The 57,671-nt window shown below is 38.7% G+C and carries 51 protein-coding genes and 1 pseudogene (1 of these 52 running past the window's edge); 44 read left to right on the forward strand and 8 right to left on the reverse strand.

The genetic code is table 11. From position 1 onward, the window contains the following. Nucleotides 1-111: 111 nt before the first annotated feature. Nucleotides 112-2,865 (reverse strand): phosphoenolpyruvate carboxylase, encoded by a 2,754-nt coding sequence (ppc, locus tag BM390_RS10070; protein WP_089854625.1) that lies wholly within the window; start codon nucleotides 2,863-2,865, stop codon nucleotides 112-114. Between the two features lie 692 nt (nucleotides 2,866-3,557). Here ppc and glpK point away from each other — a divergent pair. After that, complete coding sequence (glpK, locus tag BM390_RS10075; protein WP_089854629.1) at nucleotides 3,558-5,060, forward strand: glycerol kinase GlpK; 1,503 nt, start codon at nucleotides 3,558-3,560, stop codon at nucleotides 5,058-5,060. A gap of 57 nt (nucleotides 5,061-5,117) precedes the next feature. Here the strand turns inward: glpK and BM390_RS10080 are convergent, their stop codons facing one another. Beyond that, complete coding sequence (locus BM390_RS10080; RefSeq protein ID WP_089854632.1) at nucleotides 5,118-6,011, reverse strand: aldo/keto reductase; 894 nt, start codon at nucleotides 6,009-6,011, stop codon at nucleotides 5,118-5,120. Nucleotides 6,012-6,348: 337 nt separating this feature from the next. Here BM390_RS10080 and BM390_RS10085 point away from each other — a divergent pair, with 337 nt between their 5' ends. The 3 genes from BM390_RS10085 (at nucleotide 6,349) to BM390_RS10095 (ending at nucleotide 8,756) form a co-directional block, all read left to right on the forward strand. Further along, nucleotides 6,349-6,531 carry a cold-shock protein gene (locus BM390_RS10085; RefSeq protein ID WP_062321466.1) on the forward strand — a complete coding sequence of 61 codons (183 nt, stop codon included), beginning with the start codon at nucleotides 6,349-6,351 and terminating at the stop codon, nucleotides 6,529-6,531. Between the two features lie 461 nt (nucleotides 6,532-6,992). Beyond that, nucleotides 6,993-7,745: a SurA N-terminal domain-containing protein gene (locus BM390_RS10090; RefSeq protein ID WP_089854635.1), complete on the forward strand. Its 753-nt coding sequence runs from the start codon at nucleotides 6,993-6,995 to the stop codon at nucleotides 7,743-7,745. Nucleotides 7,746-7,997: 252 nt separating this feature from the next. Beyond that, nucleotides 7,998-8,756, forward strand: a complete 759-nt coding sequence (locus BM390_RS10095) for a SurA N-terminal domain-containing protein (protein WP_089854638.1) — start codon at nucleotides 7,998-8,000, stop codon at nucleotides 8,754-8,756. 139 nt (nucleotides 8,757-8,895) lie between these two features. Here the strand turns inward: BM390_RS10095 and BM390_RS10100 are convergent, their stop codons facing one another. The 3 genes from BM390_RS10100 to srtD form a co-directional block, all read right to left on the reverse strand. Then, complete coding sequence (locus BM390_RS10100) at nucleotides 8,896-9,930, reverse strand: aromatic acid exporter family protein (protein ID WP_089854642.1); 1,035 nt, start codon at nucleotides 9,928-9,930, stop codon at nucleotides 8,896-8,898. Nucleotides 9,931-10,042: 112 nt separating this feature from the next. Continuing rightward, entirely contained in the window at nucleotides 10,043-12,079 is a 2,037-nt protein-coding gene (locus BM390_RS10105; protein ID WP_062321960.1) for a penicillin-binding transpeptidase domain-containing protein, read from the reverse strand. Nucleotides 12,080-12,084: 5 nt separating this feature from the next. After that, nucleotides 12,085-12,678 carry a class D sortase, LPxTATN-specific gene (gene srtD / locus BM390_RS10110; RefSeq protein ID WP_062321962.1) on the reverse strand — a complete coding sequence of 198 codons (594 nt, stop codon included), beginning with the start codon at nucleotides 12,676-12,678 and terminating at the stop codon, nucleotides 12,085-12,087. Nucleotides 12,679-12,858: 180 nt separating this feature from the next. Here srtD and BM390_RS10115 point away from each other — a divergent pair, with 180 nt between their 5' ends. Next, a complete protein-coding gene (locus BM390_RS10115; protein WP_231631479.1) occupies nucleotides 12,859-13,371 on the forward strand; it encodes a VanZ family protein in 513 nt (170 codons plus the stop codon). Nucleotides 13,372-13,393: 22 nt separating this feature from the next. On the opposite strand, the gene BM390_RS10120 is transcribed toward BM390_RS10115, so the two are convergent. Next, nucleotides 13,394-14,026 carry a YigZ family protein gene (locus tag BM390_RS10120; RefSeq protein WP_062321965.1) on the reverse strand — a complete coding sequence of 211 codons (633 nt, stop codon included), beginning with the start codon at nucleotides 14,024-14,026 and terminating at the stop codon, nucleotides 13,394-13,396. 154 nt (nucleotides 14,027-14,180) lie between these two features. Here BM390_RS10120 and BM390_RS10125 point away from each other — a divergent pair, with 154 nt between their 5' ends. From BM390_RS10125 to BM390_RS10145, 5 genes are all read left to right on the forward strand, one after another. Further along, nucleotides 14,181-15,908: a sensor histidine kinase gene (locus tag BM390_RS10125; RefSeq protein ID WP_062321967.1), complete on the forward strand. Its 1,728-nt coding sequence runs from the start codon at nucleotides 14,181-14,183 to the stop codon at nucleotides 15,906-15,908. A 4-nt stretch (nucleotides 15,909-15,912) separates the two neighbouring features. Beyond that, on the forward strand, nucleotides 15,913-16,683 hold the full coding sequence (locus BM390_RS10130; protein ID WP_089854645.1) for a response regulator transcription factor: 771 nt from the start codon (nucleotides 15,913-15,915) through the stop codon (nucleotides 16,681-16,683). Nucleotides 16,684-16,796: 113 nt separating this feature from the next. Beyond that, complete coding sequence (locus BM390_RS10135) at nucleotides 16,797-18,113, forward strand: extracellular solute-binding protein (protein WP_062321969.1); 1,317 nt, start codon at nucleotides 16,797-16,799, stop codon at nucleotides 18,111-18,113. A 301-nt stretch (nucleotides 18,114-18,414) separates the two neighbouring features. Further along, nucleotides 18,415-19,296, forward strand: a complete 882-nt coding sequence (locus tag BM390_RS10140) for a carbohydrate ABC transporter permease (protein ID WP_062321971.1) — start codon at nucleotides 18,415-18,417, stop codon at nucleotides 19,294-19,296. A 56-nt stretch (nucleotides 19,297-19,352) separates the two neighbouring features. After that, complete coding sequence (locus tag BM390_RS10145; protein WP_371859889.1) at nucleotides 19,353-20,162, forward strand: carbohydrate ABC transporter permease; 810 nt, start codon at nucleotides 19,353-19,355, stop codon at nucleotides 20,160-20,162. A gap of 246 nt (nucleotides 20,163-20,408) precedes the next feature. On the opposite strand, the gene BM390_RS10150 is transcribed toward BM390_RS10145, so the two are convergent. Next, nucleotides 20,409-21,038 (reverse strand): YesL family protein, encoded by a 630-nt coding sequence (locus tag BM390_RS10150; RefSeq protein WP_062321973.1) that lies wholly within the window; start codon nucleotides 21,036-21,038, stop codon nucleotides 20,409-20,411. 242 nt (nucleotides 21,039-21,280) lie between these two features. Between BM390_RS10150 and BM390_RS10155 the strand changes: the two genes are divergently transcribed. The 28 genes from BM390_RS10155 (at nucleotide 21,281) to BM390_RS10290 (ending at nucleotide 48,257) form a co-directional block, all read left to right on the forward strand. Continuing rightward, a complete protein-coding gene (locus BM390_RS10155; RefSeq protein ID WP_062321974.1) occupies nucleotides 21,281-22,453 on the forward strand; it encodes a sensor histidine kinase in 1,173 nt (390 codons plus the stop codon). 261 nt (nucleotides 22,454-22,714) lie between these two features. Further along, nucleotides 22,715-23,389, forward strand: coding sequence for a response regulator (locus BM390_RS10160; protein WP_089854652.1), 675 nt, complete (start codon nucleotides 22,715-22,717; stop codon nucleotides 23,387-23,389). A 374-nt stretch (nucleotides 23,390-23,763) separates the two neighbouring features. After that, nucleotides 23,764-24,606 carry a DegV family protein gene (locus BM390_RS10165; RefSeq protein ID WP_062321976.1) on the forward strand — a complete coding sequence of 281 codons (843 nt, stop codon included), beginning with the start codon at nucleotides 23,764-23,766 and terminating at the stop codon, nucleotides 24,604-24,606. A 213-nt stretch (nucleotides 24,607-24,819) separates the two neighbouring features. Beyond that, nucleotides 24,820-26,391 carry an ATP-dependent helicase ComFA gene (locus BM390_RS10170; RefSeq protein WP_062321978.1) on the forward strand — a complete coding sequence of 524 codons (1,572 nt, stop codon included), beginning with the start codon at nucleotides 24,820-24,822 and terminating at the stop codon, nucleotides 26,389-26,391. After that, nucleotides 26,388-27,059 (forward strand): ComF family protein, encoded by a 672-nt coding sequence (locus BM390_RS10175; RefSeq protein WP_062321980.1) that lies wholly within the window; start codon nucleotides 26,388-26,390, stop codon nucleotides 27,057-27,059. The genes BM390_RS10170 and BM390_RS10175 overlap by 4 nt, the downstream gene beginning before the upstream one ends. A gap of 171 nt (nucleotides 27,060-27,230) precedes the next feature. Next, entirely contained in the window at nucleotides 27,231-27,671 is a 441-nt protein-coding gene (locus BM390_RS10180) for a TIGR03826 family flagellar region protein (protein ID WP_062321982.1), read from the forward strand. Between the two features lie 156 nt (nucleotides 27,672-27,827). Beyond that, entirely contained in the window at nucleotides 27,828-28,088 is a 261-nt protein-coding gene (flgM, locus tag BM390_RS10185) for a flagellar biosynthesis anti-sigma factor FlgM (protein ID WP_062321984.1), read from the forward strand. A 123-nt stretch (nucleotides 28,089-28,211) separates the two neighbouring features. Next, nucleotides 28,212-28,700, forward strand: a complete 489-nt coding sequence (locus BM390_RS10190; RefSeq protein ID WP_062321986.1) for a flagellar protein FlgN — start codon at nucleotides 28,212-28,214, stop codon at nucleotides 28,698-28,700. Between the two features lie 12 nt (nucleotides 28,701-28,712). Continuing rightward, nucleotides 28,713-30,239, forward strand: coding sequence for a flagellar hook-associated protein FlgK (flgK, locus tag BM390_RS10195; protein ID WP_089854655.1), 1,527 nt, complete (start codon nucleotides 28,713-28,715; stop codon nucleotides 30,237-30,239). An 8-nt stretch (nucleotides 30,240-30,247) separates the two neighbouring features. Continuing rightward, nucleotides 30,248-31,132, forward strand: a complete 885-nt coding sequence (gene flgL / locus BM390_RS10200; RefSeq protein ID WP_062321988.1) for a flagellar hook-associated protein FlgL — start codon at nucleotides 30,248-30,250, stop codon at nucleotides 31,130-31,132. A 60-nt stretch (nucleotides 31,133-31,192) separates the two neighbouring features. Continuing rightward, nucleotides 31,193-31,786, forward strand: a complete 594-nt coding sequence (locus tag BM390_RS10205) for a DUF6470 family protein (RefSeq protein ID WP_256212419.1) — start codon at nucleotides 31,193-31,195, stop codon at nucleotides 31,784-31,786. A gap of 49 nt (nucleotides 31,787-31,835) precedes the next feature. Continuing rightward, entirely contained in the window at nucleotides 31,836-32,282 is a 447-nt protein-coding gene (fliW, locus tag BM390_RS10210; protein ID WP_062321992.1) for a flagellar assembly protein FliW, read from the forward strand. After that, nucleotides 32,283-32,492 carry a carbon storage regulator CsrA gene (gene csrA / locus BM390_RS10215; protein ID WP_062321994.1) on the forward strand — a complete coding sequence of 70 codons (210 nt, stop codon included), beginning with the start codon at nucleotides 32,283-32,285 and terminating at the stop codon, nucleotides 32,490-32,492. Between the two features lie 154 nt (nucleotides 32,493-32,646). Then, nucleotides 32,647-33,471 carry a flagellin N-terminal helical domain-containing protein gene (locus BM390_RS10220; RefSeq protein WP_089854660.1) on the forward strand — a complete coding sequence of 275 codons (825 nt, stop codon included), beginning with the start codon at nucleotides 32,647-32,649 and terminating at the stop codon, nucleotides 33,469-33,471. Between the two features lie 53 nt (nucleotides 33,472-33,524). Continuing rightward, nucleotides 33,525-34,421: a flagellin Hag gene (gene hag, locus BM390_RS10225; RefSeq protein ID WP_089854662.1), complete on the forward strand. Its 897-nt coding sequence runs from the start codon at nucleotides 33,525-33,527 to the stop codon at nucleotides 34,419-34,421. A 136-nt stretch (nucleotides 34,422-34,557) separates the two neighbouring features. Next, the gene (locus BM390_RS10230) at nucleotides 34,558-35,160 is read left to right on the forward strand and encodes a DUF8042 domain-containing protein (RefSeq protein ID WP_089854664.1); all 603 of its coding nucleotides are present in this window, start codon (nucleotides 34,558-34,560) and stop codon (nucleotides 35,158-35,160) included. A gap of 70 nt (nucleotides 35,161-35,230) precedes the next feature. After that, nucleotides 35,231-37,009, forward strand: coding sequence for a motility associated factor glycosyltransferase family protein (locus BM390_RS10235; protein WP_089854667.1), 1,779 nt, complete (start codon nucleotides 35,231-35,233; stop codon nucleotides 37,007-37,009). Nucleotides 37,010-37,250: 241 nt separating this feature from the next. Continuing rightward, nucleotides 37,251-38,231, forward strand: coding sequence for an NAD-dependent 4,6-dehydratase LegB (locus BM390_RS10240; RefSeq protein ID WP_062322002.1), 981 nt, complete (start codon nucleotides 37,251-37,253; stop codon nucleotides 38,229-38,231). Nucleotides 38,232-38,245: 14 nt separating this feature from the next. Then, entirely contained in the window at nucleotides 38,246-39,412 is a 1,167-nt protein-coding gene (locus BM390_RS10245) for a LegC family aminotransferase (protein ID WP_062322004.1), read from the forward strand. A 28-nt stretch (nucleotides 39,413-39,440) separates the two neighbouring features. Further along, nucleotides 39,441-40,481: a sugar phosphate nucleotidyltransferase gene (locus tag BM390_RS10250; RefSeq protein WP_089854671.1), complete on the forward strand. Its 1,041-nt coding sequence runs from the start codon at nucleotides 39,441-39,443 to the stop codon at nucleotides 40,479-40,481. 93 nt (nucleotides 40,482-40,574) lie between these two features. Then, on the forward strand, nucleotides 40,575-41,432 hold the full coding sequence (locus BM390_RS10255; protein ID WP_062322006.1) for a 3-hydroxyacyl-CoA dehydrogenase family protein: 858 nt from the start codon (nucleotides 40,575-40,577) through the stop codon (nucleotides 41,430-41,432). A 109-nt stretch (nucleotides 41,433-41,541) separates the two neighbouring features. Beyond that, entirely contained in the window at nucleotides 41,542-42,213 is a 672-nt protein-coding gene (locus BM390_RS10260) for a NeuD/PglB/VioB family sugar acetyltransferase (protein ID WP_062322009.1), read from the forward strand. Nucleotides 42,214-42,227: 14 nt separating this feature from the next. Continuing rightward, entirely contained in the window at nucleotides 42,228-43,226 is a 999-nt protein-coding gene (neuB, locus tag BM390_RS10265) for an N-acetylneuraminate synthase (RefSeq protein WP_177220706.1), read from the forward strand. Continuing rightward, complete coding sequence (neuC, locus tag BM390_RS10270; RefSeq protein WP_062322011.1) at nucleotides 43,223-44,395, forward strand: UDP-N-acetylglucosamine 2-epimerase; 1,173 nt, start codon at nucleotides 43,223-43,225, stop codon at nucleotides 44,393-44,395. The genes neuB and neuC overlap by 4 nt, the downstream gene beginning before the upstream one ends. Continuing rightward, complete coding sequence (locus tag BM390_RS10275; protein WP_062322012.1) at nucleotides 44,392-45,108, forward strand: acylneuraminate cytidylyltransferase family protein; 717 nt, start codon at nucleotides 44,392-44,394, stop codon at nucleotides 45,106-45,108. Before neuC ends, BM390_RS10275 begins: the two co-directional genes overlap by 4 nt. A gap of 120 nt (nucleotides 45,109-45,228) precedes the next feature. Next, nucleotides 45,229-46,044 carry a flagellin N-terminal helical domain-containing protein gene (locus BM390_RS10280; protein ID WP_062322014.1) on the forward strand — a complete coding sequence of 272 codons (816 nt, stop codon included), beginning with the start codon at nucleotides 45,229-45,231 and terminating at the stop codon, nucleotides 46,042-46,044. 72 nt (nucleotides 46,045-46,116) lie between these two features. Then, nucleotides 46,117-46,284 carry a YjfB family protein gene (locus BM390_RS10285; RefSeq protein WP_082394510.1) on the forward strand — a complete coding sequence of 56 codons (168 nt, stop codon included), beginning with the start codon at nucleotides 46,117-46,119 and terminating at the stop codon, nucleotides 46,282-46,284. Between the two features lie 281 nt (nucleotides 46,285-46,565). Then, the gene (locus BM390_RS10290; RefSeq protein WP_062322016.1) at nucleotides 46,566-48,257 is read left to right on the forward strand and encodes a methyl-accepting chemotaxis protein; all 1,692 of its coding nucleotides are present in this window, start codon (nucleotides 46,566-46,568) and stop codon (nucleotides 48,255-48,257) included. A 202-nt stretch (nucleotides 48,258-48,459) separates the two neighbouring features. On the opposite strand, the gene BM390_RS10295 is transcribed toward BM390_RS10290, so the two are convergent. After that, the gene (locus BM390_RS10295) at nucleotides 48,460-49,359 is read right to left on the reverse strand and encodes a diacylglycerol/lipid kinase family protein (protein ID WP_062322018.1); all 900 of its coding nucleotides are present in this window, start codon (nucleotides 49,357-49,359) and stop codon (nucleotides 48,460-48,462) included. A 312-nt stretch (nucleotides 49,360-49,671) separates the two neighbouring features. Here BM390_RS10295 and BM390_RS10300 point away from each other — a divergent pair, with 312 nt between their 5' ends. The 6 genes and pseudogenes from BM390_RS10300 to BM390_RS10325 form a co-directional block, all read left to right on the forward strand. Continuing rightward, a complete protein-coding gene (locus BM390_RS10300; protein WP_089854680.1) occupies nucleotides 49,672-49,866 on the forward strand; it encodes a hypothetical protein in 195 nt (64 codons plus the stop codon). 420 nt (nucleotides 49,867-50,286) lie between these two features. After that, nucleotides 50,287-52,929, forward strand: coding sequence for a cation-translocating P-type ATPase (locus tag BM390_RS10305; RefSeq protein ID WP_089854683.1), 2,643 nt, complete (start codon nucleotides 50,287-50,289; stop codon nucleotides 52,927-52,929). A 333-nt stretch (nucleotides 52,930-53,262) separates the two neighbouring features. Further along, entirely contained in the window at nucleotides 53,263-54,957 is a 1,695-nt protein-coding gene (locus tag BM390_RS10310; RefSeq protein ID WP_062322022.1) for a sensor domain-containing protein, read from the forward strand. A gap of 101 nt (nucleotides 54,958-55,058) precedes the next feature. Further along, a pseudogene (locus BM390_RS10315) lies at nucleotides 55,059-55,227 on the forward strand (uS14 family ribosomal protein); the annotation flags it as partial. 492 nt (nucleotides 55,228-55,719) lie between these two features. Next, on the forward strand, nucleotides 55,720-57,105 hold the full coding sequence (locus tag BM390_RS10320) for an L-cystine transporter (protein WP_062322024.1): 1,386 nt from the start codon (nucleotides 55,720-55,722) through the stop codon (nucleotides 57,103-57,105). A gap of 506 nt (nucleotides 57,106-57,611) precedes the next feature. Continuing rightward, on the forward strand, nucleotides 57,612-57,671 hold the start of the coding sequence (locus BM390_RS10325; RefSeq protein WP_062322026.1) for an SGNH/GDSL hydrolase family protein. Its footprint extends 561 nt past the window's final position; 60 of the gene's 621 nt are visible here — the first part of the coding sequence; the start codon lies at nucleotides 57,612-57,614; the stop codon falls past the right edge of the window.

Raw genomic sequence — 57,671 nt, forward strand, 5'->3', positions numbered from 1 at the left:
TATATTTAGAAAGAAAAAGGTGCTAGTGAGTAATTTTAGTGAGCAATCTCTATCTCACTTAAAATCCCTTCACCAACACCAAATATTATACAACCGGTTTATAGAGTGAAATCAACCTGTATTACGTAAACCAGCGGCAATACCGTTAATGGTTAATAGGACTTCGCCAAGGAGTTCATTGAACTCTTCTGAGTCTTCTTGGACTTGACGTAAGCGACTCACAAGTTGCACTTGTATTAAGTTCAGCGGATCAACGAGTGGGTTACGTAAACGGACAGATTCTTTAATATTTGGTTGGTGATCCATTAAATCATCTTGTTGGGCGATTTGTAAGACCATGTCTTTCGTTATTTTATGTTCATCACGGATGTCATTAAAGATTCTGACCGCCATCTCTTGGTCATCAATCATATCAGTATAAGCATCGGCAATTTCTAAATCAGCTTTTGTGAGCGCCATTTGTAAGTTGTTGATGGTCGCACGGAAAAATGGCCATTGTTGGTACATTTCACGTAACAGTTGAATGTTGCCTGTTTCATCTAAGTACGCTTTTAAACCAGTACCAGCTGCATACCAAGCCGGAATGAGTTGACGTGATTGTGTCCACGCAAATACCCACGGGATGGCACGTAAATCTTCAAATCGGTTACTACCTTTACGTTTCATTGGACGAGAACCAATATTTAAGGCACCTAGTTCGTTCAGTGGTGTCCCTTGGTTAAAGTACGATAAGAACTGATCATCATTAAAGACAAGGTCTTGGTACTTCTTCAGTGATACTTCAGAAATAAACGCCATCGCATCTTTCGCTTCATCAGATGGCATCTCACGATGCTTCTCTGTTTGTCTTATCCCAGCAATCGATGACAGTAAGACACTTGTTGCTTGTTCAAGTGAACGATAAGCAATGTCAGGAATTAAATAACGAGAAGAAAGCACTTCGCCTTGTTCGGTAATCTTCACACCATCACCAAGTGTAATCGGTGGTTGGGACAAGAGACTAGAGTAAAGTGGACCGCCCCCACGACCGAGAGAACCTCCACGTCCATGGAAGAACTTCAGTTTCACGCCGTAGCTTGAAGCAACGGAATGAATGTCTTCTTGGGCTTTATATAGCTCCCAGTTAGCGGTTAAGTTTCCGCCATCTTTAGAACCATCAGAATAACCTAACATAATCTCTTGAGAGTCTCCGCGAGCTTCAATGTGCTTACGGTACAACGGAATATCAAATAAGCTTTTAATGATCGTTGGACCATTCTTTAAGTCATCGATCGTTTCTAGAAGCGGCGCAACATGGAGACGACTTTTCACATGTCCGTCAGGGTAGACGCGGTAAAGACCTACCTCTTTAGCAAGCACGAGTACTTCCAGAACATCACTCACAGCTTCTGCCATACTAATTAAGTAGACCTCAATCGCACGCTCACCGAAGGTGTCTTTTGCGAGCTTAATCGTTCTAAACGTTTCAATCATCTCTTGAGATGATTCACTAAACTCATCATAGATTGAAATGAGTGGACGAGGGTCTTGCAGGACTTTAGTTAAGACATGTTGCTTCTCACCTTCAGAAAGGGCTTTATAATCTTCACTAATACCTACTTGACGTAAGATTTCAGTGATCGTTGCTTCATGTTCCCCGCTATGGTTACGGACATCAAGTGTCGCTAAGTGGAAACCGAACAGTTGTACTTGGCGGATGATGTGACGTAATAATTTAATCGGGTTACTTTTTGAATGATGATTCTCTAAGGAATCTTGGATTAACATTAAATCTTCTCTTAAAGCATGGGCATCAATATAAGCACCTGGTTGGTCTTCTGATGTAAGTCTTAGTCTGCGCATCACCATACCAAGTTTTACGCGGTAAACTTCATCTTGTTTATGCCAACCACGGTAGTTTAGTTCAGCTTTATCTTTTTCAATCGATTCAAGTAAATCTTCACTCACGTCAACCTTTTTCGTCGATTGACTCAGTTTTTCTTTTAGCTTATCGATTGACTCCATATACTTTGTTAAAACAAGTGCGCGTTGTTCTTTTAATGTTTTATAAGTAATTTTTGCGGTGACGTTCGGGTTACCGTCACGGTCCCCGCCAATCCAAGAACCAAAGCGCAAGAAAGCAGGTACGTGGAAGCGATGAGAATATTTTTCATAAAGTAAATCTTCTAAGTCTTGGTGTAAGACTGGTAAGACATTAAAGAGGACTTTATCAAAGAAATATAACCCGTTTGACACTTCTTTCATTACAGATGGTTTCTTCTCACGAATCTCTGCTGTTTGCCAAAGAATCGTCATCTCTGTTTCAATTTCCTCTTGGATCACTTTCTTATCATAGCGTGTATAAGAAAATTCCCATTGTTTTAAGAGATCAGCAATTCGTTGGTGAATCCGTAACATCGTACGGCGTGTCGCTTCGGTAGGGTGGGCAGTAATGACAAGCTCAAGCGATAAGTCTTCTAAAGCTTTCTCGACTTGCTCAATGGTAATGTCATGGTTATAGAGTTCATTCACCCCAGCCTCAAGAGAACGTGGTTGGATGATTGTATCATCTTCCATTTGATATTCTCTACGACGTCTGATGCGGTAGTTTTGTTCAGCAATGTTATAAAGTTGAAGGTTAACACTAAAAGCACGAATGACTTTATTTCTAAGTTCAGGTGCTAGTTTCATAATTTCTTGATTGAGTTGATCAAAGTTACTTGGAGAGGCTTCATCCCTTAGAGCTTTTGAAAGCTTACGGAAATATTTCACCGTCTCTAGTAATTCTTCTCCACCTTCATTAAACAGCACCGTATCAAGGATGTCATTTAAATACACGACGTCTTGATTCAGTGTCGTGTTTCCATTAGTTTTTTGTTGATGCATTGAATCACTTCCTTTCAAGAGTTTATATTGTTATCACTTTAGTGATCAACGAAGACCATATTTCCTCTGCTTGTGAATTGTTAACCTCACGTCTTTATATGGTAACTATATTCTATCATACCATAAGATTTTTGCAAAAATAACTGAAAAGTATGTAAATTTAATAGAAATAAACCGCTATCATACATGTATGAGATTAAAAAAACCAACAGTCCTGCTTATCAATCCCTTACAGAGAACATACGCGGGTCTGTTTAAAGGTTAAAAGATAAATGTGTGATCAAAATAAGCGTTTTTTTTGGAGGAAATAAACAGAAATGACTGAGGAATCAACGATTTAATTGGCAGAAAGCACAAAAAAAGTAAAAGTTAAATTTTTTTTTAAAAAACTATTGATAACGCTTACAATATTGGTTATGATAGTCATGTAGCAAGCGAGCTGCATCCCTTCGCAAGTATTGGCCTGTACATAGAAATCATTAGTGATTTCATTAGATGTACAGGTATTTTTTTGTCTTTTTTGCCTTTAGAAGCGAGCGGCGTGTCTAACGAAACATAATAGGGTGTTAGTGAAAAGGGTATGCTTGGGCGTGCGAAAGATAGATCAAACAAGGTATAATGAAAGAGATAAGCGTGTTAGATAAGAAAAAATGTGTAACTTAAAACTATATATATGTAGAAAGGTGAGAATTATGAAACGATATATTCTATCAATTGACCAAGGAACGACGAGTACGCGTGCTTTTTTAGTGAATCAAGCAGGCGAAATTGTCGCAAAGAGCCAGCGTGAGTTTGAACAGTTTTTTAAAGAACCAGGTTGGGTAGAACATGATGCGAATGAAATTTGGACATCGGTCTTATCATGTATGGCAGAAGTGTTACGACTAGGAGATATACATGCGAGTGAGATTGAAACGATTGGTATTACTAATCAACGTGAAACAACGGTTATTTGGGAAAAAGACACCGGACGTCCTGTCCATAAAGCGGTCGTTTGGCAATCGCGCCAAACAGAAGCTATTTGTCAGGACTTAAGACAACAAGGGTTTGGGTCAATGATCCAACAAAAAACAGGACTCTTGATTGATCCGTATTTCTCAGGAACTAAAGTAAAATGGATTCTCGACCAAGTTGACCCAGATAGACTTCGAGCGAAGCAGGGAGCGTTCATGTTTGGGACGATTGATACGTGGTTAATTTATAAATTAACCGGTGGCAAAGTCCATAAGACCGATGTCACAAACGCCTCGCGAACGATGCTGTTTAATATCCATACACTCGACTGGGATGCTGAGCTATTAGACCTCTTTGGCGTTCCGCGCAATATGATGCCGGAGGTAGGGGATACGTCTGGTGATTTTGGCCAAACAGTGAGTCATCATTTCTTCGGTTACACTGTGCCCATTACCGCATGCGCTGGTGACCAACAAGCCGCGCTCTTCGGTCAAGCGTGCTTTAGTAAAGGGATGGTAAAAAATACGTATGGTACTGGTTGTTTTATGTTGATGCCGACGGGGCATGAAGCGGTTCATTCGGATTCTGGACTTTTGACAACCATTGCTTGGGGACTAGATGGTGAGGTGACGTATGCACTAGAAGGCAGTATCTTTGTCGGTGGCAGTGCTGTTGGTTGGTTACGGGATGGTCTTAGAATGATTGATGAGACGGGTGATAGTGAAACGTACGCGACACGAGTAACCTCAACCGACGGGGTCTATGTCGTACCGGCCTTTGTTGGTCTTGGTACACCCTACTGGGATAGTGACGCGAGAGGAGCCATGTTTGGTCTTACACGAGGGACAACGAAAGAACATGTCATCCGGGCGACACTTGAAGCGATTTGTTACCAGACAAAAGATGTACTCGATACGATGATGAAAGATGCTGGTGTGACGTTACATACGTTACGTGTCGACGGGGGAGCCGTGAAGAATAACTTCTTAATGCAGTTTCAAAGTGACTTAATGGATGCACCGGTGGAACGGCCCGTGAATAATGAAACAACGGCCCTTGGGGCCGCTTACTTAGCCGGTCTTTATACCGGATTCTTTAAAGATAAAGACACCATAAAAGCCCGCTGGAAACAAGATAAAGCTTTTTATCCGCATATGGAAACAATGGAGCGACAAAAGCTCTATCACGGCTGGCAAAAAGCAGTGGAAGCAACACGTGTCTTTAAAGTAGAAGAAAATTAATGCTAACAGGCAGCACACCACTTTGAGATGGTATGCTGCCTGTTGTGGTTGTATGGATTAATCGATTAATGTTGCGGCTTTGGCATTTTTTCTTACCTGTTCAGGCGTTTTACAGCCTGGAATAACGGTCGTGACTAAATCATTTTTTAAGCACCAGCTAAGAGCCCAGGTAGCCATGTCTGTTCCTTCAGGCACTTCTTCTTTTAATAGGCGTTCAACTTCAAGTAATTTTTGACGTTGTTCTTCTTTATCATGACGCGACCGGACATCATTCACGCCGAAATGATCACCCGGTTTATATTTACCAGTTAAATAACCGCTTGCGAGTGGTACGCGTGCTAAAATCCCAAGATTATCTTGTTTTGCGACCGGGAAGATCGTTTCTTCCACGTCGCGAGTTAAACGGTTATAAATAAGCTGAAGGGCTTCCGCTCCGACAGATGTTGCTTTTGTCGCCTGATTCACACTTGGATCATTTTGCAGTGAAAGGCCAATATGTTTGATTTTACCGCGTTCTTTTTGTTTATCTAATAGAGTCCATAAGTCGTCATTATCAAACTCATGGGCTTTAAGTGAATGTGATTGATATAAATCAATATAATCTGTCTGAAGTGACAGTAAAGAATCATCCAGTTGTTTTAATACCTCATCTGCCTTTACGTGACGTGTGCGTTCAAAGTTATCATGGAAATGATGGCCGAATTTTGTGGCAACCACCCAATCTTCTCGGTTATGACGCTTTAAATAATTACCAATCAAGCGTTCAGATAAATGATCGCCGTAACATTCGGCTGTATCGATTAAATTGATGCCTTCTTCCTGCGCAGTATGAAGAATCGCATCGACTTCTTGTTGGGTAAAATCTTTTCCCCATTCACCACCAAACTGCCACGTGCCAACGCCAATGACAGATAAATCGAGTGAGGTGCTACCTAATTTACGATATTTCACAGTCATTCTCCTCTCCAAAGTCTATTCAACCTAAGTGTAATGAAAAATGAATTCGGATGCAAAAAAAATACACCCAATGACGTGATTGGGTGCCAATAAGGGGGACAATCTAATTTGAAAAATACGCTACTTCACTTGACGTGTAACTTCAGTTAGGTCGTAAAGGAAGTATCTATTCCAAAATTGTAACCGTTTTCATTATAAGATATCGCAATGGTTTTTTCATCGACCTAAAGATCTATTTATTTAGAAATTAATGGTATGGAAAAATATCCTTTTGAATAATTCTGAAAAGAGGAGTATAATGAAAGTTAAACCCAAGAAAGGGGAACTGTAAATGGCATACTATAATAACCGTCGTGAACCAGTCGAACAAGTAGAAACAAAGGTCTGGTCATGTACAAATGATGATTGTCAAGGTTTCATGCGTCTCGATTATAGCTTTGATGAAAAACCGACCTGTCCGTTATGTGGATCAGAAATGAAAGAGGATACGCGTACGTTACCAAAACTTTCATAATGATGAATCAAGTTGGTATCAACTTACATGTACTTATTTATATTTTTTCTTTTGGGCAGGTCACATGGTGACCTGTTTTCTTTTTTAAAACCTGAATAGTAAAGTCAAATGCATAAACTTTTTAACAACGGTAGAACGGAAATTAGACACGGTTATTGAACAAACGATAGGATTATTAGAATTTGAAACAAAAACAACGGAACAGCATACAGCATTCACAAATAAATTTACCACACTTGAATTAATCTCTGCGCAAAATTGGCAAGACATTACGGTTTTAAAAGCGATGCATGCCTAATCTACTCAAATCTATTAGAAAACGGACTGACACAACGGTGCGTTTTCTTTTTTGTTCTTTTTCTTATGTAAATCGCTTGCTAAAGCAGATGAAAACGTGTTCTAATAGACAAAGTGATGTGTGGAAAAGTCATCATAAATTTATTTAAAGGAATGGTTAATAGATGTTAAAGAAACAGTTACGTGTACTTTTAGGATTACTGGTATTTAGTTTACTCCTCGTCGCGTGTAGTGAAGACGGAGAAGAAAATACAGCACCTGATGAATCAGATGCGCCTATTGAAGAAACAGACGATACAACAGAAGATACAGAGCGCGAACCACTTGATGTTAATGTGTCTGATGAGGAGACAGTAGACGCTTCAACTGTCGTTCTTGTTATTAATGGTGAAGAAGTCAATGGTGAGACATATAACGACACATATTTCAATACGAAGCGCTACATGATGCAAAACAATCAAGATGTCAGTGATATAGAACTGATTAAAGAACAAACCTTAACAACGCTTAAAAGCTACACGTTGCTGAGACAAGATGCCGGAGAAAGAGGCATTGAAGTCACAGACCAAGATGTAACCGATGCACTAGATGAAACAAAAGCACAATTTGAATCAAATGAAGAATATGAAACGGCCTTAACACAACTAGCGTATACAGAAGAAAGCTTTAAACAGTCACTTGAAGAACAACTGCTTCAACAAATGTATATGGATCAGGTTATTGAAACAGAAGCTGTCACAGAAGAAGAGATTACAGAATTCTATGGTCTACTAGAAGAACAATTAGATGACACCCCTCCGCTTGAAGAAGTGCGAGATCAAATTGTCACCCAAATTGAACAAAGTAAAATGCAACAAGCGTTTCTCGCTCAAATTGAAGAACTCAATGAACAAGCAGAGATTGAACAAAATATATAAAATATACGCTATGGACACCTTTTGGAGCGATGACTTCAAAGGGTGTTTTTATATAATCTGGAGAGTAGGATAAAAGCGATCGTATTAGCGAGTGAAACGAACTAGCGAAATGACAGTGAAGTAACAAGGCGATGTAAAAAGTGTGTATTTATCAAGAACACGGTTGAATGAGTGTTCAGACTATGTTGTAATGGGTCACATAGAAAACGTGAGTCGTGCTCACAATTCATTAACAAAGGATGGGTTTAACAGATGAAAAAGACATTACAACTATTTTTAGGCTTATTACTTACTACAACCGTGCTCGTGGCATGCGGCAATGAAAGCGCAGAAGAGGAGACACCAGAACAAGAACCAAATCAAGAAGCGACTGACAATGAGGACACGTCAAATGATTCATCAGAAGAAACACCGGCGCTAGACCTTGATGTATCGGATGATGAAACAGTTGCCGATGATCAAGTCGTGTTAGAAGTGAATGGTGAAGAAGTTTTAGGTGACGCGTATAATACAGCGTACGTTGATACAAAACGTTACTTGCTACAAAATAACCAAGACGCCTCTGACAAAGATATGTTAAAAGAACAAACCCTTCAAACCTTGCAAAGTAACACGCTTGTCAAACAAGATGCCAAAGAACAAGGGATTACCATTACGGATGATGATGTAGCTAGAGCACTTGAAGAGACAAAAAGTCAATTTGAGACAGAAGAAGCCTATCAACAAGCGTTAAATCAATTAGCTTATACAGAAGAAAGTTTTAAAGCATCACTACAAACACAACTCTTGCAACAACAATATCTTGAAGACGCCATTGAAGTTGAATCAGTGACAGATGAAGAAGTTGAAGAGTATTACAACTTAGTAAAAGAACAATCAGATGATGTCCCACCGCTAGAAGACGTAAAAGAACAAATCATCGCCCAGCTTGAACAAACAAAAGTCCAACAAGCCTTCCAAGCAAAAGTCACGTCATTAATGGAAGAAGCAGAGATTAACGAAAATATTTAAACGAACGACCTCAGTTCGATCAAGCATGTATCTAACAAATCAATATCAACAAAAAAGGCAACCAAGATCTCTCACTGTTCTTGGTTGCCTTTTTAGCTTGTTTTAATATAAAGCCAATAAGTAACAGCATAAGCATAATCTATGTGCTAAGGGCATCTTCTGACTCTTCTAAAGTGAAATAATAAACCATGAGTTCCGTTAACTGAATCAACTCATATAAAACGACCGTTTCAGCATGTAAGTAATCGACAAGCGTGACTTCACGTTTAGCGCTTTGACTGAAGGTGTGATTCAATGTTTTTAAATGTTGTTCTAATTGATTAAGGTCAAAGTGATCAGGGTCATGTAATACGGCACTAAGTTCATCAACAATCTGTGTCACCGTTTGATGTGTCGGTTCATCCCATTCGACTTCAGTGTGTAAGGGCATGGTTAAATTCCCGATATGATAATGCATGAGTTTGACCATATGTAGTTGTTTTAATTCAATATCAATGTTGGCTTTCTTTTTGTACAACTGTGTATGATAGCGTGATTCTTTTTGTTGGTCAAGTATAAGTGATTCAACTTTCAGTAAGCGTTCTTGAAAGGTATCGAACACCTTTTTTGACTGGGCTTGGATATCGTCTAGCTCATGGTGACGCAGGCTGTTGGCAAAGACAGCAAGGTCAACGCTCGCAAGTTTTAATACTTCATCCATCGTTGTATTGATTTGTTTTAAATAATTTGGCGGTAACACGATAAAGTTAACGAGTGTCGAGACAGATAGTCCGATCGTTGTAGTGAGTAACCGAACAAAAAAAGCATCGACAGGGCTTCCTTCAATGACATATACCATCGCCACAGACGTTAAGGTTGCGACAAGTAAGCCATCAAATAACTTTAACTTATAACAAGTCACAATCGTAAATAGTGATGCTAAGGCGTACGATAGCGGTGAAATTTGAAACAAATAAAAAAAGCTAGCCGCATAGAAGGACCCAATCGCTGAAGCGGGAAACCGCACCAAGCCTTTTTTTATCGAGTCTTGAACCGTCGGTTCAATCGTGACAATCGCGGTCATAACCGCAAAGACTGCCGGAATATTGAGCCACTGACAGATAAAGGCCGTAATAAAAACAGCTACACTTGTTTTTAAAATTCGTCGACCAAAGAATGTTTTTAATAGTTGCATCTCTGTCACCTCCTTATTTTTCTCTTGTTGACTCATAAATGTATCTAGGCGTTATTTCATGACCTATGTATGAAGAGGGAAAGCCTACCAGTAACCGGTAGGCTTTCTGTTATTAATTGACGAGTGCTTCAAATGCTTGTCTAACTTTTTCGGCTGGATAGCGGCTACCACCTTTTGATTCAACGCTTTCGATCATCATCGTGATCAAATAACGCGACTCGTCGTCATAACCGACAAACCATCCGTTTTCTTGTTTGTTTTCATCGGACGCCGATTGTTTTAATTCAGCTGTCCCTGTCTTTCCACTTAAAGTGACAGTATCAGACTTAGCAATCGTTGCCGTTCCGTTTTGCACCACATCATATAATGCCTGTCTTAAAGCAGTCACATCAGCTTCAGAGATGACGTGTTCAGTTAAAATCTCTGAAGTTTCGCCTTTTAGTAAGATAGGTGTCATCATATTCCCATTGTGAAACAGGGGCGTATACATCATCGCTAAATGATGACTACTCACTAACACTTGTCCTTGCCCGTAACCAGTATCGGCCAGTAAGACATCATTTGAAAGAGTCTCATCATTCGCAACTTGACTCTGTCTAATCGGATAGCTAAAGGTATACGCATCATTGTTAAAACCGAAGAGCTGACTTGTTGTTAAAAAGTTCTCAGCACCAATATTTAGCGCTTGTCTGGCAAAATAAATATTATCACTTCTGACGAGCGCATCATGTAAATCGACCGGTCCATCACTTAGTGAAACGCGTCTCACTTCATAGTTACCGAAAGACGGTTGGTTATACGTATAGCCATCAATGTCTAACGTATCGGTCGGTGTAAAGCTACCGGTGTGTAAACCAATCATTGCTGTGACCGGTTTAAAAACAGAGCCGGGACTGTACGTACTTTGAAATCTGTTTAAGAGTGGTGTCAGTGGGTCATTATTTAGCCCATCATACACTTCCTGTGACATCCCTTCAGTAAATAAGGTAGGGTCAAATGACGGATATGAGACGAGTGCTAATGTTTCGCTCGTTTTTGGGTCGATTATCGTCGCATGACCTGCATCACCCTCAACAAATTGATTAAATAGAGTGGATTGGACTTTACGGTCAATCGTTAAATGAATATCTTCACCGTCCACAGGATCTTGTTCAACAATACCAGTGCGATTGCCGTTATTATCAACGACGAGACGAATCCCGTCCTCGCCACGGAGTTGTTCTTCAAAGATATATTCAATGCCGCGTTTACCTATCATATCACCGTCGGAATAAATCCCGTCTTCATCATTTTCTAAGTCTTCCGCGGTGACCGTCCCAACATAACCAACGAGATGACTCATGGTCTCACCCTCAGGATAGACTCGGCCATAACTAGCCGTTGATAATACACTCGGGATTTCATTGAGTTGGGCTAGTTTTTCTTCTTCTGTCACGGATACGCGCTTCAGTGGAATAAATAGGCCATCTTGAACCCATGACTGTGATAAAGTATGTTCAATTTGGTCAACGGTCATATCAAGCGCCTTACTAATAAACTCAATTTCTGTCGCCCGGTCGACAAATCGTCCGGTATCAACCCCAATTTCGCGCATTTCACCGTTTACGGCTAATGCTTCACCGTTTCGGTCAAAGATGTTCCCGCGGATCGGTTCGGTGACGATTTGTTTAATCTCACCACCGTCTTTAAGTGGAGGAATAATTAAACCTTTATCCCAAATGATCTGATAATGCGTGACTTGTTCAGTGTCATCAATCGTCTCAATAACAGGGGTTAATGTGATAGCGGTATCAAATGAATAGTCACCAACAAGGGTGTTTTGGGTTATGGTTAACGTATAGGTGTAGTCATTCGTATCAACGACATACTCATCACGATCAGGATCGCGGTCAAGCTGTGGTTCATCGGTGATGCTGACGGCAACGTCTGTTGTTCCGAGTGCGTCGTAAGCTGTTTCGTATTGTTCAGTCAAGGTGCTGGCATCGTCACTGGCTAAGACAAGTGACTGCATCGCGTTAAAATCTAACCTTTCCCACGCCTCAACATATGCGTTTAAGTCATCTTTTGGATCTTTTGGTTCAATCGTCTCTTCTGAACACGCGATTAAACTAAATAAACTGATACATAGTATAACAACTAATTTTCTCATCGCTTTCACTCCTCTTGTTGTTCAACGGGTTTGGCGTAAATGATGTAGCGGTCAGGTGCATTTCCAACATAGCCAAAAGGATAACACGTTGAAATCACGAGTTCTTCCTCGGTCAGTTGAGGATTTATAATCGTTCGGTCATCAGCATCAACAATTTTACTTGAGACCATTTCATATTCAAAAGTGCCGTAAGGCAACTCAACGGAAATAATGTCACCGACTTCCACTTCACCAAGACGGGTAAAGACCGTATCCCGGTGCCCTGAAAAAAGAATCTGACTATTGTCGCCTGGATATTTCGTTGACGCGTAGTGACCAACGCCTTTTTCTAATTCTTCTGGGTCAGTGCCTTCCACAATCGGAATCGATGCCCCTATTTTATCAATGCCAAGTAAACCAACCGTTTCACCCGTTTCTGGGTTAAATGTTTGGCGTAAGACTTCTCGGTCTTCAACCGGTGTTTCGCGTGATTTAGCCAATAATTCATGCGCTTCACTGGTTGCTTGTCGTTCCTTTTGAATCGTTGACACGTATTGAAACGCCCCAACACCGAATAAGATGAGCCCGGTGACTAACACGAGCCATGCTAATTTTCTCATTCTCTGTCATCTCCTTTATTTCGCTCACCTTAGGTGAGTCAGTTATGTTAAACTAACGACATATGTAGTAGCGCATAAAATTATGATGCGCCAATAAAAGTCATATTACCAGTATAGCAAATATCTCACCCTCACTGCACTATAAGTACTTAAAATTATCCAAAGAAAGTAGGTGGCTGCTTGCCAACTCAATATAGTAAGATTCGTATGAAGCAATTATTCATCTGGTCCATGCCCGTGATATGGATGGGCATCATTTTTTCATTTTCTGCCACACCGTATGAACGCCAAGATCTAAAACCCGCGCTAAGTGAACGGTTTGACTTAGCAGTGATTGAACCGTTTGTTGACAACATCACCTTTACCTATCACAACTCCGTGATAAGTGTCGCGAGCCTTGGGATTGAAAGTTTTGTTGAATTTTTCATCCGTAAGGGGGCGCATGTGTTTGTTTTCTTTACGCTCACACTGCTTTTCATTTATGCGTTTAAGAAGACAACAAACCTGGACCGTCACTTAATCTATCTTTTTAGTTATTTGTTGTCGGTTATCTATGCCGGGTTTGATGAATGGCACCAAAGCTTAACCCCGAACAGAACGCCGTATATTGGCGATGTGTTTTTAGATAGTCTGGGCAGCTTATTGGCAGTAATCACTATCGCCACGTTCGCGTTTTTAAGAAAAAGACGCTAACAACAAAAGCCTATAGAGGTCCCTAGACAGGGACGTCAATATAGGCTTTTGTTGTTTCAATGATTTCGGCTTGGTCACTCGTTAAGTTAACAAGCCACTGTTTACACGTCTCAACGTCATCTGTTTCAACCGCTAAGTGGACGGTTACATGTTCTAAATAATCAATCGACTCTAAGATATAAGATGTTTGTCTTACGTCGTTTTCTAACTTACCAAGTAACGGATAATCAATGGTCACATCTAATTTTTGTACTTGTTTACGACAGACGACACCGGCTGCGTCAATCGCTTCTTTGGCACTCGTTGAGTAAGCCCGGATCAGGCCACCTGCGCCGAGTTTGATCCCGCCAAAATAACGCGTCACCACAATACACGTGTCTTTAAGTTCACGTTTTTTAATCACTTCTAATATCGGCACCCCGGCGGTTCCTGACGGTTCTCCGTCATCCATCGCTTTTTGAATCTGATCATGTTCTCCGATCATGTAAGCGGAACAGTTATGGTTCGCTTGTGGGTGGTCTTTTTTTATCTCGGCGATAAAGTCTTTCGCTGCTGCTTCTGTTTCGCAGCGCTTGGCGTGTGCGATAAAGCGTGATTTTTGAATCTCAATCTCGGTTTGTCCAAAGGGTTGAATGGTATAATATTTTTTTAACATGCTGTCACCTCGTTCTTTTATTATACAAAGACAGGGCGAGTAGGTAAACCTTGGGAGTTAGTTTAATGGATAGACAAACAACGCATGCGCTGATAAGATAGAGAAGTCTTTATATGTAAGCGGTTTATCGAAAAGATTAGACAGGGGGGATACAATGTCACGGTTTAGACAGTGGAACACGTTACGCAATCAATTATTAGCGGTCTTTTTGCTGGCAATGATGATTGTCTTATTGATCGTCGGTGGCATCATTTTTAAACAAGTAAGCGATACCTTAACCGATAATGCTGAAAGGCAAATCGACCAAACGGCTAAAGAAACAATGGCCCGATATGACGGTCTGATAGAACAAATCAATTTAGTCAGTAAACAAATCTTAACCAATGACTTTGTTCAAGATGTGTTATTTGACCAAAAGGCTGGACGATTTCCAGCGTTCACAGAGCGTCAACGACTGTCTAGTGTGGTGAGCCGGATTCAAGCAAACGCCGACGGTTTTTACCGGGTGGACATTTACACACCAGACTATGTCAATCTTATTCCACTTGATGGGCCACATTTGGATGAACAAGTGTCGATTGACGTGATACGAGAGGTCGATGACCTTAAGGGGGAGCTTGTGTTTATCGGTGAGGACCCAACGGACAGTAATTATTATTTATTTATGCGCCGAATCAGTTTACTTGATGGGCAATTTGAAAATGGAGGCTATATGCTCATCCGGATGATGCGCACATATTTTAGACCACTCATCACCGCGGACAATCATTACACAGTCGTTAGAGCCCCGAATAACTTAGTTATAGGCACGTCTAACCGAGAGGGATTAGATGAGTTGCTTAAAACAGAAGGCGAGGCGGCGTTTCAAGATGATTATGTCGTTCAAACGGAAACCTCAGGTGAGACAGGCTTTAGTGTCACGATGTTAACACCGATTGAACGCTTGACCGAAGATACGTCTTTTCTACTGTCAATCATTCTAATGAGCGGTACGGTCGGGGTTATGGTGTTCTTTATCTTTTCATTTGGCCTTTCAACCTATATCACAAAACCAATCATGACCTTGACTCAAGCGATGAAGAAAACCCATGTCGGTTTGTTGTCGCAATCACCAAGCAGTGTGTCATCGATTGAAATCAATCAATTAAATAGCACCTATAACCAACTTGTAGAAGAAACGAATTATTTAATTAAGATGGTCTATGAAAAAGAACTCGTTAAAAGTCAGACCGAATTAAAAGCGCTACAAGCTCAAATTCAACCACACTTCTTATTCAATACCTTAAACGCCTTATATTGGTCACTTGATGAAAAAGGAGAGGAAGAACTGGCGGATATGGTGATGAGTATGTCGAATCTGTTCCGCTATACGATTGCTAAAAAAGACGGTGATGAATGGGTCAGTATTAAACAGGAGGTCAATCACCTCACTGACTATATGACGGTGATGAAGATGCGCTTTGGTGACCGGTTCCGTTTTAAGACGGAGATTGATGAGGCGTTATTATCACTAGATATACCAAAGTTATTGATTCAACCGTTTATTGAAAATGCGGTCATGCATGGTTTAAATGAAAAAGCAACCGATGGAATCGTGACACTCTCGATGACTAAAATCAACGATGATTTAGTCATTGCGGTGAAAGATAATGGACTCGGGATGACCGATGTACGACTACGTGAAGTACAAGCATCCCTTAAACATGGCTTTACTTTAAACACAGAAGGTGCCGGGATGGCGTTAGCTAATATTAAACACCGGTTAGAACTTTATTACAACAAAGAAGCCGCTCGGAGTTTAACGATTCACTCAACTAAAGGTAAAGGGACGACGATCACGTTTACCTTACCAATCAAACATAATCGTGATAAAGGGGAGTAAACAGATGGAAGAAAAAACTTTGGTTATTGTTGACGATGAGCCGCGGGCACGGGAAGGGATTAAACGGACGTTGACACGTCACTTTGAAGGGGCACATACGCTTGTCTGTTTTGAAACAGCAAAAGAAGCAGAGGCCTATATACTGAGTCACCCGGTCCACTTACTTATTACTGATATTGAAATGCGCGAGATGAACGGTTTAGAACTCATCCAAGCCCTAAAACAGCAACAACAAGAACCGGCGGTCATTATCGTCAGTGCCTACTCTGACTTTAATTACGCCAAAGAAGCTTTAAGACTAAATGTCGTGAACTACATTGTAAAACCGGTTAGTAAAGAAGAACTGATTCAAACAGTGGACCAAGCCTTAATTGATCAAGAAAAACAAGCGAAACAAACGCTGATTGAAAGTTATGTCGATGAATCGATTGTCAGATTAAATGAGGAGAAACACCGGTTTAGTCGTTCAATCAAAGAAGCGATGGACTATATTGATACGCACTTCAGTGAAGCACTCACATTAAAAGTCGTCGCCAGTGTTGTGCATCTTAATCCAAGCTATTTAAGTACACTATTTAAAGATGAACTAAAAATATCTTTCGTTGAGTATTTAACCCGCGTGAGGGTCCAACAAGCCAAACGCTTGCTTCTGACGACCGATATGAACGTGACTGAAATCGCTGAAGCGGTCGGCTATCAAACACCGAAATACTTTAATAAAGTGTTCCGAGAATTTGAAGAGACGACACCTGGTGCTTACCGGAAGAGTATGTAAACGCTTTCTAAAAATAGTGGACTTTTCGCTATAACTTACTCCCTTACGGATTGATACACCCCATGATAAATTAGTAACTGTAAGACAAACCAAATTCCTTAGGGGGTAAAAAAATGATGTTGAAGAAAAAATTCTTAATGCTCGTGGCACTCTTATTCACTGTATTGGCACTAGTTGCGTGTGGTGGTGACGATGAAGCATCAGATGGCGGTGCGACAGATAGTAATGATGCGTCTAGTGGAGATGAGGTTGTGATTGACTTTATGCACCTCTGGCCAGAAGGTAGCTCGAAACAACACAACATGATCGTTCAAACAATTGTCGATGAGTTTGAAGCAGAAAACGCCGGCGTGACCGTTGAGATGGAAATCTTAGGTAACGAACAGTACAAAGAAAAGTTAAGCGTATTAGGTTCAAGTAATGACTTACCTGATGTCGGTATGACTTGGGGTGGCGGTTTCTTAGACCCTTATGTAAGCGGCAACATGTTTGCTGATTTGACAGACATCATCTCAGATTCCTTTGTTCCTGGTACGACAGAAGCTTATGCGGTAGACGGCGCAACATATGGTTTACCACTTGAGTTAAACATTACACCTGTTTATTACAACAAAGCGATCTTTGAAGAACACGGTGTCGACGTACCAACAACGTTAGAAGAAATGAAAACAGCTATTTCTACATTGTCTGACGCTGGTGTGACCCCAATTACACTCGGTAACCGTGATGCTTGGACTGGTTCTATGTGGTACATGTATCTAGCTGACCGTATTGGTGGACCAACGGTCATTACTGATGCGATCAATGGTGACATTAGCTTTACAGATGAGGCATTAGTACAAGCCGCTGAAGAAATTCAAAACCTTGTCGATATGGATGCCTTCATCAATGGTACGAACGGTTTAGGTAACGATGAAGCGAAGGGTTACTTCATTAACGAACAAGCCGCGATGTACTTAATGGCGACGTGGGACTTACCAGAATGGACAACAAATGAAGATAACCCACAAGCATTCAGAGATTCAATTGGCTACTTCAAGTTCCCAACAGTTGAAGGTGGAGCAGGTGATATTAATAGCTACGTCGGTGGTCCTGGTGTTGGTCTATTCGTAGCTGAAAACTCAGATGTGAAAGACGAAGCGAAAGCATTTGTTGAATACTTCGTTGAACGTTGGGGCGAAATGTCCGTTCAAAACGCAGGCGTGATTCCAGCAACAGCGGTTGACACGGCAGAACTTGACTTACCACAAATGTACATTGATATTTTAAACGACTTAAACGAAGCGTCTAACTTAACCTTGTATGCTGATGTGCAAATGTCAGCTGCAGCGGCAGATGTGCACTTAAACATGATCCAAGCGCTCTTCATGGGTGAAGTCACACCTGAAGAGTTTGCCGAAAATCATGAAGAAGCCCTTCGGGCGGAATAACAAGTCATTAAATGAGCGCTCACTTCAAAGGTTAAACATCATGAAGCGCGATATAAGAGAGTCAATAATTAACGTAAGTTTTAAGTGAACGACACGAGGGGCAAATACGGCCCCTTGTGTGATTCACCAATGACGGATAATCGTTATATCCGACTAAAAAGATGTTATTAATAGAGAATAAAAATGAAACATAAAACATTATCAGGATAAACAAAAACACTCTAGACGTATGAGCGATCCATTCATTTGCTAACGTCAACTTACATCAATAGAACCGATACAAACGAAGGGAGTTGTTACTATGGATAAAGTGATGTCCAATAAGAAAGTCATTGCCTTATATGTGTTACCATCACTCATTCTACTCGCAGGGCTTGTCTACATTCCTATCTTTCTAACCGGCTATTACGGTTTAATGGATTGGAACGGGGTTGGACCGATGACCTTTATTGGTCTTGATAACTATATCGAACTGTTATCAGATGATACGTTTTGGTATAGTGCCCGTAATTCATTTTTCCTTGCCTTCTTCTCAACCGCGGCACTCATTGTCTACCTTGCGGTATCCTTAGTCTTATCAGCGAAGATTAAAGGGCGAGAAACTTTAAGAAAGATTTACCTCATTCCGATGTTATTATCATCGGTTGCGATTGCGCAGTTGTGGATTAAAATTTATGACCCGAATAACGGGATGTTAAACAGTTTACTAACGACTCTTGGTGTCGAGTCGCCTCCAGCTTGGCTCGCAGAACGCGGGACGGTATTAATCGCGATCTTTATTGCGATTGTGTGGCAATATGCCGGCTTTTATATCATCATTTATAGTGCGGCCTTAAAAGGGATTCCAGCCTCACTTATTGAAGCGGCTGAAATTGACGGGGCCACGCCACTTCAGATTGCTTATAAAATTAAAGTCCCACTTATTTCAGGTGTGATTAAAACAACGATCGTGTTAGCGATTGTTGGATCACTGAAATACTTCGATTTAATTTACGTGATGACCGGCGGTGGACCAAACGGTGCCAGTGAAGTAATTGCTTCCTATATGTACAAACAAGCCTTTGGTATTAAAAACTTTGGTTATGGCAGTGCGATTGGTTTTGCTTTACTGATTCTCGCACTAGCGACAACCTTTGTGATTCAAAAATTAACGGCATCAAAAAATGACAATATTCAATATTAAGAAGGGAGTTAAGACATATGGCAGACACTAACAAATCGTCATCAAGAAAATTAGGCATGAGCCTACTGTATGCGGTCCTCGGCTTGATCGCTGTGTTTCAAATTTATCCGCTCGTCTGGCTCTTCTTCTTCTCATTGAAAGGAAACTCAGAGATTTTCGGGCGTTCACCCTTTGCTTTACCGGAAGATTGGTTATTTGAAAACTATGCGCGGGTATGGTTTGACGGTAATATCAGTCAATACTTCTTTAACAGTGTCTTCATCACCGCAACATCCGTGATTCTTACGGTTATTCTCGCAAGTTTTGTGACCTTTGCGATTACCCGGATGAAGTGGAAGTTAAGTGGACCGGTTCTATTACTCTTTATGGTAGGATATATGATTCCGATTCACTCAACACTCGTGCCACTGTTTCAGTTTTATCGTGAACTCAATTTAATTGATAACCCGTTATCGATTATCTTAGCGTACACCGCTTATAATATGCCGTTAACGATTATGATTCTGATGGGCTTTTATCGTACGTTACCACGTGAGATTGAAGAAGCAGCGGTTATGGATGGTTGTTCGATTCACCGGATGTTTTTCCAAATTATCTTACCGATGACTAAACCGGTGATGTCAACGACGATCATTATCAACATGATTTATAACTGGAATGAATTCGTCTTTGTGAATACGTTCATCTCATCAGATAAATACAAAACATTAACGGTTGGAATTCAAAACTTTATCGGACAGTACTTAACCGATTGGGGTGCGATTGGCGCCACACTGATGATCAGTATTATTCCAATCTTAATCGCCTTCTTCTTCTTAAGTAACAGAATTGTGGAAGGGATTGCGGCTGGTTCAGTGAAAGGCTAATCGCGACAGTTCAATCAATAAAAGAAGTGACTGAATCCTCAATTAAAACGAATGAACCATGATTCATACACACCTTAATCAGCTCTCGGTCTTATGATCGAGAGTTTTCTTTATCTAAAAACCATAAAATAAGCACGTGAATAAAACGATTAAGGAAGAAACCTAACCTAAACTTTATCTATTCTTTGTAGAGAATTAGCAGAATGAAGAAAGAAAAGAATAGAGGAAGACAAAAACCACCTTGCTTCAAGATTCAGAAGCAGGGTGGTTTGTTGCTTGTTGATGGATGGTATCAAAAATATGTTGGGTAATGGACGAGACCAGTAAAGCAATAAATGAACCACCAAAGAAGAATAGAAGACCAGGCACAAACGTCATTAAATAAAGGCTCATCGCAATAGAAATCACCATCAGTAACGTTTGGATCGGGTGAATCAACATAATAAGAAACGCTTGTTTGATCGTCTGAAAGAATGGCCAGTCAAAATGAACATAGACTGGGAAAAGATAGAGTAAGGTTAAACTAGAAAAGATTAAAAATAAATAGATGGGAATATGGATAAGAGTCGAATCAAGTGCCTCAATTTCCTGAATATATACGATATCCACTACACCAATGACGATGATTACTGTTGTAAGTAAACCGTAACCGAGACTTCTAACGACGTTGGCTTTAAAGTGTAACCAAAATGTTTGAAATAACGGTAGCGAAATATCTTCTCTTATAAATGACCTAATTGTCGCAAACATCGCGACCGTGGCAGGAAAAAAGCCAAAGACGAATAGTCCGAGTGCGGTGAACAATAGCCACAAGATATTTAAAAAGGCGAGTTTACTGACCCAGTCAACGACACGCATCAGTTTGTCATGTGTCACCTCTTGATCCCTCCTTTAAAGAACTACTTCTATTATACAAGTTTAGAACGCGTCAAAAAAGGCAATCATTATTGGTAGAAAGTCTCTTAAGTTTAGATGCTGTTTACCATTCTAATAGGCGAATAGCGTTCTGCATGATACAATGATAGTAAAGGTGTCATGTCAAGAGAAGAGACAGGATTAAAAGATGTGTGATTATCACACAAACCTAATCATGGATAATACATTAGGGAGTTTATATAATGAAAAAAAATCACAATAAACATGCCTCACATAAAAAACATGCGCGCGCAGATTTAAAAGGATTAGACGATATTATTGATGAAATGGTTGAAGCTGTCCATAATAGTAAAGATGAAATATATAATATTACTGAACAAGCACGTCTAGAGTATGAAACTTTAACAGAAAAAATCGCGCAATTACGTGAAGAGATTGAGAATATCATTAAGGAAAGTGACTTATTAGAACGTAAAGAACGTGTCGCAAGACAACGCTTGGCTAAAGTAAGCGAAAACTTTAGTATGTATTCTGAACAAGAAATTCAAGAAGTGTATGAAACAGCCCATAACTTACAAGTTGAATACCGGATGAAACAAGAACGTGAACAGACGCTTAGAAAAGAACGTGATGATATCGAGCGTAGGTTACGAACGATCGACGAGACGATTGAACGAGCGGAATCGCTTGTAGGAAAAGTATCGATTGTCTTGAATTATTTAACCGATGACTTTAAAGAGATCACCTCGCTCATTAAAGATGCGAAAGAAAAACAAATGTTTGGACTAAAAATCATTGAAGCCCAAGAAGAAGAACGTCGACGCATCTCTCGCGAGATTCATGATGGCCCGGCACAAATGCTCGCAAATGTCTTAATTCGGGCGGACATAGTCGACCGGACGTACCGAGAACGTAGTCCAGAAGAAGCGCTCGTTGAAATTAAATCGATGCGAAAAATGGTGCGCCAATCGTTATATGAGGTCCGCCGGATTATTTACGATCTCCGCCCAATGGCTCTTGACGACTTAGGACTGGTGCCAACGATTAGAAAGTATCTTCAAACAATCGGTGAGTATCACGATATAGAGATCCACTTCCAGGAACAATCCAATCAAGAGCGCTTAGAAGAAAAATATGAAGTGGCGATCTTCCGGTTGACACAAGAAGCCGTTCAAAATGCGATTAAACATGCGGAAGCTTCAGAGATTGATGTAAAACTCATTGTGACAAATAACCGGGTGAATGTATCGGTCAAAGATGATGGTAAAGGCTTTACCTTAGGTGAAACAAAGAGTCAGTCCTTCGGACTGATTGGGATGCGTGAGCGGGTCGATATGCTGGAAGGCACACTCGAACTTACGTCGAAACCAGGAAAAGGGACACATGTTTTTATTAATATTCCTTTAACAAACTGAGTCATTTTCATTAAAATTTGATTAAAACCAACTAAAGGTATAGGTATTTTCCAAGTTTTTTAGTATAATAAGTGTTGTTTAGTAGAAATGAATGAAACTTTTTTAACTATTTATTCGACATATACAGTGATATGTGGTTTTCATCACCGTTCTGTCAATAAAACAAGTACGTTAGTCGCAACTTGTGTTAGAATAGTACGACCACGTCAAACAAACCTAAACCTATGAATTATGCACAGAGAATATTAGGAGGACAAAACTATGAGTACAAAAATCGTATTAATTGATGATCACGTCTTATTTAGAGAAGGTATACGCCGTATTTTAGATTTTGAAAATGATTTTGAAGTTGTCGCAGAAGGTAGTGACGGAGAAAATGCTATGAGTTTGGTCGATACATATCAACCAGATGTTGTCTTAATGGATATCAATATGGAACATGTGAATGGTGTTGAAGCAACGAAACAACTCGTAGAAAAATACCCACAATTAAAAGTCATCATTCTGTCTATTCATGATGATGAAAATTATGTCACTCACGCCTTAAAATCAGGTGCCCAAGGGTACTTACTAAAAGATATGGATTCTGAATCACTCGTTCAAGCGATTAAGATTGTCTCAGACGGTGGGGCTTACTTGCACCCGAAAGTGACCCACAACTTAGTCAAAGAATTTAAACGAATGAGTGAAGAAGAACATAAAGGCTTCCAACAAGTTGAATACCGTAAACCACTTCACCTACTTACACGTCGTGAGTGTGAAGTGTTACAACTTTTAGCGGACGGTAAGAGTAACCGTGGGATCTCTGAAGCGCTCTTCATCAGTGAAAAAACAGTGAAGAATCACGTCAGCAATATCTTACAAAAAATGAATGTGAATGACCGGACCCAAGCGGTAGTCACCGCCATTAAAAATGGCTGGGTAGAAGTTTTATAATTAACGTCAAATCACCAACAACCACTAAGGATAGAGAGCTAACGACTCGATACTTAGTGGTTGTTTTCTTGTAGAATAGGCTCATACCTCATTTAACTAAGTATTAGGGCTTTCTATTTTTTATGAAAAACGTTAGAATAGAATGGAGTTTCTTTTTATCTTGTGTTGATGTTCGTCGTCACATTGTGTCGTGCTTGTCTTTGTTCGTCTTATAGATAAATGAAAGCAACGAGAGCACAGAAGGTAATGACAGATAAAAAGATAAATCAATCATAATAGGATTAAGACAGTATCAAAAACGACTATAATAAAAAAGTAATAGCTAAAAAGAAATAATAAAAACAACTAAGCTAGTGATAGAGAGGTTCGATAATATGACAGTCGCAATAATGACAGATAGTACCGCCTATATACCGAAGGAAATACGAGAAGAATACGATATTTATATGATTCCTTTAACCGTCACAGTTGACGGGTCGTCTTACCAAGAAGAAGTCGATCTAACCGCATCAGAATTCTACGAATTAGTAAGAGAAGAAAAAGTTTTACCAAAGACATCTCAGCCAGCGATTGGACTGATGGTTGATTTACTTGAACAACTAAAAAATGATTATGACGCGGTTGTCTCGATCCACTTATCAAGTGGCATTAGCGGGACGTATCAATCGATGCAAACAGCGGGTAGTATGGTAGAGGGACTAGATACATATGTATTTGATTCAGAAGTAAGTTGTATGGCCCAAGGCTTTTATGTGTTAGAAGCTGCCAAACTCGCTCAAAAAGACGCCTCACCAGAAGAAATTTTAGACCGACTACAAACCGTGAAACAATCCTTACGTGCTTACTTTGTTGTGGATGATTTAAATCACCTACACCGTGGTGGTCGCTTAAATGGTGCCCAGGCACTTGTCGGTAGTGTCTTGCAAGTAAAACCGATCCTGCATTTCTCTGAGACGAAAATTGTTCCCTTTGAAAAGATTCGCACCCAAAAGAAAGCCTTTAAACGCTTGATTGAATTAATTGATGAAGATGCACGTACTGGCGTCCCCATTCGCGCGACCGTCATTCATGCGAATTGCCCTGAAACGGCCGAACAATTGATGCGTGAACTAAAAGAACGCTACCACAATGTTGAGTTAACATTAAGCTACTTCGGACCGGTGATTGGTACGCACTTAGGTGAGGGGTCGATTGGTCTTGGTTGGTATAAACTCTAAGACTTTTTAATCGGCTCGTCCAGTAACGATAAAGACAAAAAATATTTCACTCTCAGAAGGCAAGGCGTTTTAGTTTTTTCTGACGGTAAACATAAAAAACAGACCGTAAAGACCTAGGCAGATGTAAAAATCACAAACACCCATGAGCTCCCGAGCCCATGGGTGTTTGCGTTACAATAGAGCTATCTTTAAGTATAGAGGGAGAGACGTCATATGTTAAAGAAGCTCGACCAATCAATCCGTACACTCAATCAACAAATAGATCGTAACATCATGAGAGGACATGCATCGATGAAGTCACGATCTCAACAGATGATTCAGTTATTCAAACATCACCAACCCGTCCTCACATCAATAAGAGAAAACGATAGAAGAAATAATCGACCGTCTCATCAAAGTTCAGACATTTTGCTTAATAAAGAGCCAGTTGTTCATGAAGAAGTGACGCAAGATGACACTTATTTACTGCTTGACGGGCTATTAGTCACGAAAGACCGATTATCGTCACTAAAAGTAAAAGGTGATCAGTGGAACGTGGCAGTCAACGTTGACACATTTCCAGCTATTACACAAAAGTATGTTTTTAAGCGATGCGAGCGTTGTTTAAATGAGGACAGCACGTTGTTCCTATTTTTTCCTTGCGGAAAATGCCATAAGACCGACTGGTATTGCTTAAATTGTCTGACATACGGTCGGATTACCACCTGTCAAACGCTTTATCACCTCCGTGTACCCGCTAGAAAAATCAAGTCTCTTGAGACCGGGTTTCAATTCACCTCTACTTTAACCCCCCATCAACAACAAGCAAGTGACCGGTTAGCGAAAGCGATTAAGACAGGCGAGCGTCACTTACTGATTCATGCGGTTTGTGGGGCGGGAAAAACAGAAATGTTGTTTCATGGGATCAATGATGCGTTAAAGAGTGGAAAGCGAGTGGCGGTGGCGACCCCGAGGCAAGATGTCATTAAAGAGCTGTTGCCAAGGTTTCAAGCTGTCTTTACAAGCGTCCAAATAGTTTGTCAATACGGTGGTAGTGACGACAATAGTAAACAGGCATGGCTTACACTTTGTACGACCCATCAACTGATTCGGTATAAAGCAGCGTTTGATGTTTTAATCATTGATGAAGTGGATGCCTTTCCTTATCATCATGATCAAAGTTTGATTAAACAATCGAAGCGTGCCTTAAAAGGTACTGGGACCTTTATTTATCTTTCTGCTACCCCGCGGCAAGCACTCGTTAAAAAACGGTATCCGACGTGTTTTGTCCCCGTTCGTTATCATGGTCATCCACTACCTGTACCTGAAGCTTATTTTACGCGCTTTAAAAATACTCCGCTCCCGAGAAACATCAAAGAAGCCATCATCCATCAACGCGAAAATAACCGTCAATTACTCCTCTTTGTCGCCACCATTAAACAAGCAAACACGCTCTTACCTTATCTACAAACCACGTTCAAAAATCTAACCATCGAAGCGGTTCATGCCTCAAGTGACGAAAGAAAACAACATATTGATCAGTTTAGATTAACAACCATTGATGTACTTGTGACCACGACCATTCTAGAACGTGGGGTGACTTTTCCTTCTGTTGATGTGTTTGTCCTTCAGGCTGATCACGATGTGTTTGATGAAGCAGCTCTTGTTCAGATTGCTGGTCGTGCGGGAAGGAGTAAGAATGATCCCACCGGATCGGTGCACTTTTACTTTGAGACCTACACCAAAGCGATACGGAAGGCGATTAAAGCGATTAAACAGATGAATGCCTTAGGTGAGAAGTTATGAAATGTTTGAACTGTTTAACGGAGCTAGACACACTAGTCAGCTGGCAATCGATTGGACAAAAGAACAGCTTAGCTTATTGCGCCGACTGTCAACCGAAGCTCGAGATAATCACTGGGACGATTTGTCCTGATTGTGGACGGGGTATGCCAACGCGTGAGCGATGCGGTGATTGTCAAGAGCGTGTTACGAAAATCTTGTCCTATAACCGGTCATTGTATCACTATAACGACGCCTGTAAACAACTCCTGGCCTTATGTAAATACCGCTATCACTATCATGCGCTAACCCCACTGAAACAAGAGATACATCAAGGTTTCTTACAACAGTATTGTCAACTTAAGAAAGTGACGTTAGTGCCAATTCCGTTATCAACCGAGCGTATGGAGGAGCGGTTGTTTAATCAAGCGACGCTCATTGCGTCAATGATCAACCGTCCTATGTTGCCATTGTTACATAAACACCATACCGATAAACAAGCGCATAAATCAAGAAAAGAGCGATTAGATACGGTGAATCCATTTTTTTTAAAGGAAGGACAGGTGTTACCTAAAGGCCCAATTGTCTTAATTGATGATGTGTATACGACTGGTACGACCATTCATCATGCCGCTAATGTCCTACATCACGCTGGAATAACAGAGATATATAGTTTCACTTTGGCTCGATAGTCTTATTTAATAATGCAAGTATGTTGCCGATATAATAAGTAGGTTAAAATAAACATAAAGGATGGACGTACTAGAATCCATCAAGAGACACACTTCATTTGAAGTGCTTAACGCTTGGAGTGTAAAATAGTAATCATATTTAGATGAAAATAGGATCGATGAGGTGACACTATGGCAGATTTAGCGAACTGTAGTCGTTGTGGCAATTTATTTGTACAAACAACGCGTGATATATGTCAAGACTGTTATAAAGAAGAAGAAAAGCAATTTGAGATTGTTTATAACTTTATGAAAAAGCGAGCGAACCGGCAAGCAACCATCCCAGAGATTGTTGAAGCAACCGGTGTGAAAGAAGAACTGATCATTAAATTTGTGAAAGAAAAGCGTCTCCGCACGACGCAATTTCCGAATCTAAGTTATGGCTGTGAACGATGCGGAAAAGAAATCTCTGAAGGCAAGTTATGTCAAGCATGTTCGAATGAGTTATCGGGCGATTTAAAACATCAACACGATGTGGAACAAGTGAAAAAAATGCATGAAATGCGTGAAAAAGAAAAAGCAAATCAAACGTATGTTGCGGTCGATAAAGGAAAAAAAGACCGTAAGTTCTAAACATTTACCAAATGGTGTCGATAAAAAAACAAATGATGTCGAGATAGTAACACGTTTGGGTAATAGCTCATAAGGCATACCATTGACTCGTATGAATGATGAAAAATGAAACAACGATGAGAGACAGATAAATCATGAACGAAGGAGGACCATCAGATGAAAATCAATTTACAGCGGTTGGTGAATAATAATCCGTATAAGGCCCAGCAACAAAAACAGACTGAAATAAAACAAGACCAACAGAAACAACGCGATAAAGTAGAAATCTCACCAAAAGCGAAAGAGATGCAAGCATCAAGCGGTGTTCAACCTGAGCGTCTAGAAAAGGTGAACCAGATTAAACATCAAGTAGAAACGGGTACGTATCACGTGCGTCCACATGATGTGGCACAAAAGATGACGCAATTCTTTAAGTGAACAAAGGGCTAAAGGTACTTAAGGTGCCTTAGCTTTTTTGTGTGTATCAGTCAGGTATAAGCAAGATAAGGTAACGGAATTAGTTGGTATAATGAAAGAATAGCCGACTGAGGAGGCGAAAGAATGTTACAACCATTACTGAAAACGATGACGACGTTAATTGACTTGCATGAAAGTTTGTTGTCAGTAGCAGAAGAGAAAACAACCCGTTTAAAAGAAAATAATATCAATGATTTTAATCAGTTATTAAAAATTGAACAAAAGCATGTACAAGCTTTAGAACAAATAGAAAAAGAACGCCTAAAAGAAGCAAGCGACCTTGCGGCCGCTTTAAACTTACCGGAAAACGCTCCGGTGACAGCGATTATTGATTCATTACCGGAGGCATCAGATAGAGAAGCGCTAGAAGAAAAAGCAACGGCCTTACTTGCATACGTCGTTGACATTAAACAACAAGAAGATTTGAATCGACAGTTACTGAAGCAGTCACTTCAATTTGTACAACTACAAATGGATATGATTGAGCCGTCAGTGGAGTCTCTTACATATGGCACGAAGAAAGCCAAAGATGATCCCGCAACGAAGCGATCAGTGTTTGACTCAAAAGCTTAGGAGGATAGACAAATGGTATCAACCTTTAATGGATTAGAAATGGCCAAACGTGCACTGAGTGCCCAACAAGCCGCGATGTATACAACATCTCATAACATCTCAAATGCGAATACCGAAGGCTATACGCGCCAGCGCGTGAACTTTCAAGCAATCAATGGACTGACCTCAAGCCGTGAGCCAGGTGGTCTGATTGACCGTGTCGGTAACGGTGTAGAACCGGGATCAATCGAACGGATTAGAGAACAGTTTTTAGATGTGCAATACCGGAAAGAAAATGCGAAAACACAATATTATAGCCAACGAGCAGAAGCGGCTAACCAGATGGAAGCAATTCTTAACGAGCCATCAGAAGAAGGGTTATCTCATATCTTTGATCAATTCTGGAACTCACTACAAGATTTATCAGTTAATCCGGAGGATTCAGGCGCGCGTTCTGTTGTTGCGCAGAGAGCCCAAGCTGTTGCGGATACATTCAATTATATTTCAAACTCATTAGAATCGGTACGTGATGATTTAAAAAATGAAATGGATGTAAAAGAAACGGAATTCAATTCACTGTTAAACCAAATCAATCAACTAAATCGTCAAATTGGCGAAGTTGAACCACACGGACACGTGCCTAATGATTTATATGATGAACGTGATCGCCTACTCGATCAGTTATCATCGATCGCTGATATTTCTGTCAGCTATGAAAAAAGCTCAGGTATGCCAAGTCCTTTTGCGATGGGTAAGGCAACGGTGAAGCTAAAATCAGAGGGTAGTGATGTGACTTTAGTTGATGGTAGCGATGATAACTATACAGTTAATCAATTAGAAGTGCTAACTGATGCTAATAATAATGTGACAGGTTTTACCTTTACTCATTCAGAAACTGGTGATGTGACATCAATTTCAGCTGAAAACTTTAAAGCAACAGGTCAACTTAAAGGGTTGATGGAGATGAACGGGTATGAGACAGCTACAGGTACCGTAGGTGTTTATACAGATATGTTAGAAAATTTAGATACGATGGCTGAAGCTTTTGTTGAAAAATTTAATGCTACACATGCGGGTGGTTATGATCTCAATGGAGATCCTGGTATCGGTAATTTCTTTGTGATTGATACAGCTGCCACGCGTTCTTCATCAACGATATCAGTCAACGAGATCATTTTAGATGATAAAGATAAGATCGCTGCAAGTTCTGTTCCTAATGCCAGTGGTGATGGGTTGAATGCGGTTGATTTAGCCGCGAGTTATACGGATTATTTACCGGGATCTTTAGGTGATAAAACATCCGTTAAAAGCTATTTTGAAGGTGTGATTGGTGAATTAGGGGTTGTTGCACAAGAAGCTTACCGCATGGAAGCAAACGCAGGAACGCTTCGCCAACAAGTTTCAAATAATCGAGACTCAGTTAGTCGAGTATCGCTCGATGAAGAAATGACAAACTTAATTAAGTTCCAACATGCTTATAATGCAGCCGCAAGAAGTATGACGACAGTGGACGAGATGTTAGACCGTATTATAAATAATTTAGGGCTCGTAGGAAGGTAGTGAGATAAATGCGTGTCACACAAAGTATGTTATCAAACAATATGTTGCGTAACTTATCTAAAAGTTATACTTCTATGAATAAATATATGGATCAATTAACGACGGGTAAAAAGATTAATCGTCCGTCGGACGATCCTGTTATTGCGATGAAGGGGATGCGTTATCGTACCGAGGTTGGTAACGTAGAACAGTTTCAGCGTAATATCACCGAAATGCATACGTGGATGGATACATCTGATGAAACCCTTGATGAAACAACCCAAATATTGAATAAATTACGTGAATTAACTGTACAATCGGCGAATGAAACGTATGATGCAGACCAGCGAAAAGCTATAAAAAAAGAAGTTGATCAACTCAAACTTCAACTCGTTGAAGTGGCTAATACAAAAGTGAATAATAAATATATTTTTAATGGTACACAAACAACAGAGAAACCAATAACGGTTGAGGATGATGGAAGTCTCACATTTAATACAAGTGACTTTAATCCGGTTATGTTAGAAGTAACATCAGGTACTCAACTTCAAGCGAATGTTAATCCAGCGAATGTTTTTAGTGAAGAGTTATTCCAATCAGTTTCAGATCTTTCAAATGCGCTTGAAAATGATGATACAGCAGCTTTAGATAGTCTAATAGGAGAACTTGATAACCACATTAATAATACAGTCGGTGAACGTGCCGACTTAGGTGCAAGGATGAACCGTGTTGAACTCATTGAATCACGTTTGGAAGGGCAACAAATTACTGCAAGAGATATGATGTCGAAAAATGAGGATGCGGATATCGCAGAGGTCATTATGAACTTAACTTCTCAAGAAGCAATCCATCGTGCAGCATTAAGTGCTGGTTCACGCGTTATTCAACCAACGTTACTTGACTTTCTAAGATAAGAAATAAAGCCTTACCTATGGTAAGGCTTTTTATCACATTTGTGAACGGAAGGAAGAAATATGATGAATATTCCGCAATTACGAATAGATCAACAATTTGCCCGCATTGGTATCGAAACAAATAACGCAACAGTAGACATAGATCAAGGTCCAGCAAAGCTTGATATTCAACAACCAGCGGCAGATATAAATATCCGTACAAAACCTAGTAAACTCACCATTGATCAATCGCAAGCTTTTGCGGATTTAGGACAATATCCAATAGGCGAAGCTATAAGAAGAGAGGCGAATGAAGGTTTACAAAAAGTGCGAGAGGGTTCCCAAAGGCGACGGCGTCAAGGCGATATGATGATGAAAATAGAAAATGGTGGGGATCCTCTGAAACTCATTGCCAAACAAAATACACCAAGGGAAGTTAGACCATTTAATATTGGCTTTATTCCGTCGTATGACTCTGTTAAAATTGATTATCAACCAGCAGAAGTAGAAGTAAATAATCAAGCGAATAAACCCATCATTAATGCTAAACAAACACCAGTCTTGCAATCATATCAACGTGGTAACGTTGATGTCTACCTTCAGCAAAAAAACTATATCGATATAGTTTTTGACAATATCCCATTTATAAATGGCGGGACAGAAATATTTGTTTAATTATATGGTGAAAATAAAAGTAAAGCTTTGCTAAATAAGAGGTGAGAAAATGAAGATAAATACGAGCTATTTTGAAGAAGTTGAGATTGATAGTAAAGAAGTGATTTATTTTGAACAAGGTTTACCCGGTTTTTTAAACGAAAAAGAATTTGTTTTATTAAGTTTTGATGAACCGTTAGCCTTTCAAGTACTGCAGTCTATCAACACAGGTGAGTTAGCGTTTATTGTGGTCTTTCCATTTGACTTCAATAAAGAATATAAAGTGGATTTAAACGATCAGATCTTAGAGCAATTGAAAATTGAAACAGAAGATGATGTTTTAATACTATCTATCGTAACATTAAAAGACCATTTAAATAATAGTACGGCAAATTTACAAGCGCCTATCATAATCAATCGCCATTCACATTTAGGTAAACAATATATCATGCATCAATCAAATTACAGTACAAAGGAATATATTTTTAACTCCTCAATTGTGAAGGAGGAAAAATAAATGTTAGTCCTCACACGTAAAACAAACCAAAAAATTATGATTGGTGATAATATTGAAATTGAACTCTTATCGATTGAAGGAGACCAAGTTAAGTTAGGGATTAGTGCTCCAAAAGATATTGATGTCAATCGTTACGAAATATATAAAGCAATTCAAAAAGAAAATAGCATCGCATCGAAAAGAATTGATATTAAAAAAATCTTAAAATAAAACAAAAAACATTTATTTATGACTAAACAATCTTTTAGCCACTCCGATAATAATATTGTAGGTGATAAAGTCTGATTAAGCGGCCGCTAAATGTCTTTATCACCATAATAAACCACATGGATGTGGAACAAACAAATTCAAGGAGGAAACAAACATGATTATTAACAATAATATTCCAGCTTTAAACACTCACCGTCAAATGGGTATCAACCAAGGTAACATGCAGAAATCAATGGAGAAATTATCTTCTGGTCTTCGTATCAACCGTGCAGGTGACGATGCGGCAGGTCTTGCGATTTCAGAAAAAATGCGTGGTCAAATTCGTGGTTTAGATCAAGCAAGTCGTAATGCAGCAGATGGCGTTTCATTAATTCAAACTGCTGAAGGTGCGTTAAATGAATCACACTCAATTTTACAACGTATGCGTGAACTTGCAGTTCAATCTTCTAACGACACAAACACAGCTGAAGATAGAGCAGAGTTAAAAAAAGAAAGTGATCAACTAGTAGCTGAACTTGATAGAATTGCCAATAATACAGAGTTTAACACGAAAAAATTAATTAATGGTGATTTATCGGGCACTGGACTGGAGTTTCATATTGGAGCAAATGATGGACAAGCAATTACACTAGAAATTAGTTCAATGAAAGCAGCTGATTTAGGCTCTGGAGTAGATGCATTAGTTATGGGGACACAATCTGGCGCTGATGCAGCCATTGCGACAATTGATGGTGCAATCGAAGCTGTTTCTTCACAGCGATCTGCTTTAGGAGCTGTTCAAAACCGTTTAGAGCACACGATTGCTAACCTAGACAACTCATCTGAAAATCTATCAGCTGCGGAATCACGTATTCGTGATGTTGATATGGCGAAAGAGATGATGGAAATGACGAAATCAAATATTTTATCACAAGCATCACAAAGTATGTTAGCTCAAGCTAACCAACAGCCACAATCTGTTTTACAGCTATTAGGTTAATTTTAAAAATATAGTTACATGGATGTAATTTTTATTTCAAGGAGGAAATAAACATGATTATAAATAATAATATTCCAGCGTTAAATACACACAGACAATTAGGTATCAACCAAGGTAATATGCAGAAATCAATGGAGAAATTATCTTCAGGTCTTCGTATCAACCGTGCAGGTGACGATGCGGCAGGTCTTGCAATTTCAGAAAAAATGCGAGGTCAAATTCGTGGTTTAGATCAAGCAAGCCGTAACGCAGCAGATGGTGTATCATTAATTCAAACTGCTGAAGGAGCATTAAATGAAACTCACTCAATCTTACAACGTATGCGTGAGTTAGCTGTACAATCTTCTAACGATACGAATACTATTGAAGATCGTGCAGAATTACAAAAAGAAATGAACCAATTATACGATGAAGTAGATCGAATTGCAGGCAATACAGAATTTAATACTAAGAAGTTATTAGGCGGTTCCGACGGTACAGAAGTATTTGATGGTAAATTCCATATTGGTGCAAATGATGATCAAAGCATTACTTTAACAATTGGAAATATGAGAGCATCTGGTATTGGATTAAGTGGTCTAAATATTGATGAAGCTGATTTTGATACAGCTACCGAATTATCAGGTATTGAAGCTGGTGGCGGTACGGCACATGGTTTATTGACTCAATCTGGCGCAGATGCAGCTATTGCAACTATTGATAGCGCAATTGGCACAGTTTCTTCTCAGCGTTCTGCTTTAGGAGCTGTTCAAAACCGTTTAGAGCACACAATTGCCAATTTAGATAACTCTTCTGAAAACCTATCCGCTGCAGAATCACGTGTTCGTGACGTTGATATGGCGAAAGAAATGATGGAAATGACGAAGTCAAATATTCTATCACAGGCATCACAAAGTATGTTAGCTCAAGCTAACCAACAACCACAATCAGTTCTTCAGTTATTAGGTTAATTTAAAACATAATTGAAAACAAATAATAAAGGTCTTAGCCAGTAGGCTAGGGCCTTTATTTAATAAAATGAACAATACATAAGTATAAACTATGATAAAATAATAGTTAATAATATATTTAGTAAGAGGTGTTGGAATGATTACTGTTAAAGTAAATAAAGTAATGATTAATGTAGAAGAGACTGAAGTCTTTCAGTTTATAGTTAAAAAGATGAATCAGTTAAGTGAAAATGAAGATTTAGTTTTCAGTCATTTAATTATAGATGGACAAGAAGTATATAATGATCATGAAATTTATATTAATCACTATCTTCATGATATTAAACTCATTGAATTAGAGATGGTTTCAGTCGAGGAGTTAACAAATGATATTCTTAACTCTTTAAAGTTATATTTAGACAGAGCGGTCCCAACCCTTGAGTTGATGGTGAGTGAGGATTACGGGGAAATGTCAGAATCATTCTGGACTAGTATTGTGGACTTAGCTGATGGAATACAAGCCATCATGCAGTTCTCAGAATCGCTTAATGCTTTAGATAGTGTGGCTTTTCATACGGTTGAAGAAGAACAAAAACAACTAATAAATATCTTACCACAACTATTAGATGCTCTAGAATTAAAAGATGCGACGTTAAGTTTTGATCTATTAAGTTTTGAAATCGTTCCGATTCTTGAATCTCTTCAAAAAAAAGTAAATAATGTGGTAAATTGCAAGAACGGTGATTCAATTGAATACTAACAATAGTCGATATCTACTAAGCTATTTTCCGGAAGTTCGGACACTTCTCTCCAACAATAATAAAGAGACTATGATTGTTGAAGTTATAGAAACTAAAAATAAACAAGAAACATTAAAGGTTAAGTTAGAGGATAGAGAATTATTTATTCATAGTAGTTATAACCCTGAAAGAGAAGCACAACATATTCTGAAAAAGGAATTAACACAAGATTTTAATTCCGATACACATGTTGTGTTTTTAGGCTTAGGTTTGGGCTATCATGTGTCACAGTTTACCAAGCAGTATCAACAAAATAGTTATTCTATTATTGAACCATCTCTAGAGATATTTAATGTCGCATCAGATTTGATACAATTGGAAGAAGTGTTTAATAAAAATGTCGCACATCTTTTTGTAGGAGAAATGTATTCAGTTAGACAAATAGTAGATCAGATTTATAAAGAGTCGGCGACAAGAGTAGAAATTGTCATTTCACCTACATATAAACAGTTATTTAGCAAATTAATAAATGAATTTGTTTCGGAATCGAAAAAAATGATAAGACAAAAGCGATCTGAACTTGCGACGAATTATAACTTTCAATTTAACTGGATTGAAAATAGTATTAAAAATCATAAACATGTATTAAATACACCAAATATCTTAGATGATAGTTTTAAAGAAAGGTTTAGTGATAAACCAGTTATTATAGTATCTGCAGGTCCTTCGCTTTCAGATGATATTGAGTCTATTCGTTCTATTAAACAAAATAACTTAGCATATATTTTCTCGGTAGGTTCCGCGATTAATACTTTGATAACCTATGATGTGATACCTGATGCGGTGTTCAGTTATGACCCAGGCGATAAAAATCATTTAGTATTTGAGAAAATGATTGATCAGGATAAGGATGCGATTCCTCTGGTGTATGGTTCAAGTGTAGGCCATCAGTTGTTAGAAAATTTTCGTGGTCCCAAGTATCATTTTATTACCTCGCAAGATTATACGTCACGATTGTTGTTAGGGGATCAAATAGGTAAAAATGAACTGGTCTTAGATTCACCTTCAATTGCGGTGATGACTTTTCAGATTGTGAATAAGTTAGGTATGTCACCTATAATATTTGCGGGACAAAACTTAGGTTATCTATATAACCGGCGTTATGCACAAGGAGTAGATTATGATTTTATTGATTCTGAACTTACAGAACAAGAAGTTGATCACGCTGAAGAAGTTAAAGATGTTTATGGGAATAATATTAAGACGAATATAGGGTTTAATAGTATGAGAAATGCCTTAGTACAATTCGCCTCAACCTTTAAAGGGGAATATTATAACACAACTAAGGGTGGGGCAGCGATTGAAGGAATCCCATTTAAAACAATTGAAGATTTACTGAATGATAACTTACAACAATCAATAGATAAAAAAATATGGCCAATAAATAAAAAATCATATGATTTGTCAGACTATGATAAGAAGAAAGAAGATATCCAGTTATCATATGAAAGTTTCGTAGAAGAAAAAGCAAGATTAGAATACACTCTGAATAAAATTAAAGAGGAAACAGGTAAAAAGAAACTAGAGAAATTATTTACTAAAATCGATAATGAATTAACTAAATTTGAAAACAACCAATTCTTTACTCATTTTATTGTCCAGTCAATTCGTGTAGAACATGATTTATTAATACAGAAAATAAATAGAGTAGCTAAAAAAGAGACTACAGATAAAAAGAAAGAAATTATTCAAATGTTTAGAGGGTATAATGCCAGTTTGACAACCGTGTTGGTTAAGCTAGTTTTAGTTTTACAAGAAGAAGGCATATTAAATAATGGGAATGCAAAGACAGAGAGAAATCTTGTATAATTAAGATTTTAATATATCTGAGCTGTGTGTAAATTCAAAAAATGAATAGTCTACCACCACCACCACCACCACACACTACCGATATTTTCTTTTCCTGATATAGATAGAGTCTTTAAAGTCTTTAAAGTTGATAATTAATTAAGATACTAAGTTTCAAAATAAATAGATATCAAAAATAAAGTGCGATTTAGTTCAAACTTTTTATTTGAGAATACTGCCATAAAGAATAGGATGTGATTGCATGACTTCAGTATTAGTAACTGGAGCTGATGGTTTCATTGGAAGCCATCTAACGGAAGTATTAGTAAGAGAAGGATATAAAGTTAGAGCCTTTGCTTATTATAATTCATTTAATTCGTGGGGATGGTTAGATCACTTATCAAGAGATATTATGAAGAATGTAGAAGTATTTACAGGGGATATAAGAGACCCGAATGGTGTAAGAGAATCCATGAAAGGAATCAATCAAGTATTTCATTTAGCCGCATTAATTGCGATTCCTTTTAGTTATCATTCACCAGACGCTTATGTTGATACTAACATTAAAGGTACTCTTAATGTACTCCAAGCTGCTAAAGAATTAAATACTGATCGCGTATTAGTCACTTCAACGTCAGAAGTTTATGGAACAGCGCAACATGTCCCTATCGATGAAAAACATCCATTTCAGGGGCAGTCGCCATATTCTGCTACTAAGATTGGGGCAGATCGGTTAGCAGAATCTTTTTATCGAAGCTTTGATATGCCAATTTCTATTGTTAGACCATTTAATACGTATGGACCGAGACAATCAGCAAGAGCGGTTATTCCGACGATTATTACACAGCTTCTTGCTGGTAAAGAAGAGATTAAGTTGGGATCTTTGACACCTACAAGAGACTTTAATTATGTTAAGGATACAGCGAATGGTTTTATTAAAATTGCAAAATCCAAAAATACCATTGGTGAAGAGATTAATATCGCAACGCAAAAAGAAATCTCAATCGGTCAATTAGCGGAAGAATTAATAAGACAGATTAACCCAAATGCAAAAATTGTATGTGATGAACAAAGGCTTAGGCCAGAAAATAGTGAAGTAAATCGATTATTAGGTTCAAATGAAAAAATTAGAAGTTTAACTGATTGGGAACCAAAGTATTCATTTGAACAAGGATTGTCTGAAACTATTGCGTTCTTTAAAAATCATTTAAATCAATATAAAACAGATATTTATAATATTTGATAGGAGGTATTAACATGACACAAAAGTTTATACCTCTATCTGTTCCTAATCTTAAAGGTAAAGAACTAGAATATGTCACGCATGCAATTGAAACGGAGTGGGTATCAACAGCCGGTCCCTATATTAATGAGTTTGAAGATAACGTCGCAAAATATACAGGAGCTCGTGGAGCTGTTTCTTGTCAAAATGGAACATCAGGCTTGCACATTGCTTTAAGAGTTTTGGAAGTGACTAGCGAAGATGAAGTCATTGTTCCTACCCTTACCTTTATTGCGGCAGTTAATCCTGTTAAATATGTAGGAGCAGAACCAATTTTCATGGACTGTGACGTTACACTTAATATAAATGCAGATAAAGTAAGAGCTTTTTGTGAAACAGAATGTGACTATATTAATGGCAAGCTCATCAATAAAACATCTAAAAAACACATCAAGGCAATTATTGTCGTGCATGTTTTCGGAAACATGGGAGACATGGAAAAAATCATGTCGATTGCTGATGAATATAACCTAAAAGTAGTTGAAGATGCGACAGAAGCTTTGGGAACTTATTATACCGCAGGGAAATACAAAGACAAGCATGCAGGGACTATTGGTGATATTGGTGTCTATTCCTTTAATGGAAACAAAATCATGACCACTGGCGGTGGTGGAATGATTGTATCGAACAATAAAGAACTACTAAAGAAAGCCAAGCATCTAACAACACAATCTAAAAGTGATGACTTATATTATATACATGACGACATTGGCTATAATTATCGTATGACAAATCTTCAAGCGGCACTAGGATTGGCACAACTTGAACAATTAGAAGGATTTATTGAAACGAAGAAAGCTAATTATGAACGATACAAAACAGAAATTGAAAGTATTCATTGTCTAAGTATCTTAGATTTTAATGAACATACCAGACCAAATTATTGGTTTTATGCTTTGAGTATAGATAAAGGGTATAAGTTAAACAGAGATCAGCTCATTTCTTATCTATCTTCTAACGGTATTCAATCTCGACCGATATGGGGACTAATTAGTCAGCAAATACCATATAGAGCTAATCAAACATTTAAAATTGAAAAAGCACAAATATATTTAGAAAACGTGATCAATATACCTTGTAGCTCAAATCTATCTAAAGAAGACGTACAATATGTTGTTGAATGTCTACAACACCCAAAATAGAAGGAAGTATTAGTGGAGGTGTAGAGGTATGGATGTTAATGATTTTTTAATTGATGAAGAGAAAACGATGATAGAAGCGATGCAACAATTAGATGAAGTAGCGAAAAAAGTTCTTTTTGTTGTAAAGAGAGATTACTTTGTAGCAGCAATTACTGACGGAGATATTCGTCGGTGGATATTAAAAAAAGGTCATCTAGATGTGAAAGTAAAAGAAATTGCAAATTATAACCCGAAATATTTAACTGAGAAAAATAAAACTAGAGCGAAAGAGTTCTTGAAAAAGCATTCTATCGAAGCCGTACCTATTGTTTCTAAAGAAAAACAAATTGTCTCAATAGTCCTTCGGAATGATGAAGATGTTGAAATGAAAAAACATTTAAAGGTGCCTGTTATCATAATGGCTGGTGGTCTTGGTACTCGTCTATATCCCTATACAAAAATACTTCCTAAGCCACTTATTCCCATTGGTGAAATTCCTATTGTTGAACATATTATCAATCGGTTCTATAAGCAAGGAAGTGATGAATTTCATTTAGTTGTTAATCACAAAAAAAATATGATTAAAGCTTATTTTAACGAAATTGATCGAAACTATCAAGTTAAATATGCCAATGAAATAGAGCCACTAGGAACAGGTGGTGGGCTTAGTTTACTAAAGGGTAAAATTAACTCAACATTTGTTTTATCTAACTGTGATATTTTGATCGAAGAAGATTATGAAAAAATGTATAACTACCATAAGCAAGAGAATAATTTAATCACGATGGTTTGTTCATTAAAGAACATTAAAATTCCCTATGGAGTTATTGAAATCAGTAATACAGGCGAAATAGAGAGTATGAAAGAAAAACCTGAACTATCATTCTTTACAAATACCGGTATGTATATTGTTGAACCTAAAATTATTGAAGAGTTAGAAGTTAATAAATCTATTGGATTTCCGGATATCATTGAACAATATAAAGCTAAAGGCGAGAAAATTGGGATCTATCCAATAAGCGAAAATAGTTGGATGGACATGGGTCAGGTTGATGAGATGGAAGAGATGAGAAGAAAATTAGAAAGATAACTGGGTATATTTGTATGATAATTAGTCGAATTATAATGAATTCATTTATTCAAATCAATTATAACTTTTTTTCAATATAATACAGATGTTTTAATGTTTGGAGGATGTACTTTGAAGGTTTTTGTATATGGCACAGGAGTAATGGGAAAAGGTATTAGTCAGGTTTTTGCAAAGAATAATCATGATGTTTTCTTATATAATCCAACTGTTGAAAATGCTATTATTGCATTAAAAAACATAGAAAGAGATTTTGACAGCTTAGTATCTAAAGGTAAATTGTCAAAGGATGATATGGAAAAATCTATGAGTCGAATTAAGGTGATAAAGACAATAGAAGAAGCAACCGATGTTGATTTAGTCATTGAAGCAGTGTCCGAAAATTTAGATGTTAAGAAAGAAAAGTTTGAAGAGGTAGATCAAATAATTGACAAAAGGGCTGTTTTTGCAACTAATACATCTTCATTATCTATAACAGAATTAGCAGTAGTAACAAATCGGCCAGACAAAGTAATAGGCTTGCATTTTTTCAACCCCGCACCCATCATGGATTTAGTTGAAATTATTAGCAGTATGACTACATCTACTGAAACCATTTCTTTTGCAAAAAAAATAACTTTAGAGATTGGAAAAATTCCGGTATTGGTTGAAGAAGCACCTGGCTTTATAGTAAATAGAATGCTTATACCTATGATAAATGAAGCGATTTCAATATATAGTGAAGGCATAGCTACGATAGAGGATATTGATATAGCAGTAAAAAGAGGAGCAAATCACCCTATGGGGCCATTGGCATTAGCAGATTTAATTGGCTTAGATATCTGTTTGAATATTATGGATACCCTTCATAGTGAATTCGGAGTTGACAAGTATACTGCGCATCCTCTTCTTAGAAAAATGGTTAGAGGAAATAAATTAGGCAGAAAAACGAAAGAAGGATTTTATATATACTAGTGTAACAAATCAAATTACCTATAATCATTATATGACCTACACGAATATTGAGTGTATGAGCTAAATCTAATTTAATGAATATATATTTGTACAAGGAGAGGTGGGTACTATGCTTTGGAATGGTTTACCGCTTGTTATCTTTGGTAGTGGGGGTATATCAAAAGAGATATATTGTTTGATTGATGATATCAATAGATCCAGTCTTCATCAAAGCTATGATTTTATAGGATTTGTCGGTTCTTCACAAGATGAGGTGGGGAATGCGATTATTGATAACTTTAATATCGTTTCTTCTGATGAGCAGTTTTTTGAGTTCGCTTCAAGATATCCAATTATTGGGGTAGTTATTCCTCTAGGTGATCCCATAGTTAAAAAGAAAATATACGACAAAATTAAAAATATTTCTAATGCGGTTTTTCCTAATCTTTTTCATCCTACTATATCCTTTAACAAAAATAACTTGATAATTGGTCAGGGGAATATAATTACAGCTGGAGTAAATCTAACTTGTGATATAAAAATAGGAGATTTCAATTTATTCAACTTAAACAGTACTGTAGGGCACGATACACTGATTGGAGATTTCAATGTAATAAATCCATCAGCATCTATATCTGGAAATGTTACCATGAAGGATTGTTGTCTTATTGGAACGGGTGCACAAATTTTACAAGGCTTAAATGTAAATGACAGATCAACAGTAGGAGCGGGTGCTGTGGTTGTAAGAGATGTTAACCAAAATGCTACGGTTATCGGAGTACCTGCAAAACCCATCAAATGAAAGAGGGACTTTTTGTGAATAGAACTTTAATAATTGCCGAAGCAGGAGTAAATCATAATGGAAGCTTAGAACTGGCAAAAAAATTAGTAGATGCTGCAAAGTCATCAGGTGCTGATGTGATTAAATTCCAAACATTTATTTCAAAAAACGTTATATCAAAAAACGCCCCAAAAGCTGATTATCAAAAAAAAAATTACAATATAGAAGAAAATCAGTTGGAAATGGTTCAGAAATTAGAATTATCTTTTGAAGATTTTTCTAAGTTAAATGATTATTGCAAGGTCAAAGAAATAGAATTTATGTCAACAGCTTTTGATTTTGACAGCATAGATTTTTTAGATAGTTTAGAAATGGGCACGTGGAAAATTCCTTCAGGAGACATTACCAACCTCCCTTATCTAATCAAGATTGCTAAACTAAATAAACCTGTGATACTTTCCACAGGTATGAGCACAATGGAAGACATAAGATGTGCCATTAAAGCTTTAAAAGAAAATGGAGCGGCGGAACTTACAGTTCTTCATTGTACTACAGAGTACCCGACACCATATGAAGATGTAAACTTAAGAGCTATGAACACAATAAAGGAAGAGTTCAACGTGAATGTTGGATATTCTGATCACACTAAAGGTATAGAAGTTCCTATTGCTGCCGTCGCTTTAGGTGCTACAGTTATAGAGAAACATTTTACCTTGGATAGAAATATGGAAGGACCTGATCATAAAGCGAGCTTAGAACCTAATGAGCTAAAAGCTATGGTTGATTCCATAAGACATATTGAATTGGCTTTAGGTAACGGAATGAAACAGCCAGCCGAATCAGAGAAGAAGAACATGGCAGTTGCTCGTAAGAGTATTATTGCAAGTAAAGACATTAAAGCTGGTGAAATTTTTACAGAAAATAACCTTACAGTGAAAAGGCCAGGTACTGGTATAAGTCCTATGAGATGGTTTGATGTCATAGGAAAGTGTGCTTTAAGAGATTTTGAAGAAGACGAGTTGATAGAGCTATGAAGAAATTAATCAGTATATTGACAGCTACAAGGGCTGAATATGGATTGTTAAAACCGGTTATCGCAAAACTAAATAAAGTTCAGGAATTCGATGTGAGAATTGTAGCCACTGGCGCACATTTATCACCTGAATTCGGTTTGACGTATCAAGAAATTGAAAAGGATGGTTTTGTTATTGATAAGAAAATCGAGATTCTTTTAAGCTCAGATACGTCATCGTCAATTTCCAAATCGATGGGTCTTGCGATGATTAGCTTTGCTGATTATTTTGAGAAGCTAAATCCCGATTTGTTGATTGTTCTTGGCGATCGATATGAAACGCTAGCTGTAGCAACTACAGCTATGAATCAGAGAATTCCTATAGCTCATCTCTATGGTGGAGAAACCACAGAAGGTGCCATTGATGAGTCTATTCGTCATGCGATAACAAAACTGAGTTACCTTCATTTTACAAGTACAAATGAATACCGAAATAGGGTTATTCAATTAGGTGAGAATCCAGAGCGTGTATACAACGTCGGAGCCATTGGTATTGAAAATATCTTAAATGAAAAATTGCTACAAAAAGAAGAATTAGAAAATGAACTTAATATCAGTTTATCAAAGCCATATGCGGTGGTTACATTCCATCCAGTAACACTTGAAGAGAACAGCTCTGAGAAGCAAATTGAATCGCTTCTCGAAGTCTGTAAAAAATATAATAATTTAGATTTTATCTTCACTAAAGCAAATGCAGATGTTGAAGGCCGGATTATAAACCAATTTATTGATAGATATGCTAAAGATAATGATAACATTTTCGCATATGCATCACTTGGCATGAAACGCTATCTAAGCGCACTCAAGTATTGTAGGATGGTTATAGGGAATTCCTCAAGTGGATTAGTAGAAGCCCCAAGCTTTGGTATTCCTACAGTAAACATAGGAGACCGACAAAAGGGAAGAATGCAGGCAAGTAGTGTCATTAACTGTGAACCTATCCAGCTAAGCATACATCAAGCCTTGGGTTTGGCATTAAGTGATAAGTTTGCACACGAAACCAAGAAAACGGTTAATCCCTACGGAAATGGGGATACGTCTAATAAAGTAGTTGAAGTAATAAAAGATTGTGTGATTAATAATAAAATAGACCTTAAGAAAAAGTTTTATGATTGTGTGGTAGAGCAATGAGAAATCTTGCAATCATACCAGCGCGATCAGGATCTAAAGGGCTGAAAGATAAGAATATTAAATTGTTGAATGGCAAACCTTTGTTGGCTTATACAATTGAAGCCGCAGTAAAGTCAAGTATGTTCGATGAAATAATAGTTTCAACCGATTCTAGGGATTATGCTGATATTGCGAGAAAATGCGGAGCTAGTGTACCTTTCTTGAGAAGCAACGAGCTATCAAATGACACTGCTTCTTCGTGGGATGTAGTCAAAGAAGTCATTGAAGGATATAAGAACTTAGGAAGTGAATTTGATACAGTTGCTTTGTTACAACCAACGTCACCACTCAGAACTTCGAATGATATTGTTGAAGGATATAAAGTGTTGAAGGAAAAGGACGCGAATTTTGTTGTGGGTGTATGTGAAATGGATCATTCTCCATTATGGGCGAACACTTTACCAGATGATCTTTCCATGGAAAATTTCATAAGACCAGATATTGTAGGAATACCAAGGCAAAATATTTCTACTTACTATCGTATTAATGGCGCTTTATATATAGTGAGAATCGATCATCTTTTGAAATCGAATGATATTTATAATAATAAAAGTTTTGCATCGGTCATAAACAAAGAGAACTCAATAGATATAGATGATCAAATGGACTTTGATTTTGCCGAACTATTATTAAAAAGTCGCATACAAAATACTAAGTTAGATACAGATTTGTAAGAGAATATGACGTTTTCTTAATTAGCATGATGTAATTTCATACATTCTTCTTAATTTTCTATAAGAATAAGTCGATATAATTATTACGGGATGATATTCTATGGAAGGAAGAGGAGCACAATGCAAATCAGAACGAACACAATGGCCTTATTCGTCTATCGCCAAATGGGCTTACATCAGAATCACATGATGACAGCCATGATGCGCCTGTCTTCAGGGAAGCGTATTAATAGCGCTAAAGATGATGCGGCAGGCCTGGCCATTTCTGAACGCATGCGTGCGCAAATTCGCGGATTAAATCAAGCTTCACGTAATGCACAGGACGGCATTTCTCTTATTCAAACAGCTGAAGGTGGCTTGAATGAAAGTCATGCGATTTTACAGAGAATGCGTGAATTAACGGTTCAAGCTGGAAATGATACCTTGACTGATAGCGACCGGTTAAAACTACAGGATGAGTTCGACGAACTCATTGAAGGTTTGAATGATATCGGGAGAGGTACCGAATTTAATACCCAATCATTGTTAGATGGCTCATTTAAAGACAAAAAGCTTCAGGTTGGTGCCAACAGTGGTCAATATATTGAGATTTCAATCAATGATATGACAAGTGAAGGATTAAGTTTAAAAGATTTAAGTCTAGGTAGTCATGAGAAGGCGAATAAGACGTTATCCGTCCTTGATGAAGCAATTGAATCGGTCTCACGTGAACGCTCACGACTTGGTGCGATGGAAAATAGATTGGGTCACACAATTAGTAACTTAGATAACCAAGCTTTTAACTTAACCAATGCCGAATCGCGTATTCGTGATGCTGATATGGCAAAAGAAATGATGATGTTTGTGAAACATAATGTTTTAAATCAAGCAGCCCAGATGGTGCTGGCGATGAGTATGCAGCAGCCACAAAGTATCTTACAACTCTTAAATAGTTAGTAAAAGTATGGTAAAATAAAAAGTAGAGATATCTAGTGATGAAAGGAGCGATGCTTTATCGATATTGCTAAAATGTCTATCTTAATGTCCCAACAACAAGTGAAAAGTGAGATGTCCATTCAATTGATGTCAAAAACAATGGAAATGGCTGAATCAAACTCTGACTCGTTGACAGAGATGTTAGAAACAGCGACAGTCCCACATCCTGACCTAGGGCACCAAATTGATCTTAAAGCCTAACGATAAGCACTTTATCTCATACTCTTGAGGTAAAGTGCTTTATTTGTGAACGTTTATTATGCACACTAAATGGACTGGGATGAGCGCGGTTTGGCTATTTATGAGTAAGGCGTCTGTTGGGAATTGTGACAAGGTCCTTAAAAAATTACGCTAGTTGTTGGACAACTACTTTATTTTTAGCGTAAACAGTCGATATAATGATTAAAGTGTTTATTCTTGTTAGTTTATGAGGGGCAAAGAAGATGTAAGGGGTATACATCAAACGAAGGAGTGGATGGTAGTTGAAAAAACGTGGGTTAAAAAGTTTAAAGGCGAAAATTCTCATCGGTTTTCTAATCGTCGTAGGGTTAAGTGTGTTACTGAGTGGCTTTATGATTGTCATGATGCGACTAAGTAATATGGAAACAGAAAATATGATAGAAAAAGAGTTACCGATTTTAGTGATTGATGAACAATTGGCACTTAATATGCAAGAACGAACAAGCTTACTGAATTCGTACTTACTTTATGATGACGAAGTATACAGAGAAACATTTGAGTCTGGTTTAGAAGAAGCGATTGCTTTAGAAGAAGAAGCACTAGCACTCAGTGACTCAGAAGAATTAGAACGATTAATAAACTTAAAAATTGAATGGGGTGCACGTACCGACCAAGTACTATCGATGGTCGATGCCGGTAACGTCCCACAAGCGCGGATGTATCTACAAAACCAAGTTCAACCCATCTCGACAGAACTTGTGAATGGTTTTAAAGCACTTGCTCAAGAGCGGGAAGAAGTGATTGAATCAATGGGGGCTGACGTGATCTCGATGGGTGATGTTATGATTATGTCTTCAGGTGCGGCGCTTCTTGTGATTATTGTGTTAGCCTTTGTGATGGCCTTTGTGATGGCTGGAAACATTACTAAACCAATTAAAAAGGTGACGGAACGGATGCGAGCTCTAAGTGAAGGTAAATTAAATCATGAGCTATTTGAGACGCAATTACGTGATGAATCCGGTCAATTAATGGAAGCGACCAATGAATTGAATCTTCAGATGAATGTCTTAATAAACCAACTACAAGATGTCTCATCAACTGTTGGTCGCCATAGTGATGAGTTATCACAATCTGCGGTTGAAGTTAGTAACGGGGCAGATCAAATTGCGATTACGATGGGTGAACTAGCGGATGGCTCAGAATCACAAGCCACGCATGCATCAGAACTATCAGAAGGCATGCATGTGTTAAATACCGAAATGACAAAAGCACTCGGTCAAGGGCAAGCAGCACATAGTGAAACAGCTGATGTTTTAGCTCTAACGAAAGAAGGCCAGTCGTTAATGAAAGCATCTGTTGAAGCGATGAAAAATATTGACCGGGTCATTAAAGGTTCGGTGACACGTGTAGAAGAACTAAATACTAACGCCCAAAGCATCTCTAAGATGGTCAGTGTCATTGAAGACATTGCTGAACAAACAAACCTCTTAGCTTTAAATGCGTCAATTGAAGCCGCACGTGCCGGTGAACATGGTAAAGGCTTTAGTGTTGTGGCTAATGAAGTACGTAAACTCGCTGAACAAGTCGCCACGTCAGTCAAAGATATTACCGGTACCGTTGATACGATCCAAACATCATCCATTCAAGTCAATAATGATTTAAAAGATGGTTACGGTGTCGTGACCTCAGGTACAGAAAAAATTAATCAAACAAACGCAACTTTCAATAAAATCAATACCGCAGTGAATAGTACTGCTTCAAGTATTGATCAGATTGTGACGTCACTCAACCAAGTTTCTACTGAAACGACCCGTCTTCTTAGTGCGGTAGAAGAAGTCGCGTCAATTTCAGAAGAATCAGCAGCCGGTGTGGAAGAGACAAGTGCCTCAGTAGAAGAGATGAATGGCTCGATGCAAACCATCGCCGACGGTGCGAAAGACTTAACTGGTCTTGTGGATAACTTAAAACAAATCGTCGACCGTTTTGAAGTGTAACAACTTTAATCTGTTAGTTTGATACTTACAGAGATAAAAACGAGAACGACTCGTATTGATACGTGCACGTTCACATCTTTTTAACAACAAACATGCGCCTGTCCCCTTATTTTTGGGGCAGGCGGATGTTTTTCTTTTTCTTTATTTATTTCTCTCTTCTTTTCTTTTCTGGCTAGACCTTTTGATGCTTTGTCTTTCACGATTACTTTTGGAATAGAGAGGTATCACCCGTAATCATGGTTATGTGTTGCGGGAGAATAGTAATGTTGACAGGTGTTGTGCCTCCGTCTTCCCCGTCACAATCAATCTGTTGGGGAGGAGTGGTGGTGATATCAATGTCTGTGGCCCGGAAATACTCAATCCCTTCTAACTGTTTAGGATCTGTTGTGATATTGGCTTTAATAATTTCAAATAGAGACCGCGCCGAGACATTTTTAATGATCAAGAGGTCAAAGGCTCCGTCACTCATATCCGCTTGGTTGAAAAACGCCCGTACACCGCCGGTGTACTGACCATTTCCGACCATCACCATAATCGCATCACCTTCATAGTGACGTGTGTCACTCTTAACTGAAACAGAGAACGGTTCAGGCGCATTTAATGACTGTAAGCTACTCAAGTAATAACTAAACCGTCCAAGCGTTGCCTTTGTTCCTGATTCACTGACCGCTTGTTTTGTTTCTGTGACAAGTCCAATACCAAAGAAATTAAGGAAGTAGCGATCGTTAAACTGACCGATATCAATCTGTTTTGTCTGTTGTTTGACAATCATCTCTGCTGCTTTTACTGGATTCATCGGCATATTGAGTGTTCTGGCAAAGTCATTCGCTGTCCCACCAGGAATAATCGCAAAAATCGGTGGCTTGGGACAGTTAATCACGTGCTGTAAGACGTGGTGGACCGTCCCATCACCGCCGTAAGCAATGACGATGTGATTATCTTGAAAGGCTGAGTTAATGTCTTGATTAGTCGTGTTCGCCAAATTTAATTCTGTGACTGAAAAGTGAGTACGTTCAAGTGTTGAAACAATATCATTGAGTCTGTCACGGTCGACTTGACCGGCGTCTTCATGAAAACATAAAGTAATCTGTAAGTCAGACATAGCTTTTCCTTCTTTCATTTAGATGTCAAGTGTATTTTTAACTTGTTTTTTAAAAAATGTTTTTAAAAATGATCGCTAGAGATAGAGTGCTCTTTTAAAGATTTTCCCATTTGAAGAGAATTTAAACCTTTTCGTTGATCAACCATCGAGAGATAAGTCTTGTTATTCATATAGGATAGTGCCTAAAGTCATCGAAAATGTCAATCGATAGGGTGCATATATTCGGATTTTCACCTTTCTTGTATAAATATCATGAAAATTATAGTAGAATTGTTGATGAGATGAAGAATAAAACGAATGCGAGGTGTCAATATGTATCCATATGAGTTTGATGAGATTAGAGCGGTTATTGATAAGACAGACACAATGCACGGGTTAGTAGCGGAAATGGAGTGTCGTGAGATGACAGAAGAGGAGTGGTTGACACAATTTCATCAAGCAGCCGTGATGTATGTGGAGATTCAATACGCGTTGTTATCGCTTGATATTAATGTGAAGGTGATTTAGAGCCTTACTTTACGGATGCGATCGAACGGTATAAAGATGGGGAAATGACGGTTTTTCAGTTATTTATTGAAATGCGCACCTTTAAAGAAGCGATTGAACGTAAATTATTGCCTTATGTCTGTCATTAATCGTTGTGTTACGTTTTGTAAACTCTTAGTTAAACCGTGCGGTTTAACTTGACGAACGATGAAACTACAGGTAAAATTAAGCTAACTAAAGGGGAGTAGCTCTAACAATAATGTCGTCATTACGAGATCTTTATCTCCGGCATTACTGGCAACATCCGTTGTAGGCAAGACCTTTACCAATATAACACTATGGGTGTTTGTTGGTAAGGGTCTTTCTTATGTTTACAAAGCCACCTTTACGTAAATATTATAAAGAGCTTACGAACGAATACCTAAAGAAGGAGTGAGAGGGATGTCTTATTATCAAAAGACAGAAGAAGAGACGTTAAATGACTTACAAGCTAGTATGGATGGTCTTTCAAAGCAAGAAGTCAGCTCACGTCAAGAACGTGACGGGTATAATGAACTCGAACAAGAACAAAAAGCATCCACATGGAAATTATTTTTAGATGCCTTTAAAGATGCGATGGTGATTGTGTTACTGATCGCCGCCGGTGTACAAATGCTTCTCGGGGAGTATGTCGAGACGATTGTTATTATGATTGTTCTTATTATGAATGCGGTCATTAGTGTGGTCCAAACAAAGAAAGCAGAAAGCTCACTGGATGCTCTAAGAGAAATGTCAGCACCCAATGCCAAGGTTTTACGTCATGGTGAAAAACAAACGATTCCCGCACGAGAACTTGTTAAGGGTGATATCGTTTATCTAGAAGCAGGGGACTATATCCCCGCAGACGGACGTTTACTTGAATCTGGTTCACTACAAGTCAATGAAGGTATGTTGACGGGTGAATCACAAGTGGTTACGAAAGACGTGGCGGTGATTGAAGAGGAAGTGGCACTCGGTGACCAGGTGAACTTAGTCTTTTCAAGTTCACTTGTGACCAATGGCCGGGCAACCTTTGTTGTGACAGAAACCGGTAAAACGACGGAGATCGGTAAGATTGCGAATCTATTAAATACAGCCGAACAAAAACAAACACCACTTCAGCGTAAGCTCGATGCGTTTAGTCGTAAACTTGGGTTTTGGATTTTAATTCTTTCCGGTGTGATTTTCTTAGTCCAAGCACTAAGAATTTGGTTAGGTGACGGACCGGTGGATGTAACGACAGAACTCCTCAATGCACTTATGTTTGCGGTAGCAGTGGCGGTTGCGGCCATTCCGGAAGCCCTACAGTCGATCGTGACGATTGTGTTATCTGTTGGAACAAATAAGATGGCGAAACAACATGCGATTATTCGTAAGTTACCGGCGGTTGAAACACTCGGTTCAACGCGCGTGATCTGTACGGATAAAACAGGAACACTCACTCAAAACAAAATGACCGTCATGAATCACTTTACGTTCTCTGAGGGTGACGAGACATCACTTGATGAGCTAAGTGACGATGAACGTTTACTGATTGATACAGCTGTCTTATGTAATGACTCTTACATTGATTCAAAAGGACAAGAAGTTGGGGACCCAACCGAGGTTGCTTTAATCAATTATGCCAATAAAGCGGGTGAAGATTACTTAGCTTTACGTGAGCGATATGAACGGATCAGTGAAGTGCCATTTGATTCTGATCGTAAACTGATGTCCACTTTAAACGATTATGAAGGGTCACGCCTCTTATTTATTAAAGGTGGACCGGATGTCATGTTTAAGCGGGCAACGAAAATCTTAGAAAATGGTGAAGTAAAACCATTAACAGATGAACGAAAGATGCGTTTGAATGAACAAAACGAAGCGTATTCTCGTCAAGCCTTGCGCGTGCTGGCATTTGGTTTTAAAGAAATGCCCGAAGGTACCGCGGAGATTACCGTTGAAGATGAAGAAGACTTTGTCTTAATTGGACTTCTCGCGATGATTGACCCACCTCGTGAAGCTGTATACGCAGCAATCGAACAGACAAAACATGCAGGTATTAAAACCGTTATGATTACCGGTGACCATAAAACAACCGCAGAAGCGATCGCAAGAGAGATCGGTATCTTTGATGACGATGACTTGGCACTCACCGGGACAGAACTTGATCATTTAACGGATGCTGAGCTAGAAGAAAAACTCGAACACATTCGTGTTTATGCTCGTGTGTCACCAGAAAACAAAATCCGCATCGTGAAAGCATGGCAGAAAAAAGGTAACATTAGTGCGATGACCGGTGATGGTGTCAATGATGCCCCAGCACTAAAACAAGCAGATATTGGTGTGGCGATGGGTAGTGGGACTGACGTCAGTAAAGATGCCGCTGCGATGATTTTAACCGATGATAACTTTGTGTCGATCGTGAACGCGGTGAAAGTCGGTCGGACGGTCTTTGACAATATTAAAAAAGCGATTGCGTATTTATTTAGTGGTAACTTAGGGGCGATTATTGCGATTCTCTTCGCTGTTATTGCTGGTTTCCCTAATCCATTTACTGCGCTACAGCTGTTGTTTATTAACTTAGTCAATGACTCTTTACCAGCGATTGCTTTAGGTATGGAGAAATCAGAACCTGATGTCATGGACCGTGAACCACGTTCGATTGATGAAGGCATCTTTGCGGGTGATACTTTACGGTCTGTCATGACACGTGGGTCCTTTATCGGGATTGCGGTTATTATTTCTCACTTAATTGGTCTTCAAACCTCACCAGAGATTGGTGTGGCAATGGCCTTTACGACCTTGATTCTTTCACGGACCTTACAGACATTTGCGGCCCGCTCAAATAAACAGACGATCTTTGGTGTCGGTTTATTCACAAATAAATACGTTCTAGGTGCGGTTGCGTTATGTTTCGGTCTTTATCTCATCACGGTTATTCCTGGACTACGTTCCATCTTTGCGATTCCAAGTAGCTTTGGTCTGACTGATTGGAGCATTGCGGCAGGACTAGCGGTATTAGCTGTTGTGATGATGGAAATTGTTAAAGTGGCGTATCACCGTTTCTTGAGTAAAGATAAATAGAAAAGTGCGTCTTTAACCACTAACAAATACAACAGATATTTAAGCAGAGTCAAGGTTTTATTATCTTGGCTCTTTGCTTTTGTTGTTTTGTCTATTTTTTATCCGTGCCGCCTTTTTTGTATTATTCGGATATATAATATTTGGTGTTGGTCAACGGATACATCCCGTTTTTCAGGGGTGGTTTTCTGTTGAATCTTGTAGAGAAATAGCGAAAAAAGTTAGACTAGCATAAAGAGCAAAATTATTTAGTAAACGTTTACGTTTTAGATGCATAGGCTATAGAGATAGTGTTATAATCAAATCAAATTGTCTAAGGGAATTAGGTGACGCGAAATGGAATTGATGAGTCAAGCAATCATTGATGCAATGGAAGACATGGTGTTTGTCATGCGTGTGAGTGAAGATGGCGAACGCTTTTTTTATGAACGAGTCAATCAGACAGTCAAGCGGATCTTACGATTTACTGATGATATGATTGGTCAAACCCTTACGGATGTGAACCCGCCGACAAAAGCAACGATCTTACAAAACCAATACCGTAAAGTGGTTGAACAAAAACAAGCGTTACGTTATCAAGATGATTATCATATTTCAACCGGACAGCGCGTGACAGAGTCACTCTTGACACCTGTCATTAACAATGGACGGGTAACGCATATTGTTTCCGTCTCACATGACTTGACGAAACAGAAACTGATAGAAGATCAAATGTATATTAGTCAACGTCGTTTAGAACTTTCCCGGGAACGTTATAAATCACTGTTTAAAGAGAATACGGATCCCATTGCGTATACAAACAATTCTGGACGGGTGATCAAAAAGAACCATGCCTTTACACGATTAATTGAGACGATTCACCATGAGTATCAGCCGAAGGATATTTTTGATGTATTTCAACACTCGTCGAAAAAGTTTAAAGCATGCTTTTATGACACGATTGAAGGTGAGCCTGGATCGATTGAGATTCAACTGAATACGAGAGACGAGGTAGGAATGGAGCTACAAGTGAAGTTCATTCCGATGCAGTTGGACGGGGCTGTCCAAGGTATTTACGTTGTGGTTAAAGACTTAACGACAGAAAGCTTCGCAAGAAGCGCCCTTCTTGAAAGTGAACAACGTTTTCGGTTGATTGCCGAACATACATCAGATCTTATACAAGTACTCAATGCCAAACATCAAATGGTCTATCTATCTCCCTCCCATGAAAAACTGTTAGGCTATGAAACAAATCAGTTGCTTAATCAGCCGATACAAGCGATTCTTTCAGATAAATCTATCGTTCAGATGCGAGGGGTCTTTCATACAATGTTGATGGAACACCAATCGATTAAAAAAGAGGGGAAAATTATCGATGCGTTTGGTGATGAGCATTGGTTTGAGTTACAATTAGAACCCATTTTCGATGGGAATACTCACATTCAAACGATTGTTGTGGCACGAGATATTAAAGAACGGAAAAAATATGAACGTGAACTGAAACAAATGGCTTATCAAGATCCACTTACCGGTTTAGCGAATCGACGGTTGTTTCAAATTCGTCTGGAACAAGTGGTCAGTTTATATGAGCGTCACCACATACCGTTTGCGGTCTTAATGTTAGACTTAGATGACTTTAAAGGTATCAATGATCAATATGGTCATGAAGTAGGGGACCAAGTTATTGTTGAAGTAGGCCAACGTCTCACAATGGAATTACGCGAGATGGATACTGTCGCAAGGTTAGGTGGGGATGAATTTATCGTTCTTTTACCTGAAGTTCAAGACGTAACGAACTTAACGCGAATTGTTGACCGCTTAGAGACGCGTTTTAGAGATCCACATATTGTGAACGAGAATGAACTATATGTCGGTATTAGCGTCGGTGTCGTGATGCCTGGTCAATCAGATTGCCAGCTGAATAATATTCTCTCACATGCGGATGAAGCCCTTTATCAAGCAAAGCGAGACGGTAAAAATCAGAGCGTATTTAAATCAGTCCGCCAATTAACAAGACAAGGGCCATCAGGTCCTGAAGGCGTTGAGGAATAGTAGACGTGACAATTTAATGTATAACAGGAAAGAACAAAACGAACAGTCCCACTAGGATTGTTCGTTTCTTCATGGGATGTTTATCTACATTTTTTATTGCGAGAGGTGACTATCGAGCATTACAGAAGTTACCGGGTGACAGCTCGCGGACACGACTGAACAACCGTTGTCAGGTCGACGGACGTCCGCGTGGCTATAGGCGTAAGTTTGGACTGTCGCGAATTAGCCTTACGTGGTCAAATTCCTGGTGTCACGAAATCAAGCTTTTAATATACAAACAAAGTATTAGCACTCTTTTGATGTCAAATGCCTTGTTTTTCGTATTCTTTTTTCTTTTTCTGTTTCTCTTACCTTCTTTTCATCGCCTACCTAGCGCTCATGCGCTTGAGGAGGGTGTCTTTTTGCTCTAAATGATAAAGCTTTAAATGGATGAAGGTCAACAAATGACGATCCCATGAGAAAAAGTGAATGTAAAAGCTCGAAGGTAAAATTCATTGTCAAAATTTGTTGACAATTTCCGAGTTTCACTATAGTATAAATTTTGTATTTAAATTTGACTAAATTGGTCGGATTAATATGTCGAGCAGAGGAGGCAGTTATTGTTTCAAGTAAATAAGTCTCAAGGCTGAAATGATTTTAAATGGATATTGGCAGACGTATTTTTAAAAGGGAGTAACAATCCATAGACATCAGACGCATGCTCGACAGGATATCGGTTCTTTTAGTTACATTGATACAAAATACTTATTTGGAGGTATGAATATGAACACACTGTATACATTACTTATTTTATCTGTCGCTGTTGCCATCATTTTCGGTCTTTATGTTATGCAGAAAAAACACATGAGCTTTACGAAGAGAGTTCTTACCGCATTGGTAGCTGGAATACTTTTTGGTAGTGTACTTCAGCTGCTCCTTGGTTCTGAATCAGAATTAATCGCGTCGTCCAATACGTGGATCAGCATCATTGGTTCTGGTTATGTCAGACTTCTTAATATGATTGTCATCCCACTTGTATTTGTCGCGATTTCCACCTCTATTGTTAATCAGGATGCCAATTCGTTGAGAAAGAGCGCTCTTTCCATCATTATCGTCCTGATGTTTACTACAGCTATTTCAGCTGGTCTAGGTGCAGGTATTTCTACCATCTTCGGACTTGATTCCAGTGAAATTCTGGCTGGTGAGGCTGAAGCCGCCCGAGGTCAAGCTCTGGAAGATACCTTAAATGATTTCCAAACAAAACCTATCCCTGAACAGATCACAGAAATCATTCCTCGTAATGTGTTTTATGCGATGAGTGGTCAAGGTTCTTCTGCCACACTGTCTGTTGTATTTTTTGCCGCTTTTTTAGGTATTGCGACAATAGGGCTTAGACGCAAGAAACCTGATAGCGCTGAAGCCTTCACCAAATTTCTGAACATGCTTCATGATGTCGTTATGCGAATGGTTACATTAGTGCTAAGATTCACACCGTATGGTGTATTTGCCCTACTGTCCAGGTTTGTCTCTACTTCAAATTTATCGGAAATTTCAAGACTGTTTGAATTTGTTGCAGCATCCTATCTTGCCATTATTATCATGTTTATCATCCATCTCATCATCCTTGTTGTTTACAAATTAAACCCAGTAAAATATCTGAAGAAAGCAAGTGTCCCACTTTCTTTCGCCTTCTCATCAAGATCAAGTGCTGGTACATTACCACTGAACGTTGAAACTCAGATAGAAAAACTCGGTGTGTCAAATGGTGTTGCCAATCTGTCAGCTTCCCTTGGTACGAGCATCGGTCAGAACGGCTGTGCAGGGATTTATCCAGGTATGCTCGCAGTAATGATTGCGGTTGGTACAGGTGTTCCTATGGATGCCTCCTTCTTCATTAAACTCATTATCATTACAGCCATCAGTTCCTTTGGTATTGCGGGTGTTGGTGGAGGTGCGACATTCGCAGCACTTACGGTTTTATCCTCCATGGGATTGCCTGTAGGATTAGTTGGACTTCTTATTGCCATAGAGCCACTGATCGATATGGCGAGAACAGCACTGAATGTATCTGGTTCCATGATAGCAGGTCTTGTAACCGCAAGAAGGCTCGGAGAAATAGATATGGCGATCTACAACAAAGAATTCAAAGAAATAGAAGAAACCGTATAAATAATGATTCTCCTCATTCATTAATAATGGATGAGGATTTTTTTCGGGTAAGCCTGGCTTGAGTAGTAACTTGGTGGTGAAAGGCAACGGTAGACTTAGTAATAAGGACTGTATGCGTTTCTTCCGTGAGGAAGAATCTGAAGGAAACAGCAGCTAATTGCTTATGCTGAGGAACAGAAACGTCAGACGAAAGCTTAGGTGGAATGGATAAACTGTCATGACATGACTCATATGAAAAAGTTTATCCAAGTGGGGACTTAAGCGTTTAAATCTTCGATTTAGTGAGTCTACTCATGTCGTCTGGTTCATTCGTTGTTTGTTGATTTCATAGCTGGGCTTGGCCAGCGTTTAGCTATTTGTCTATTGCGTTAGTTATTTAGTATACGCTAGCATGGTGGTGTTACTTAAGTTATTAACTATAAAATAACTTTATTTAACTAATGAACATAGTGTATAATGTAAGCGTAAGGCATGATTAACTATGAATAGAGGAAGGTTGTTAGGAAATGAAAAAGGAACGGATGATTTTTATTGGTGATAGTATTACGGAGTGGGGTAAGGCGGAT

It is taken from the genome of Halolactibacillus miurensis (assembly GCF_900116255.1).
Classification (GTDB): Bacteria; Bacillota; Bacilli; order Bacillales; family Amphibacillaceae; genus Halolactibacillus; species Halolactibacillus miurensis.

Excerpts from the sequence above, each read along its gene's own strand:
- ppc (WP_089854625.1), bottom strand. The coding sequence starts at position 2,865 with ATGCATCAACAAAAAACTAATGGAAACACGACACTGAATCAAGACGTC.
- glpK (WP_089854629.1), top strand. The coding sequence starts at position 3,558 with ATGAAACGATATATTCTATCAATTGACCAAGGAACGACGAGTACGCGT.
- BM390_RS10085 (WP_062321466.1), top strand. The coding sequence starts at position 6,349 with ATGGCATACTATAATAACCGTCGTGAACCAGTCGAACAAGTAGAAACA.
- BM390_RS10090 (WP_089854635.1), top strand. The coding sequence starts at position 6,993 with ATGTTAAAGAAACAGTTACGTGTACTTTTAGGATTACTGGTATTTAGT.
- BM390_RS10095 (WP_089854638.1), top strand. The coding sequence starts at position 7,998 with ATGAAAAAGACATTACAACTATTTTTAGGCTTATTACTTACTACAACC.
- BM390_RS10100 (WP_089854642.1), bottom strand. The coding sequence starts at position 9,930 with ATGCAACTATTAAAAACATTCTTTGGTCGACGAATTTTAAAAACAAGT.
- BM390_RS10105 (WP_062321960.1), bottom strand. The coding sequence starts at position 12,079 with ATGAGAAAATTAGTTGTTATACTATGTATCAGTTTATTTAGTTTAATC.
- srtD (WP_062321962.1), bottom strand. The coding sequence starts at position 12,678 with ATGAGAAAATTAGCATGGCTCGTGTTAGTCACCGGGCTCATCTTATTC.
- BM390_RS10120 (WP_062321965.1), bottom strand. The coding sequence starts at position 14,026 with ATGTTAAAAAAATATTATACCATTCAACCCTTTGGACAAACCGAGATT.
- BM390_RS10125 (WP_062321967.1), top strand. The coding sequence starts at position 14,181 with ATGTCACGGTTTAGACAGTGGAACACGTTACGCAATCAATTATTAGCG.
- BM390_RS10130 (WP_089854645.1), top strand. The coding sequence starts at position 15,913 with ATGGAAGAAAAAACTTTGGTTATTGTTGACGATGAGCCGCGGGCACGG.
- BM390_RS10135 (WP_062321969.1), top strand. The coding sequence starts at position 16,797 with ATGATGTTGAAGAAAAAATTCTTAATGCTCGTGGCACTCTTATTCACT.
- BM390_RS10140 (WP_062321971.1), top strand. The coding sequence starts at position 18,415 with ATGGATAAAGTGATGTCCAATAAGAAAGTCATTGCCTTATATGTGTTA.
- BM390_RS10145 (WP_371859889.1), top strand. The coding sequence starts at position 19,353 with ATGAGCCTACTGTATGCGGTCCTCGGCTTGATCGCTGTGTTTCAAATT.
- BM390_RS10155 (WP_062321974.1), top strand. The coding sequence starts at position 21,281 with ATGAAAAAAAATCACAATAAACATGCCTCACATAAAAAACATGCGCGC.
- BM390_RS10160 (WP_089854652.1), top strand. The coding sequence starts at position 22,715 with ATGAGTACAAAAATCGTATTAATTGATGATCACGTCTTATTTAGAGAA.
- BM390_RS10165 (WP_062321976.1), top strand. The coding sequence starts at position 23,764 with ATGACAGTCGCAATAATGACAGATAGTACCGCCTATATACCGAAGGAA.
- BM390_RS10170 (WP_062321978.1), top strand. The coding sequence starts at position 24,820 with ATGTTAAAGAAGCTCGACCAATCAATCCGTACACTCAATCAACAAATA.
- BM390_RS10175 (WP_062321980.1), top strand. The coding sequence starts at position 26,388 with ATGAAATGTTTGAACTGTTTAACGGAGCTAGACACACTAGTCAGCTGG.
- BM390_RS10180 (WP_062321982.1), top strand. The coding sequence starts at position 27,231 with ATGGCAGATTTAGCGAACTGTAGTCGTTGTGGCAATTTATTTGTACAA.
- flgM (WP_062321984.1), top strand. The coding sequence starts at position 27,828 with ATGAAAATCAATTTACAGCGGTTGGTGAATAATAATCCGTATAAGGCC.
- BM390_RS10190 (WP_062321986.1), top strand. The coding sequence starts at position 28,212 with ATGTTACAACCATTACTGAAAACGATGACGACGTTAATTGACTTGCAT.
- flgK (WP_089854655.1), top strand. The coding sequence starts at position 28,713 with ATGGTATCAACCTTTAATGGATTAGAAATGGCCAAACGTGCACTGAGT.
- flgL (WP_062321988.1), top strand. The coding sequence starts at position 30,248 with ATGCGTGTCACACAAAGTATGTTATCAAACAATATGTTGCGTAACTTA.
- BM390_RS10205 (WP_256212419.1), top strand. The coding sequence starts at position 31,193 with ATGATGAATATTCCGCAATTACGAATAGATCAACAATTTGCCCGCATT.
- fliW (WP_062321992.1), top strand. The coding sequence starts at position 31,836 with ATGAAGATAAATACGAGCTATTTTGAAGAAGTTGAGATTGATAGTAAA.
- csrA (WP_062321994.1), top strand. The coding sequence starts at position 32,283 with ATGTTAGTCCTCACACGTAAAACAAACCAAAAAATTATGATTGGTGAT.
- BM390_RS10220 (WP_089854660.1), top strand. The coding sequence starts at position 32,647 with ATGATTATTAACAATAATATTCCAGCTTTAAACACTCACCGTCAAATG.
- hag (WP_089854662.1), top strand. The coding sequence starts at position 33,525 with ATGATTATAAATAATAATATTCCAGCGTTAAATACACACAGACAATTA.
- BM390_RS10230 (WP_089854664.1), top strand. The coding sequence starts at position 34,558 with ATGATTACTGTTAAAGTAAATAAAGTAATGATTAATGTAGAAGAGACT.
- BM390_RS10235 (WP_089854667.1), top strand. The coding sequence starts at position 35,231 with ATGATTGTTGAAGTTATAGAAACTAAAAATAAACAAGAAACATTAAAG.
- BM390_RS10240 (WP_062322002.1), top strand. The coding sequence starts at position 37,251 with ATGACTTCAGTATTAGTAACTGGAGCTGATGGTTTCATTGGAAGCCAT.
- BM390_RS10245 (WP_062322004.1), top strand. The coding sequence starts at position 38,246 with ATGACACAAAAGTTTATACCTCTATCTGTTCCTAATCTTAAAGGTAAA.
- BM390_RS10250 (WP_089854671.1), top strand. The coding sequence starts at position 39,441 with ATGGATGTTAATGATTTTTTAATTGATGAAGAGAAAACGATGATAGAA.
- BM390_RS10255 (WP_062322006.1), top strand. The coding sequence starts at position 40,575 with ATGTTTGGAGGATGTACTTTGAAGGTTTTTGTATATGGCACAGGAGTA.
- BM390_RS10260 (WP_062322009.1), top strand. The coding sequence starts at position 41,542 with ATGCTTTGGAATGGTTTACCGCTTGTTATCTTTGGTAGTGGGGGTATA.
- neuC (WP_062322011.1), top strand. The coding sequence starts at position 43,223 with ATGAAGAAATTAATCAGTATATTGACAGCTACAAGGGCTGAATATGGA.
- BM390_RS10275 (WP_062322012.1), top strand. The coding sequence starts at position 44,392 with ATGAGAAATCTTGCAATCATACCAGCGCGATCAGGATCTAAAGGGCTG.
- BM390_RS10280 (WP_062322014.1), top strand. The coding sequence starts at position 45,229 with ATGCAAATCAGAACGAACACAATGGCCTTATTCGTCTATCGCCAAATG.
- BM390_RS10285 (WP_082394510.1), top strand. The coding sequence starts at position 46,117 with ATGTCTATCTTAATGTCCCAACAACAAGTGAAAAGTGAGATGTCCATT.
- BM390_RS10295 (WP_062322018.1), bottom strand. The coding sequence starts at position 49,359 with ATGTCTGACTTACAGATTACTTTATGTTTTCATGAAGACGCCGGTCAA.
- BM390_RS10300 (WP_089854680.1), top strand. The coding sequence starts at position 49,672 with ATGTATCCATATGAGTTTGATGAGATTAGAGCGGTTATTGATAAGACA.
- BM390_RS10305 (WP_089854683.1), top strand. The coding sequence starts at position 50,287 with ATGTCTTATTATCAAAAGACAGAAGAAGAGACGTTAAATGACTTACAA.
- BM390_RS10310 (WP_062322022.1), top strand. The coding sequence starts at position 53,263 with ATGGAATTGATGAGTCAAGCAATCATTGATGCAATGGAAGACATGGTG.
- BM390_RS10320 (WP_062322024.1), top strand. The coding sequence starts at position 55,720 with ATGAACACACTGTATACATTACTTATTTTATCTGTCGCTGTTGCCATC.